This window comes from Prauserella rugosa (assembly GCF_000719975.1).
Taxonomy (GTDB): domain Bacteria; phylum Actinomycetota; class Actinomycetes; order Mycobacteriales; family Pseudonocardiaceae; genus Prauserella; species Prauserella rugosa.
Map to the genome: position 1 here is coordinate 288358 of NZ_JOIJ01000002.1, position 57671 is coordinate 346028.

57 protein-coding genes (2 of these 57 only partly in view) are annotated in these 57671 nt (G+C 71.9%); 18 read left to right on the plus strand and 39 right to left on the minus strand.

The window, feature by feature from the left end; genetic code table 11:
• From whiA to IF64_RS0103900, 6 genes are all read right to left on the minus strand, one after another.
• A protein-coding gene (gene whiA / locus IF64_RS0103875) for a DNA-binding protein WhiA (protein ID WP_030530596.1) crosses the window boundary here: on the minus strand, positions 1-367 show its 5' end (the start). The gene continues 620 nt to the left of window position 1, outside the view; only the first 367 of its 987 coding nucleotides appear in the window; it begins with the start codon at positions 365-367; its stop codon lies off the left edge, out of view.
• Positions 358-1365: a gluconeogenesis factor YvcK family protein gene (locus IF64_RS0103880; RefSeq protein WP_030530597.1), complete on the minus strand. Its 1008-nt coding sequence runs from the start codon at positions 1363-1365 to the stop codon at positions 358-360. Before IF64_RS0103880 ends, whiA begins: the two co-directional genes overlap by 10 nt.
• A gap of 8 nt (positions 1366-1373) precedes the next feature.
• Positions 1374-2231: an RNase adapter RapZ gene (gene rapZ, locus IF64_RS0103885; protein ID WP_030530598.1), complete on the minus strand. Its 858-nt coding sequence runs from the start codon at positions 2229-2231 to the stop codon at positions 1374-1376.
• An 80-nt stretch (positions 2232-2311) separates the two neighbouring features.
• A complete protein-coding gene (gene uvrC / locus IF64_RS0103890) occupies positions 2312-4423 on the minus strand; it encodes an excinuclease ABC subunit UvrC (RefSeq protein ID WP_030530599.1) in 2112 nt (703 codons plus the stop codon).
• 63 nt (positions 4424-4486) lie between these two features.
• A complete protein-coding gene (locus IF64_RS0103895; RefSeq protein WP_030530600.1) occupies positions 4487-5182 on the minus strand; it encodes an HAD family hydrolase in 696 nt (231 codons plus the stop codon).
• Positions 5179-5967: a dienelactone hydrolase family protein gene (locus IF64_RS0103900; protein WP_051757452.1), complete on the minus strand. Its 789-nt coding sequence runs from the start codon at positions 5965-5967 to the stop codon at positions 5179-5181. Before IF64_RS0103900 ends, IF64_RS0103895 begins: the two co-directional genes overlap by 4 nt.
• A gap of 145 nt (positions 5968-6112) precedes the next feature.
• On the opposite strand from IF64_RS0103900, the gene IF64_RS0103905 reads away from it, so the two are divergent.
• Positions 6113-6898, plus strand: a complete 786-nt coding sequence (locus IF64_RS0103905; protein ID WP_030530602.1) for an exodeoxyribonuclease III — start codon at positions 6113-6115, stop codon at positions 6896-6898.
• Between the two features lie 16 nt (positions 6899-6914).
• Here IF64_RS0103905 and IF64_RS0103910 read toward each other — a convergent pair whose 3' ends face one another.
• The 9 genes from IF64_RS0103910 to fmt all read right to left on the minus strand — a co-directional run bounded on the left by IF64_RS0103910 (position 6915) and on the right by fmt (position 14734).
• Complete coding sequence (locus IF64_RS0103910; RefSeq protein ID WP_048807957.1) at positions 6915-7385, minus strand: PH domain-containing protein; 471 nt, start codon at positions 7383-7385, stop codon at positions 6915-6917.
• Positions 7386-7399: 14 nt separating this feature from the next.
• Positions 7400-7918, minus strand: a complete 519-nt coding sequence (gene ribH, locus IF64_RS0103915; protein WP_030530604.1) for a 6,7-dimethyl-8-ribityllumazine synthase — start codon at positions 7916-7918, stop codon at positions 7400-7402.
• Entirely contained in the window at positions 7915-9267 is a 1353-nt protein-coding gene (locus IF64_RS0103920; protein WP_030530605.1) for a bifunctional 3,4-dihydroxy-2-butanone-4-phosphate synthase/GTP cyclohydrolase II, read from the minus strand. The genes ribH and IF64_RS0103920 overlap by 4 nt, the downstream gene beginning before the upstream one ends.
• 2 nt (positions 9268-9269) lie before the next feature.
• Positions 9270-9896, minus strand: a complete 627-nt coding sequence (locus IF64_RS0103925; RefSeq protein WP_030530606.1) for a riboflavin synthase — start codon at positions 9894-9896, stop codon at positions 9270-9272.
• Position 9897: 1 nt separating this feature from the next.
• Complete coding sequence (ribD, locus tag IF64_RS0103930; protein ID WP_036875756.1) at positions 9898-10905, minus strand: bifunctional diaminohydroxyphosphoribosylaminopyrimidine deaminase/5-amino-6-(5-phosphoribosylamino)uracil reductase RibD; 1008 nt, start codon at positions 10903-10905, stop codon at positions 9898-9900.
• A 70-nt stretch (positions 10906-10975) separates the two neighbouring features.
• Positions 10976-11650: a ribulose-phosphate 3-epimerase gene (rpe, locus tag IF64_RS0103935; RefSeq protein WP_030530608.1), complete on the minus strand. Its 675-nt coding sequence runs from the start codon at positions 11648-11650 to the stop codon at positions 10976-10978.
• Positions 11651-11793: 143 nt separating this feature from the next.
• Positions 11794-12318 carry a flavoprotein gene (locus IF64_RS0103940; protein WP_030530609.1) on the minus strand — a complete coding sequence of 175 codons (525 nt, stop codon included), beginning with the start codon at positions 12316-12318 and terminating at the stop codon, positions 11794-11796.
• Positions 12315-13805: an RsmB/NOP family class I SAM-dependent RNA methyltransferase gene (locus IF64_RS0103945; protein ID WP_051757453.1), complete on the minus strand. Its 1491-nt coding sequence runs from the start codon at positions 13803-13805 to the stop codon at positions 12315-12317. The genes IF64_RS0103940 and IF64_RS0103945 overlap by 4 nt, the downstream gene beginning before the upstream one ends.
• Positions 13802-14734, minus strand: coding sequence for a methionyl-tRNA formyltransferase (gene fmt, locus IF64_RS0103950; RefSeq protein WP_030530611.1), 933 nt, complete (start codon positions 14732-14734; stop codon positions 13802-13804). The genes IF64_RS0103945 and fmt overlap by 4 nt, the downstream gene beginning before the upstream one ends.
• A 223-nt stretch (positions 14735-14957) precedes the next feature.
• Here fmt and IF64_RS0103955 point away from each other — a divergent pair, with 223 nt between their 5' ends.
• Together IF64_RS0103955 and IF64_RS0103960 are read left to right on the plus strand one after the other, a co-directional pair.
• The gene (locus IF64_RS0103955) at positions 14958-15527 is read left to right on the plus strand and encodes a GNAT family N-acetyltransferase (protein ID WP_030530612.1); all 570 of its coding nucleotides are present in this window, start codon (positions 14958-14960) and stop codon (positions 15525-15527) included.
• Positions 15528-15840: 313 nt separating this feature from the next.
• The gene (locus IF64_RS0103960) at positions 15841-16380 is read left to right on the plus strand and encodes a hypothetical protein (RefSeq protein WP_030530613.1); all 540 of its coding nucleotides are present in this window, start codon (positions 15841-15843) and stop codon (positions 16378-16380) included.
• A gap of 61 nt (positions 16381-16441) precedes the next feature.
• On the opposite strand, the gene IF64_RS0103965 is transcribed toward IF64_RS0103960, so the two are convergent.
• The 11 genes from IF64_RS0103965 to IF64_RS0104020 form a co-directional block, all read right to left on the minus strand.
• Positions 16442-16891 (minus strand): hypothetical protein, encoded by a 450-nt coding sequence (locus tag IF64_RS0103965; RefSeq protein WP_030530614.1) that lies wholly within the window; start codon positions 16889-16891, stop codon positions 16442-16444.
• Entirely contained in the window at positions 16888-17643 is a 756-nt protein-coding gene (dapB, locus tag IF64_RS0103970) for a 4-hydroxy-tetrahydrodipicolinate reductase (RefSeq protein WP_030530615.1), read from the minus strand. Before dapB ends, IF64_RS0103965 begins: the two co-directional genes overlap by 4 nt.
• Entirely contained in the window at positions 17640-19001 is a 1362-nt protein-coding gene (locus IF64_RS0103975; protein ID WP_030530616.1) for a M16 family metallopeptidase, read from the minus strand. Before IF64_RS0103975 ends, dapB begins: the two co-directional genes overlap by 4 nt.
• A gap of 205 nt (positions 19002-19206) precedes the next feature.
• The gene (locus tag IF64_RS0103980) at positions 19207-21465 is read right to left on the minus strand and encodes a polyribonucleotide nucleotidyltransferase (RefSeq protein ID WP_030530617.1); all 2259 of its coding nucleotides are present in this window, start codon (positions 21463-21465) and stop codon (positions 19207-19209) included.
• Positions 21466-21723: 258 nt separating this feature from the next.
• A complete protein-coding gene (gene rpsO / locus IF64_RS0103985) occupies positions 21724-21993 on the minus strand; it encodes a 30S ribosomal protein S15 (protein WP_030530618.1) in 270 nt (89 codons plus the stop codon).
• A gap of 97 nt (positions 21994-22090) precedes the next feature.
• The gene (locus tag IF64_RS25155) at positions 22091-22798 is read right to left on the minus strand and encodes a 2'-5' RNA ligase family protein (RefSeq protein ID WP_051757454.1); all 708 of its coding nucleotides are present in this window, start codon (positions 22796-22798) and stop codon (positions 22091-22093) included.
• An 82-nt stretch (positions 22799-22880) separates the two neighbouring features.
• Positions 22881-23363 carry a helix-turn-helix domain-containing protein gene (locus tag IF64_RS0104000; RefSeq protein WP_030530620.1) on the minus strand — a complete coding sequence of 161 codons (483 nt, stop codon included), beginning with the start codon at positions 23361-23363 and terminating at the stop codon, positions 22881-22883.
• Between the two features lie 183 nt (positions 23364-23546).
• Entirely contained in the window at positions 23547-24506 is a 960-nt protein-coding gene (locus IF64_RS0104005) for a bifunctional riboflavin kinase/FAD synthetase (RefSeq protein WP_030530621.1), read from the minus strand.
• Positions 24507-24542: 36 nt separating this feature from the next.
• On the minus strand, positions 24543-25433 hold the full coding sequence (gene truB, locus IF64_RS0104010) for a tRNA pseudouridine(55) synthase TruB (RefSeq protein ID WP_030530622.1): 891 nt from the start codon (positions 25431-25433) through the stop codon (positions 24543-24545).
• A gap of 11 nt (positions 25434-25444) precedes the next feature.
• Complete coding sequence (locus IF64_RS0104015; protein ID WP_084705629.1) at positions 25445-26794, minus strand: MFS transporter; 1350 nt, start codon at positions 26792-26794, stop codon at positions 25445-25447.
• 201 nt (positions 26795-26995) lie between these two features.
• A complete protein-coding gene (locus IF64_RS0104020) occupies positions 26996-28312 on the minus strand; it encodes an MATE family efflux transporter (RefSeq protein ID WP_030530624.1) in 1317 nt (438 codons plus the stop codon).
• A gap of 110 nt (positions 28313-28422) precedes the next feature.
• Here IF64_RS0104020 and IF64_RS25885 point away from each other — a divergent pair, with 110 nt between their 5' ends.
• The 5 genes from IF64_RS25885 (at position 28423) to IF64_RS0104045 (ending at position 34153) form a co-directional block, all read left to right on the plus strand.
• Positions 28423-29973: an SDR family oxidoreductase gene (locus tag IF64_RS25885; protein WP_051757456.1), complete on the plus strand. Its 1551-nt coding sequence runs from the start codon at positions 28423-28425 to the stop codon at positions 29971-29973.
• 81 nt (positions 29974-30054) lie between these two features.
• Complete coding sequence (locus IF64_RS0104030) at positions 30055-31095, plus strand: TRM11 family SAM-dependent methyltransferase (RefSeq protein WP_030530626.1); 1041 nt, start codon at positions 30055-30057, stop codon at positions 31093-31095.
• Between the two features lie 82 nt (positions 31096-31177).
• On the plus strand, positions 31178-33589 hold the full coding sequence (locus IF64_RS0104035) for an alpha-glucosidase (RefSeq protein ID WP_051757457.1): 2412 nt from the start codon (positions 31178-31180) through the stop codon (positions 33587-33589).
• Between the two features lie 13 nt (positions 33590-33602).
• Positions 33603-33758: a hypothetical protein gene (locus IF64_RS27005; RefSeq protein ID WP_157575500.1), complete on the plus strand. Its 156-nt coding sequence runs from the start codon at positions 33603-33605 to the stop codon at positions 33756-33758.
• A complete protein-coding gene (locus tag IF64_RS0104045) occupies positions 33755-34153 on the plus strand; it encodes a type II toxin-antitoxin system VapC family toxin (protein WP_030530628.1) in 399 nt (132 codons plus the stop codon). The genes IF64_RS27005 and IF64_RS0104045 overlap by 4 nt, the downstream gene beginning before the upstream one ends.
• A gap of 28 nt (positions 34154-34181) precedes the next feature.
• On the opposite strand, the gene rbfA is transcribed toward IF64_RS0104045, so the two are convergent.
• From rbfA to rimP, 6 genes are all read right to left on the minus strand, one after another.
• Positions 34182-34628, minus strand: coding sequence for a 30S ribosome-binding factor RbfA (gene rbfA, locus IF64_RS0104050; RefSeq protein ID WP_030530629.1), 447 nt, complete (start codon positions 34626-34628; stop codon positions 34182-34184).
• 30 nt (positions 34629-34658) lie between these two features.
• Entirely contained in the window at positions 34659-34955 is a 297-nt protein-coding gene (locus IF64_RS0104055) for a DUF503 domain-containing protein (protein ID WP_030530630.1), read from the minus strand.
• Between the two features lie 87 nt (positions 34956-35042).
• Positions 35043-37955: a translation initiation factor IF-2 gene (gene infB, locus IF64_RS0104060; RefSeq protein ID WP_030530631.1), complete on the minus strand. Its 2913-nt coding sequence runs from the start codon at positions 37953-37955 to the stop codon at positions 35043-35045.
• Between the two features lie 145 nt (positions 37956-38100).
• On the minus strand, positions 38101-38364 hold the full coding sequence (locus IF64_RS0104065; protein WP_051757458.1) for a YlxR family protein: 264 nt from the start codon (positions 38362-38364) through the stop codon (positions 38101-38103).
• Positions 38365-38408: 44 nt separating this feature from the next.
• Positions 38409-39470, minus strand: a complete 1062-nt coding sequence (gene nusA, locus IF64_RS0104070; RefSeq protein WP_030530633.1) for a transcription termination factor NusA — start codon at positions 39468-39470, stop codon at positions 38409-38411.
• Complete coding sequence (gene rimP, locus IF64_RS0104075) at positions 39467-40042, minus strand: ribosome maturation factor RimP (protein ID WP_048807944.1); 576 nt, start codon at positions 40040-40042, stop codon at positions 39467-39469. The genes nusA and rimP overlap by 4 nt, the downstream gene beginning before the upstream one ends.
• Before the next feature lie 270 nt (positions 40043-40312).
• Here rimP and IF64_RS0104080 point away from each other — a divergent pair, with 270 nt between their 5' ends.
• The gene (locus IF64_RS0104080) at positions 40313-41254 is read left to right on the plus strand and encodes a ferritin-like domain-containing protein (RefSeq protein ID WP_030530635.1); all 942 of its coding nucleotides are present in this window, start codon (positions 40313-40315) and stop codon (positions 41252-41254) included.
• Here the strand turns inward: IF64_RS0104080 and IF64_RS0104085 are convergent.
• Genes IF64_RS0104085 through IF64_RS0104100 form a run of 4 tightly spaced genes read right to left on the minus strand, consistent with a single transcriptional unit; the run spans position 41237 to position 45309 of the window.
• On the minus strand, positions 41237-42058 hold the full coding sequence (locus IF64_RS0104085; RefSeq protein WP_248700049.1) for a hypothetical protein: 822 nt from the start codon (positions 42056-42058) through the stop codon (positions 41237-41239). The genes IF64_RS0104080 and IF64_RS0104085 overlap by 18 nt on opposite strands.
• Positions 42059-42084: 26 nt before the next feature.
• The gene (locus IF64_RS0104090) at positions 42085-43188 is read right to left on the minus strand and encodes an aminotransferase class V-fold PLP-dependent enzyme (protein ID WP_030530637.1); all 1104 of its coding nucleotides are present in this window, start codon (positions 43186-43188) and stop codon (positions 42085-42087) included.
• A gap of 31 nt (positions 43189-43219) precedes the next feature.
• Positions 43220-44782 (minus strand): PH domain-containing protein, encoded by a 1563-nt coding sequence (locus IF64_RS0104095; protein ID WP_084705630.1) that lies wholly within the window; start codon positions 44780-44782, stop codon positions 43220-43222.
• Entirely contained in the window at positions 44779-45309 is a 531-nt protein-coding gene (locus IF64_RS0104100) for a PH domain-containing protein (protein ID WP_036875696.1), read from the minus strand. Before IF64_RS0104100 ends, IF64_RS0104095 begins: the two co-directional genes overlap by 4 nt.
• A 111-nt stretch (positions 45310-45420) precedes the next feature.
• Between IF64_RS0104100 and IF64_RS0104105 the strand changes: the two genes are divergently transcribed.
• Complete coding sequence (locus IF64_RS0104105) at positions 45421-45822, plus strand: VOC family protein (RefSeq protein ID WP_030530640.1); 402 nt, start codon at positions 45421-45423, stop codon at positions 45820-45822.
• Positions 45823-45966: 144 nt separating this feature from the next.
• Here the strand turns inward: IF64_RS0104105 and IF64_RS0104110 are convergent, their stop codons facing one another.
• Together IF64_RS0104110 and IF64_RS0104115 are read right to left on the minus strand one after the other, a co-directional pair.
• Positions 45967-47064, minus strand: a complete 1098-nt coding sequence (locus IF64_RS0104110) for an MBL fold metallo-hydrolase (RefSeq protein ID WP_051757459.1) — start codon at positions 47062-47064, stop codon at positions 45967-45969.
• A 147-nt stretch (positions 47065-47211) separates the two neighbouring features.
• Positions 47212-48708, minus strand: coding sequence for an aminotransferase-like domain-containing protein (locus IF64_RS0104115; protein WP_030530642.1), 1497 nt, complete (start codon positions 48706-48708; stop codon positions 47212-47214).
• Between the two features lie 84 nt (positions 48709-48792).
• On the opposite strand from IF64_RS0104115, the gene IF64_RS25165 reads away from it, so the two are divergent.
• Positions 48793-49023, plus strand: a complete 231-nt coding sequence (locus tag IF64_RS25165; protein WP_036875698.1) for a hypothetical protein — start codon at positions 48793-48795, stop codon at positions 49021-49023.
• A 37-nt stretch (positions 49024-49060) separates the two neighbouring features.
• Here IF64_RS25165 and IF64_RS0104125 read toward each other — a convergent pair whose 3' ends face one another.
• Positions 49061-49927, minus strand: a complete 867-nt coding sequence (locus tag IF64_RS0104125) for an NAD(P)H-dependent oxidoreductase (protein WP_084705632.1) — start codon at positions 49925-49927, stop codon at positions 49061-49063.
• Between the two features lie 122 nt (positions 49928-50049).
• Here IF64_RS0104125 and IF64_RS0104130 point away from each other — a divergent pair, with 122 nt between their 5' ends.
• The 7 genes from IF64_RS0104130 to IF64_RS0104160 form a co-directional block, all read left to right on the plus strand.
• Positions 50050-50991 carry a GlxA family transcriptional regulator gene (locus tag IF64_RS0104130; protein ID WP_246134720.1) on the plus strand — a complete coding sequence of 314 codons (942 nt, stop codon included), beginning with the start codon at positions 50050-50052 and terminating at the stop codon, positions 50989-50991.
• Positions 50992-51025: 34 nt separating this feature from the next.
• A complete protein-coding gene (locus tag IF64_RS0104135; RefSeq protein WP_030530645.1) occupies positions 51026-52036 on the plus strand; it encodes a sigma-70 family RNA polymerase sigma factor in 1011 nt (336 codons plus the stop codon).
• Between the two features lie 172 nt (positions 52037-52208).
• Positions 52209-53501 carry a CaiB/BaiF CoA transferase family protein gene (locus IF64_RS0104140; RefSeq protein ID WP_084705633.1) on the plus strand — a complete coding sequence of 431 codons (1293 nt, stop codon included), beginning with the start codon at positions 52209-52211 and terminating at the stop codon, positions 53499-53501.
• A 41-nt stretch (positions 53502-53542) separates the two neighbouring features.
• Positions 53543-54916: an MFS transporter gene (locus IF64_RS0104145; protein ID WP_051757460.1), complete on the plus strand. Its 1374-nt coding sequence runs from the start codon at positions 53543-53545 to the stop codon at positions 54914-54916.
• Positions 54913-56034 carry a zinc-binding dehydrogenase gene (locus IF64_RS0104150; protein WP_030530648.1) on the plus strand — a complete coding sequence of 374 codons (1122 nt, stop codon included), beginning with the start codon at positions 54913-54915 and terminating at the stop codon, positions 56032-56034. The genes IF64_RS0104145 and IF64_RS0104150 overlap by 4 nt, the downstream gene beginning before the upstream one ends.
• Positions 56035-56060: 26 nt before the next feature.
• Positions 56061-57599 carry an aldehyde dehydrogenase gene (locus tag IF64_RS0104155; RefSeq protein ID WP_084705634.1) on the plus strand — a complete coding sequence of 513 codons (1539 nt, stop codon included), beginning with the start codon at positions 56061-56063 and terminating at the stop codon, positions 57597-57599.
• 4 nt (positions 57600-57603) lie between these two features.
• A protein-coding gene (locus IF64_RS0104160; RefSeq protein WP_036875700.1) for an HpcH/HpaI aldolase/citrate lyase family protein crosses the window boundary here: on the plus strand, positions 57604-57671 show its beginning. It continues 865 nt past the right edge of the window; only the first 68 of its 933 coding nucleotides appear in the window; the start codon lies at positions 57604-57606; the stop codon falls past the right edge of the window.

Here is a 57671-nt window from a genome sequence, read left to right on the forward strand (position 1 = left end):
TGCCCCCGGAGACCACCGGGGCGGGCAGACCGCGCACGGGCCTGCCGCGTTGGTCGATGAGGCCGGTCTGCCTGGCCAGTCCCTCACCGTCCTTGACCACGCGCACCACGTAGCGGTTGCCCTTGCGCAGTCCGCCCGAGGTGATCATGTGGATGTCGGCCTGGTGGCCGTACAGCTCGTGGATCTCCTTGCGGAGTTTCCGCGCGACCGAGCCGGTGTCGAGCTCGGCCTCGACCACGACTCTGCCCGCCACGATGTGCAGCCCGCCGGCGAACCGCAGCATGGACGCCACCTCCGACCGGCGCGGGCTCACCTTCGTGAGCTCGAGTCGGCTGAGTTCGTCCTTGACCGCCGCCGTCATCGCCATGAGAGCCCCTCCTTCGCGCCCGTCGCTCCGAGCGCGTCTCGCACACAACCAGCCAGCGCGTCCGGGTCGTGCCGTCCCACCGCGGTGGGAGAGGCGACCGACGCCAGATGCGCACGCCCGCCCAGCGCCGCGGCCGCCGAGTGCAGCCTCGCGGGGGTGGGGACCGAGTCGCGGTCGGCGATCACGGCGTCCACCCCGAGCCGGGGAGCGTGCTGGAAGAGTACGTCCAGGTGTTGCTCGGGTGAGAAGCCCGCCGTCTCTCCCGGCTGCGGCACGAGGTTGAGGATGACGATCTTCGTGGCGGAGGTCTCGACGAGCGCATCGTGCAGCTCAGGCACCAGAAGATGCGGAAGCACGCTCGTGAACCAGGAGCCGGGGCCGAGGAACACGGCGTCGGCCGACCGCACCGCCTCGACCGCCTCGGCGCACGCCTGCGGCGGTTTCGGCACCGGTGTCACGCCACCGGCGACCGAGGCTTCACCCACCTGGTCGACACTGTGGAGGGTGATGCGCTGGACCTGTCCCGGCGTGCTCGCGACCGCGACCTGACCCCGGATGCGGCTCACCGCCCCGCCCGGTTCGAGGCCGGTCACCTCGGCCTCGATGTCGAGAGGGTCGGTCGACATCGGCAGCACGCGCCCGGACACGCCCAGCAGCCGGGCGGCCTCGTCCAGCCCCGCCACCGGGTCGCCGAGCACCTCGAACAGGCCGGCCAGCACGAGGTTGCCCACGGCGTGCCCGGTCAGCGCCCCACTGCCGCCGAACCGGTGCTGGAACACCTCCGCCCAGCGGTCGCCTCCGTCGTCGGCCGCCGCCAGCGCCGCCAGGGCCTGCCTGAGGTCGCCGGGTGGCAGCAGCCCCAGCTCGCGGCGTAACCGGCCCGACGAGCCGCCGTCGTCGGCGACCGTCACGACGGCCGTGACGTCGCTGGTGACCCTGCGCAACGCCGTCAGCGTCGCATGCAGACCGTGTCCCCCACCGAGGGCAACCGCACGCATCTGAGAGCTCACTCCCGGCCCAGGTCCCTGTGCACCACCTTCACCGCAGTTCCATCCTCTTTGGACAGGCGATTGGCGAGTTCCTCCGAGATGGCGACGCTGCGGTGTTTTCCGCCCGTGCAGCCGATCGCGAGTGTGAGATAGCGCTTGCCCTCCCGTTTGTAGCCTGCGCCGATCAGTCGCAGCAGCTCGTGGTAGCGATCGAGGAACTCCTCCGCGCCCTCCTGCCCGAGCACGTAGTTGCGCACCTCGGTGTCGAGACCGCTGTGGTCGCGCAACTCCGGGATCCAGAACGGATTCGGCAGGAACCGCACGTCCATGACGAGGTCGGAGTCCATCGGAAGACCGTACTTGTAGCCGAAGGACAGCACGGTCACCCGGGTCTGCGCCGACGCCTCGGTGCCGAAGGCGTCCTCGATCTTGGCCCGCAGGTCGTGCACCGACAGCGACGAGGTGTCCAGGAGCAGGTCGGCCTCGGCGCGCAGCGGCTCGAGCAGCGCCCGTTCGGCACCGATCCCGTCGACGAGCCGACCGTCACCCTGCATCGGATGGCCGCGGCGCACCTGGTCGAACCGCCGGATCAGCACCGCGTCGGTCGCCTCGAGGAACAGCACCCGGGGTTTGTACCCCCGCATGTCCAGTCCCTTGATGACCGACGAGAGGTCGTCGGTGAACGCGCGCGAGCGCACGTCCATGACGACCGCGACCTTCGTGATGGCCCCGCGCGACTGGGCGCCGAGCTCGACCATCGTCGAGATCAGTTCCGGGGGCAGGTTGTCGACGACGAACCACCCCAGGTCCTCCAGGCATTTCGCCGCCGTGCTGCGTCCCGCGCCGGACAGTCCGGTGACGACGGCGACCTCCATTCCCGACCCTCTGCCGTCCTCCTCGGCCGCGCCGGCCGGTGTCCGGTCGCGTTCGGCCCCGTCGGCCCTGTCGGCACTGCTCATCGTTGTGACTCCCCTTGCTTGTTCCCGTTTCCCCCTGCGAGAGCCGTGTACACGGCCTCCGCCGTCCGCTTGCCGAAGCCCGGCACCTGCGCGATGTCGTCCACGCTGGCCTGTTTGAGCTTCTTGACCGAGCCGAAGTGCTTGATCAGCGCGGACTTCCTCGCCTGCCCCAGTCCGGGGACGCCGTCCAGCTCGGACGCCTGCACGCGCTTGCCGCGCTTCTCCCGGTGGTAGCGGATGGCGAACCGGTGCGCCTCGTCGCGCACCCGCTGGAGAAGGTACAGCGCATCCGAGGTCCGCGGCAGGATGACGGGTTCGTCGTCCTCCGGCAGCCACACCTCTTCGAGGCGTTTCGCCAGACCGACGACCGCCACGTCGGTGACGCCGAGTTCGGCGAGGACGTCCGCGGCCGCGGTGGCCTGCGGACCGGCACCGTCCACGACCAGCAGGTTCGGCGGGTAGGCGAACTTCTTCGGCTTGCCGGTCTCCGGGTCGATGCCCGGGGCACTGCCCGGGGCATCGTCCACCGCACCGGCACCACCACCGTCGACGGCTCCGGCCGCTTCGGGTTCTGCGGCGGCTCCGGGCTCCGCGGCCGCCCCCGTCTCGGCGGCGATCGCCGCGGCGTCGGGGCCGGCGTCGGGGGTGGCGTCGGGGGTGGCGTCGGAAGTCGCCTCGGCGGTCTCCTTGAGGTAGCGCGCGAACCGCCGCCGCACGACCTCGGCGATGGCGGCGACGTCGCCCTCGTCGGCCGCCTCCCGGAGGGCGAAGCGGCGATACTCCGACTTTCGCGGGACCCCGTCCTCGAACACCACCAGCGAGGCGACCACGTCGGTGCCCTGGGTGTGACTGATGTCGACGCATTCGATGCGCAGCGGCGCCGTGTCGAGGGCGAGGTGTTCCTGCAGTTCCTGCAACGCCGCCGAACGCGCGGTCAGGTCGCCGGCCCTGCGGAGCTTGTGCTGGGCGAACGCCTCCTTGGCGTTGCGCTCCACCGTCTCGGCGAGCGCGCGTTTGTCGCCGCGCTGGGCCACCCGCAGGCGCACGCGCGATCCGCGCAGTTCCGAGAGCCACGTCGTCATCGCCTCGGCGTCGGGCGGCAGCTCGGGCACCAGCACCTCGCGCGGCACGGTCGGCCCCGTCTCGCCGGGCGTCTGCCGGGCGATGTCGAGCTGTTCGGCGTAGAACTGGCTGAGGAACTGCTCGACCAGGTCGGGCACGCCCATCTCGTCGACCTTGTCGATCACCCACCCACGCTGGCCGCGCACCCGGCCGCCGCGCACGTGGAAGATCTGGACGGCGGCCTCCAGCTCGTCGTGGGCGAAGGCGATCACGTCGGCGTCCGTACCGTCGCCGAGGACCACGGCCTGCTTCTCCATCGCCCTGCGCAGAGCGGCGAGGTCGTCGCGCAACCGGGCGGCGCGCTCGAACTCGAGCTGTTCGGACGCCTCGGCCATCGCCTTCTCCAGCCTGCGCACCATCTTGTCGGTGCTGCCGGCCAGGAAGTCGCAGAAGTCCTCGACGATGGCGCGGTGCTCGTCGGCGCTGACCCGGCCCACGCACGGCGCAGAGCACTTGTCGATGTAGCCGAGCAGGCACGGCCTGCCGATCTGCCCGTGCCTGCGGAACACCCCGGCCGAGCACGTGCGCGCGGGGAACACGCGCAGCAGCAGGTCGAGCGTCTCGCGGATCGCCCACGCGTGGGCGTACGGACCGAAGTAGCGCACGCCCTTCTTGCGCGGACCGCGGTAGACGTGCAGCCGGGGGAACTCCTCCCCCAGCGTGACCGCCAGCACCGGGTAGCTCTTGTCGTCGCGGTACCGGACGTTGAACCGCGGGTCGAACTCCTTGATCCAGTTGTACTCCAGCTGCAGCGCCTCGACCTCGGTCGTGACGACGGTCCACTCCACGCTCGCCGCCGTCGTCACCATCTGCCGGGTCCGCGGGTGCAGTCCGGCCAGGTCGGCGAAGTACGAGTTCAGCCTGCTGCGCAGGCTCTTCGCCTTGCCGACGTAGATCACGCGGCGCCGCTCGTCGCGGAACTTGTAGACCCCCGGTTCGTCGGGAATGCTCCCCGGAGCGGGGCGGTAGGTCGACGGGTCAGCCACGCACTCCACCCTATTTCGCCGGTCGGACGATTCCGCCGGGTGGCCGCCCGCTCCGGACCGCGCTCAGCCCAGCGCGAGCAGCCCCGCCACGACCTCGTCGACCCGGTCAGCCACGACGTGCGGCCGTTCGACCACGTCCGGGACCCCGCCCTCGTGCCGCGTCGCCAGGCCCGCGAGCAGGCCGGCGCGGAGCGCTCCATGGGTGTCCCACGAGTGCACCGCCACGAGCGCGGTCGCCTCCGGCGCGGCCCCGGCCTGCTCGCACGCCCAGGTGTAGACCCGCCGCGGTGGTTTGAAGGCGCCGATCTGTTCGGCCGACAGCACGCGCACCAGTTTGTGGCCGATGCCGTGCCGCTCCAGCACGGTCTCGAGGACGGTCGCCGAGCCGTGCGTGAAGGCGTAGGCGGGCACGCCCGCGTCGGCCAGCAGGTCGAACGCGGGTTCGGCGTCCGGCTGCAGCGGCAGCTCGGCGAAACCGTCGAGGATGTGCGCCGTCGCGGCCCGCGACAGGGTGTGCCGGGTCATCGCCGCCAGTTCGGCCTCGGCCACCGCGCGGAACGGCGGCGCCTGTCCCGCGAGGGTGTAGGCCATGCCGCTGCGGAGTGTGCGGGCGAAGAACGTCTCGAGTTCGTGCCCCGGCCTTCCCACCTCTTCGAACCGCCCGCGCAGTGGGTCCAGGACGAGCAACGTCTCGAAGACGTCGAACAGCACGACCTCGGGCCTGCGCGCGGGAGCGGCCCCCTCGGGCGCGCGGGTCATCGGAGGGTGCGCCCGAACAGCTCGAGCAGGTTGCGCCAGTGACGCTCGGCCGCGGCCTCGTCGTACGAGGCGGTGTCTGCCTGCGTGTAGCCGTGCGCGGCCCCCTCGTAGACCTCGGCGCGGAACCGCACCCCCGCGTCGGTGAGCGCGGCGTTCAGCCGGTCGATCTGCTCGGGCGGCAGGGCGTGGTCGTTGTCGGCGTGGCCGAAGTACAGCTCCGCGGTGATGCGGTCGGCGCCGAGGTGCGGGCTGTCGTCGGCCTCGGTGGCCAACCCGCCGCCGTGAAAACCCGCCGCCGCGGCGATCCGGTCCGGGAACGCCGCAGCGGTACGCAGCGCGAGTACCGCACCCATGCAGTAGCCCGTCGTGCCCACCGGACCGTCGCCGCTGTCGTCGCTGTCGGCGAGGAACCGCAGATAGGCCTCGGCGTCACGCATGGCGAGCTCGGGGGTGAGCGCCTGCATCACCGGCCCGATGCGCTCGAAAATCTCGGGCCGCGCCTGCGGGTCGATGAACTCGGGCAGATCGAACACCGGTGTGCGCCCGGCACGGTAGAAGACGTTGGGCACGAGCACGGCGTAGCCGTGTCCCGCGAGCCGGTCCGCCATCGCCTGCAGGTGCGGACGCAGGCCGAAGGCGTCCATGTAGAACAACACCCCGGGGTTCGGGCCGCCGCCGTCCGGGCACGTGAAGTAGGCGTCCGCGGTCCCGTCCGGCGTCGTGATGTCCACGGTGCGCGAGCGCACTCCGCCAGACTGTGCACCGTCCGACCGAACCCCACTCATGGCGTGGACTCCTTCCTCGCGTTCGTCCGTGGCCCCGACGATCTATACACCTCGTGCGGCCGCCGCGCCGGGCCGGCGTGACCGGCGACTCGGCCCGCGCGGTATAGGTCGTTATACAGTCGTCGTGCTGTGCGAAGGTTCCCGCATGCGGATCGCCACGTGGAACGTCAACTCGGTCACCGCCCGCCTCCCGCGCGTCCTGACGTGGCTGGAGACGACCCGGCCGGACGTGCTGTGCCTGCAGGAACTCAAGTGCGCCGACGACGCCTTCCCCGCCGAGCAGGTGCGCGAGCTCGGCTACGACATCGCCTGCCACGGCACCGGCCGCTGGAACGGGGTGGCGATCCTGTCCAAGATCGGCCTGGAGGACATCGTCCGCGATCTGCCCGGCCAGCCCGCCTACGACGGTGCCGTCGAACCGCGCGCGGTCGGGGCGACGTGCGGCGGGGTGCGCCTGTGGTCGGTCTACGTGCCCAACGGCCGCGAACCCGGCCACGCGCACTACGACTACAAGCTCGACTGGCTGGCCGCACTGGGCGCCACCGTCGTCGCCGACAAGGCGGCCGACCCGGATCGGCCGCTGGCCGTGCTGGGCGATTTCAACATCGCCCCGACCGACGACGACGTGTGGGACATCAGCCTGTTCGCCGAGTCCACCCACGTCACCGAGCCGGAGCGGAAGGCGCTGGCCGCACTGCGCGACGCGGGACTGTCCGATGTGGTGCCCCGGCCGCTGAAGTACGACCACCCGTTCACGTACTGGGACTACCGCCAGCTCGCCTTCCCCAAGAACAAGGGAATGCGCATCGACCTCGTGTACGCCGACGCCGCGGTGACGGCCGCCGTCACCGACGCCTACGTCGACCGGGAGGAGCGGAAGGGCAAGGGCCCCTCCGATCACGCCCCCGTGGTCGTCGACGTGGACCTGTGAACGTCTCGGCCCGGCGTTACTGCCGGGCCTGCTTGTGCAGCCTGCGCAGGCCGCGCACCGCCTCCACCGCGCGATGGCGGTCGACCGCCTGCACGGCCAGCAGCGGGTAGTACTCGTCGTCGGGCAGTTCGAGCCGTGCGAACGACGCGCCGTCCGGGAAGCTCACCGACAGCACCTCGTCCCAGGCGAACCGCTTGGTGGTGAGCACGTTGCGGACCTCGATGCCGCGGGCGTCGGCACGCACCTTCGGCGACCCGAACGCAGCACACGTCAGTCCCAGGATCAGGCCGACGCCCACCATCGCGATCTGGTCGCTGAGGCGGAAGATCGCCCCGGTGTCCGATTCGCTCAGCAGCACCGCCACGACGGTGAACACCGCGAACAGGACGAGGCCGAGCGCTCCGCCCATCCAGGCGGCCCTGCGCGGCCGCGCGACCACGACGTCGTCGCCTGCGGCGGCCCCTGCGGATCCGGTGTCCTCGGTCATCTGCTCACTCGCGTTCACACGAAACCCCGTTCGGTCCACGGCTGACGCAGGCCACGCAGCACCCCGGCGGTCGTCAACGCCGCGATCGTGGCCTCCCGCCCCTTGTTCTCCGCCGATTCGGGCAGCCCTGCCCGATCGAGCGCCTGCTGCTCGGTGTCGCACGTGAGCACGCCGTTGCCGACCGGGGTCGACTCGTCCAGCGCGACCCTGGTCAACCCGGCCGTCACGGCGTCGCACACGTAGTCGAAGTGCGGCGTCCCGCCGCGGACGACCACGCCGAGCGCGACCACGGCGTCATGGCCCCGGGCCAGCGCCTGGGCCACGACCGGCAGTTCCACGGAACCGGCCACGCGGACGACCGTGGGCTCGTCGGCGAGCTTGACCTCCGACGCGGCGCGCAGCGCGTTGTCGAGCAGGCTGTCGGTGATCCGCGTGTGCCACCGGGTGGCCACGATCGCCAGCCGGAGGTTCTCGCATTCCTTCAGTGCCTCGACGGTCTCGGCGTTCTCGTCGGGACGTCCTTCGCCGCTCACGGCAGCCCATCACCGCTTTCGGGGTCGTTTCCGTTCACCGTGCCGTTGGTCCGGCCCGCGTCCAGGTCGGTCAGCCCGGCGCCGACGTCGTCGACGTTCTCCAGCTGCGACAGGTCGTGGCCCATCCGGTCACGTTTGGTCTGCAGGTACCGCAGGTTCTCCGGGTTCGGCGACACCGGGAGCGGGACCCGGCCCGTCACCCGCAGTCCGTAGCCCTCGAGACCCACGCGCTTGGTGGGGTTGTTCGTCAGCAGCCGCATCGACCGCACGCCCAGATCGGTGAGGATCTGCGCGCCCGTGCCGTAGTCCCGCGCATCGGCGGGCACGCCGAGCGCGAGGTTGGCGTCGACCGTGTCGGCGCCCCCGTCCTGCAGCTCGTAGGCCTGCAGCTTGTGCAGCAGGCCGATGCCGCGTCCCTCGTGGCCGCGGACGTAGAGCACCACGCCCCGTCCCTCCTCGGCGACGGCCTCGAGCGCGGCCTGCAGCTGCGGTCCGCAGTCGCAGCGCAGCGATCCGAACACGTCGCCGGTGAGACATTCCGAGTGCACGCGCACGAGCACGTCCTCGCCGTCGCCCACGTCGCCGTAGACGAACGCGACGTGCTCGACACCGTCGAGCAGGCTGTCATAGCCGATCGCGCGGAACGTGCCGGCGGCCAGCGGGATCCGCGCCTCGGCGACGCGTTCGACCTGCTTCTCGAATCGCCTGCGGTAGGCGATGAGGTCGGCGATCGTGATCATCCGCAGGTCGTGGTCGGCCGCGAAGACCTCGAGCTCGTCGCGCTTGGCCATGTCGCCGTCGTGCTTCTGCGACACGATCTCGCACAGCACGCCCGCCGGCGCGAGCCCCGCCATCCTCGCGAGGTCCACGCCCGCCTCGGTGTGGCCGGGACGGCGCAGCACGCCGCCGTCCTTGGCGCGCAGCGGCACGACGTGGCCGGGCCGCTTGAAGTCCTTCGGGCCCGTCGCCGGGTCGGCCAGCAACTGGATCGTGTGGGCGCGGTCGGTCGCGGAGATGCCGGTGCCGATGCCCTCGGCGGCGTCGACGGTCACGGTGTAGGCCGTGCCGCGGACGTCCTGGTTGGTGTGGAACATGGGCGGCAGGTCGAGCCGCTCGCAGTCCTCACCGGTGAGCGAGACGCACACGTACCCGGACGTGTAGCGCACCATGAACGCGAGCAGCTCCGGCGTCGCCTTCTCGGCGGCGAAGATCAGATCGCCCTCGTTCTCGCGGTCCTCGTCGTCGACGACCACCACGGCCTTGCCTGCGGCGATGTCCTGAACGGCCAGCTCGATCGACTCGAAGTCGAAGCCCGTCGGGGCCTGCCCCGCTGCCGACGCCTCTGTCATGGTCACGCGTCCTCCTTGCCACCGCCATTGTCCACCGCGAGTGCGCGCAATCCCGCAGCGGCCTGTTTCTCGACGTACTTGGCGAGGACGTCCACCTCGAGGTTGACGAGGTCGCCGGGTTCGGTGCGGCCGAGCGTGGTCAGCGACAACGTGGTCGGGATCAGGGCGACGGTGAGTTCCTCCTGGCTCACCCCCGCCACGGTCAGGGACACCCCGTCGATGGCGATGGATCCCTTCTCCACGATGTAGCGCCCCAGCTCGGGTGGGAACGCGAAGTGCGTGACGTCATCGGCGTCCCGGTGCAGGAACACCCCGGTGCCGTCGACGTGGCCCTGCATGACGTGACCGCCGAACCGTCCGCCCGCGGCCATGGCCCGCTCGAGGTTGACCGTGCGCCCCGGTTCGGCCTTGTCCAGGCTGGTGCGCTTGAGGGTCTCGCGCACGACGTCCACGGTGAACTCGTCGCCCTCGACGTCGACGACCGTCAGGCACACGCCGCTCACGGCGATGGAGTCGCCGTGGGCCGCGTCCGCGGTCACGACGGGGCCGCGCAGCCGCAGCCGGACGCCGTCGGCGGTCTCCTCGACCCCGGTGACCTCACCGAGTTCCTCCACGATCCCCGTGAACACGTCAGCGTCCTCCCTCGTCCGCGACCGGTACGGCCGTGATCCGCACGTCGTCCCCACTCATGGTGACCCCTTCGACACGCCACCGGTGCGCTTCGGTGATGGTCGACACGCCCGCGGGTCCGAGCGCCGTCGGCCCCGCACCGAGCAGGGTGGGCGCCACGTAGGCGACGATCCGGTCGATCATGCCCGCTGCGGCGAACGCCCCCGCCAGGGTGGGTCCACCTTCGAGCAACACGTCCACGACACCGCGTGCGGCGAGCCGCTCCAGCACCTCCGCCGCGTCGTGGGTTCGGATGTGGAGTGTCTCCGCCGCCTCGTCCAACACGCGCGCGGTCTCCGGTATGCCGCGGGTGCCGACGATCACGCGCAGCGGCTGCCGTGCGGCGAGGCCGCCGTCGGCGTCGCGGACGGTCAGCCACGGGTCGTCGGCGAGCACGGTGCCGGTGCCGGCGACGACCGCGTCGGCCGCCGCGCGGATCCGGTGCACCTCGCCGCGGGACGTGGGCCCGGAGATCCAGCGGCTCGTGCCGTCCGCGGCCGCGACCCGTCCGTCGAGCGTCGCGGCGTACTTCCAGGTCACGTGCGGCCGCCCGGTGCGCGTGCGGTGCAGCCACGCCCGCAGCGGTCCGGCCGCGACGTCGGCGGCCAGCAGACCGCCGCGCACGTCGACGCCGGCCTCGCGCAGCAGCGCGCCGCCACCGGAGGCCGCCGGGTTGGGGTCGGCCACGGCGTAGTGCACGGCCGCAATCCCCGCGTCGAGCAGCGCCTGTGCGCACGGCGGGGTCCGGCCGTGGTGGGCGCAGGGTTCGAGCGTGACGTACGCCGTGCCGCCGCGGGCCCGGTCCCCCGCCTCGCGCAGCGCCATCACCTCGGCGTGCGGACCACCCGGGGGCTGTGTCGCACCGGCGCCCACGCGCGCGCCGTCGGCGTCGAGGATCACCGCACCCACGGGCGGATTGGGGCTCGTCCTGCCGCGCACGTCCTCGCTCAGCGCCAGCGCTGCCGCCATGGCGTCCCGGTCGCGGCCGTGCGGGTCCCGCGGGCCCGCGGGGCCGCCCGGGTCCTGCTCGGCGGGCACGTCAGTGCGCCGGTCGCGCGCCGGCCGCCTGGCTGCGCAGCGCGGCCACGGCCTTGCCCGGGTCCTCCGCCCCGTACACGGCCGACCCGGCGACGAAACAGTCCACGCCCGCCTCGGCGGCCTGCTCGATCGTCGAGGCGTTGATGCCGCCGTCGATCTCGACGACCAGCCGCAGGTGGCCCGTGTCGACGAGCCTGCGGGCCGTGCGGACCTTCTCCAACACGTCGGGGATGAACGACTGCCCGCCGAAGCCCGGCTCGACCGACATCACCAGGAGCGTGTCGTAGTGCTTGAGCGTCTCCAGATGCGGCTCGAGCGGGGTGCCCGGCTTGATCGACAGGCCCGCCTTCGCCCCGGCGGCACGCAGGTTCTTGGCCAGCATCACCGGGTCGGCGGCCGCCTCGACGTGCACCGTGACGTTGTAGGCGCCTGCCTCGGCGTAGCCGGGGGCCCACCGGTCGGGGTCCTCGATCATCAGGTGACAGTCGAGGGGCACGTCCGTGGCCTTGCGCAGCGATTCCACCACCGGCAGCCCCAACGTGAGGTTGGGGACGAAGTGGTTGTCCATGACGTCGACGTGCACCCAGTCGGCGCGGGTCTCGCCGTCGCGGGCGACGGCGGCGACCTCCTCACCGAGACGGGAGAAGTCGGCGGACAGGATGCTCGGCGCGATCAGCGGCGCGTGCGGTGCGGAGTTCGACTGTGAGGCCACACCGCGAATCCTAGGCAGCCCCACGCGCCGCGTCCGTTCGGGGCAACCCTCTCGGCCACCCCGCGGGCCGGCCCGACACACCGCGTGCGGAGCCGCGGGCGGTGCGTTCAGCGCCCGCCGGGCCGGGCGAGGCGATCCAGCCGGTCGAGCAGCGGGGTCCACGGCCGGTCGTCGAGCGGCCACACGTCCACCCCCGCGCCGGTCAGCGCGTCCAGATGCCCCTGCCACGCCGGGTGCGCCGGCCGGGTCGGCCGCACCAGTGGCCCCACGACCATCGGCACCACCCCGACGGCGTCGCCCAGTACCGTCAGCGCCTGGTTGTCGGCGAGGCCGAGCGCGAGCTTCGCCACCGACCCCGCGCTCGCGGGCGCGAAGACGAACGCGGCGGGGTCCGGATGCGGCCGGGGCTCCCCCGGTAGCCGCGAGGTGGACCGCACGTCGAGGTCGGTCGTGGCCTGCAGCCGGGCCAGGCCACCGGTCTCGGCGAACCAGTGCGCCGCCGTGGGCGTCAGCGTGATGGCGAGCCGCCAGCCACGCGCCGCCGCCGGCTCGGCGAGTTCGGCGGCCAGCCGTGTCTCGACCCCGCCGCACGCCGAGGCGACCAGGCCGAGACAGCCCCGTTCCGGGGTCATACGGCGCGGGCGAGACCGCAGAACATGGCGTCGGTGCCGTGGCGGTGCGGCCACAGCTGCACGGTCGGCCCGTCGCCCAGAGCGGGCACGCCGGGGAAGTACGGCCGCGCGTCCACGATCTCGGCCCCCGCGCGCCGGACCCCGGCGGTGAACGAACCCTCGGTCTCGGCCAGATGCGGCGAGCACACGACGTAGGCGACGATCCCGCCGGGGCGGACGAGCCGGAACGCCGACTCGAGCAGGTCGGCCTGCAGCTTCGTCAGGTCGGCCACGTCGCTCTGCTTGCGCCGCCACCGCGACTCCGGCCGCCGGCGCAACGCACCGAGACCGCTGCACGGCGCGTCGACGAGCACGCGGTCGTACCCACCCTCGAGCCCCGGATCGCGCCCGTCGGCCACGTGCACCGTCACGGGCAGGCCGTCGACGGCGTGTTCCACCAGCCGGGCGCGGTGTTCGGCCACCTCGACCGCGTCGACGTGCACGTCCGGCAGCTCCGCCGTGGCGGCGAGGCAGCCCAGCAGCGTCGCCTTGCCACCGGGGCCGGCGCACAGGTCGAGCCACCGGGCGTCGGAACCCTCGACGGGCGCACCGGCCGCGGCCAGCGTGACGAGCTGACTGCCCTCGTCCTGCACGAGGGCGAGACGTTCGGCGAGCGGTTCGGAGGCCGACAGGTCGCCGCTGCCCGCGGGCAGGTGCACGGCGTAGGGCGAGTACGGCGCGACGTCGCCGCCGGTGACGGCGGCCAGCTCGTCGGCGCTGATCTCCCCCGGCTTGGCGAGCAGGTGCACCTCGGGGCGCGCGTCGTCGGCCTCGAGCGCGGAGGCCAGCTCGTCGCCGGTGTCGCCGAGCGCCTCGGCGAACGCCCGCGCCACCCACCGCGGATGCGCGGTCCGTAGCGCCAGGTTGCCGATGCGGTCCTGTTCGGGATCGGGAGCCAGCTCGTCGAGCCACTGCTGCTCGTCCTTGCCCGACACCGTGCGCAGCACGGCGTTGACGAAGCCGGCCACGTGCGACCCGGCGGCGTCCCGCACGAGTTCGACAGCCGAGTCGACGGCGGCGTGCGCGGGGATCCGGGTGCGCAGGAGCTGATACGCGCCGAGCCGCAACCCGTCGAGCACCGCCGAGTCCACTTCGGACAGCGGGCGGTCGATGCACGCGGCGATGATCTCGTCCAGCAACCCGGCCGCACGCGCGGTGCCGTAGGTCAGCTCGGTGGCCAGCGCCGCGTCCCTGCCCGACACCCTGCGCTCCCGCAGCAGTTCCGGCAGCAGCAGGTTGGCGTAGGCGTCCCGGTCGGTCACGGCGCGCAGCACGTCGAAGGCGACCTGCCGCGCGGGGTCCTGCACGGGCGGTTTGCGCGGGCCGGTCTTGCGGGGCGCGGGCCTGCGACCGCGTTCGGACTCGCCCGGCCGTCCGCCGCGGCGGTCGCCGCCCTGCCTGCCCCCGCGGCCACGCCGAGGGCCACGGCTCCGGTTGTCGTCACTCATGCGAGGCGCTCCCCCAGCTCGATCCTCGTGCCGCGCGCCCAGTCGGTCGCCGCCATCCGCTTCTTGCCCTGTGCCTGCACCTCGCCGAGTTCGACCGGAACGGTCGCGGTACCCGCGAGGACGCGCTTGCGTTCCACGAGCAGCTCCCCCGGTTCCAGCGTGGGCGCGTCCACGTCGTCGACCGGCCGGACGGGCCCGAGTTTGCACCGCGCGCCACGGAACTCCGCCCACGCGCCCGGCTCCGGCGTCATCGCACGGATCTGCCGGTCGATCGCCATCGCGGGATCGGTGAACCGCACGCGGGCGTCGTCGACGGTCACCTTCGGCGCGTACGTCACGCCGTCCGCTGGCTGCGGAACCGCCTGCACCGAACCGTCCTCGATACCGTCCATCGTGGACACCATGAGGTCCGCACCGGACACGGCGAGCCTGTCGAGCAGTTCCCCCGCGGTGTCGGTCGCCTCGATCCGCTCGGTGACCACACCGAACACGGGACCGGCGTCGAGTTCGCGCACGATCCGGAACGTCGAGGCCCCCGTGTACTCGTCACCTGCCCGGACGGCGGCCTGCACCGGCGCGGCACCCCGCCACGCGGGCAGTACCGAGAAGTGCAGGTTCACCCAGCCGTGCGCCGGGATGTCGAGCGCGTCCTGGGTCAGCAGTGCGCCGTAGGCCACCACCGGGCACGCGTCGGGCGCCAGTTCGGTCAGCCTGCGCAGGAACTCGGGATCGTCGGCCCGCTCCGGGGTGAGGACCTCGACGCCGTGGTCGTCGGCGACCGCGCCCACGGGTGAGCGCATGAGCTTGCGTCCGCGCCCCGCGGGGGCGTCGGGACGGGTCACGACGGCGACGACCTCGTGCCGGGACTCCAGCAACGCGCGCAGCGTCGGCACGGCGGGTTCGGGGGTTCCTGCGAAGACCAGCCTCATCGGCGGCCCGCCTCGAAGTGGGGAGCGCTCATCGGCGACGAGTCTAGGCGGCGCCGCATGTCCCGACGTCGGCAGTACACCCGCCCATCCGGCCCGTCCACCCGGCACGCCCGCCCGGGACGCCGCCGGCACGGCGTCTCGGCGTCTCGGCGGAAACAGCCGGGGCACCGCCCAGCACGGCCGCTCACTCGGCGAACGCGACCGGCCACTAGGGTCGACGCCCATGACGGACGCCACGGTGCGCATCGCCACTGCCGACGACGCCTCCACGATCGCGGCCATCCAGGTCCGCACGTGGCGCGCCGCCTACGCCGAGGCACTCGGCCGGGCCACCGTCGACGCACTGGACGAGGAGGCGCTCGCCGCCGAATGGGCCACCGCCGTCACCCATCCCGGCTCGACGGTCCTCGTGGCACTCGAGGGCGCCACGGTCGTCGGGTTCTGCGCCGCGGGACCGGCGCCACGCGACGACGTGGCTGCCGCCGACGACAGCCTGCCCGCCGACGCCGACACCGTCGCTCTCGTCTCCACCGTGCTCGTCGAACCGCGATGGGGCAGACGCGGCCACGGCGGCAGACTCTTCGGCACCGCGGCCACCGCCCTGCGGGCCGACGGTCACACCCGCGGCATCACCTGGACCGCCCAGTCGGATTCGGCGTCGCTGTCGTTCTTCCGCAGCGTCGGGTGGAACCCCGACGGCACCGTGCGTACGCTCGACACGGGCGAACGCACCGTCCGCGAACTCCGCCTCACCGGCGGACTCGACGTCCGCTTCACCGACGCCGACGACTAGTCCACGAGCGTCGGCACCGTCACCGCCGACACCGTCACCGACGACACCGACGACACGGACACCGCAGACACCGCCGACCCCGAAACGGGGTGAACATCCGGTTCCTTCCCGGTTGACCGGAGGCGACCCGAACGTCCGAAACCCGCCACGACCAGGGATTCAAGGTGGTGAACCGCGCCACGGCGGCGCTGGCGTCTGGCATCCTCGAAGCTGCGGCCGCACGCGGTGACCGGCGTTCACAGGACCACCACGCCGCCACTGTCATGCTGCCGAGCACCCCGCCCGACACGTCCCCGACCCCCGGAGCCCACCCGTGCTGACCTGGCTGTGCGTCGCCTTCGGCGTCGCCGTGGGCTCGGCCCTGCTTCCGGTGGTCAGCATCGAGCTCTTCCTCATCACCGTCATGACGAGCGAGAGCGAGACGATCCCCTGGATCCTGATGGGCGCGGTCGTGGCCGTGGGCCAGCTCGTCGGCAAACTGCCCTACTATCTCGCGGCACGCGGTTCGATCCACCTGCCGCGGGTGCTGCACGACCGCATCCACCGGCCCCGCCGCGAACGCCCGCTCACGCCGCGCCGCGAACGCTGGCAACGGCGCACCAAACGCGTCCGCGGCTGGCTCGAGGCGCTCCGCGAACGCTGCCACCGCCATCCGCACTGGATGGCCACGACCTACGGCGTCAGCTCGGTGGCGGGCCTGCCGCCCTACATGGCCACCGTCGTCCTCGCGGGTTTCGTCAACATGCGGCCGTCGCTGTTCGTCGGCGCGGGCCTGGCCGGCCGGTTCGTCCGTTTCAGCATCCTCGCCGCCTCCCCCGCGGTCTGCGCGGGCTGGTTCGGCGTCAGCCTCTGAGTCGGACCGGCCGCGCGGTCACCGTCGCGTCCGCGCAGGCACCAGGTCTCGGCGCCACCCCTCAGGTCTCGGCGGAGGCCTCGAGCTCCACGGCCTTGCGCATCGTGGCCCTGGCCCTGCGCCGGTCGCCGGCGATGTCGTAGGCGTAGGCCAGTCGGTACCAGCGCCGCCAGTCGTCCGGCTGCTGTTCCAGCTCGCCGCGACGCTCCTCGAACCAGGCGTCCGCGGCCTGCCGGTCGACGCGGCCGGACGGGCGGCGCGGCAGATCCGAGACGTCGGGCAGACCGCCCTCGGCCTCGAGCCTGCGGGCGAGCCGCTGGATCTGGTTGCCCGACCGCCACGTCGTCCACAACATCCACGCACCCAGCAGCGGCAGCACCAGCACACCGGCGCCCAGCAGCACGGGCACGAGTTCGCCGGTCCTCAGCAGCGCGATCGCCCGCCCGGCCAGCAACACCAGGTACAGCGCGACGGCGGCGGTCAGGACGATCGCGACGTTGCGCGCCTTCACAGGTCGAGCACCTTCTCCAGGCCCACGGTGAGGCCGGGCCGGGTCCGGGTCTCCCGCACGCCGAGCAACACGCCGGGCATGAACGACGTCCGGTCCATCGAGTCGTGGCGGATCGTCAGGGTCTCCCCCGCGGCGCCGAACATGATCTCCTCGTGCGCCACGAGACCGGGCAGGCGCACCGAGTGCACCCGCACGCCGTCGAGGTCGGCGCCGCGGGCGCCGTCCACCTCGGACACGGTCGCGTCCGGGCCCGGTTCGACGCCCGCCTCCGAGCGGGCGCTCGCGATCATCCGTGCGGTGTGCGCCGCGGTGCCCGACGGGGCGTCGGCCTTGCGGTTGTGGTGCAGTTCGACGACCTCCGCAGAGTCGTAGAACCGCGCGGCCTGCTGCGCGAACCGCATCGCGAGCACCGCCCCCAGCGCGAAGTTGGGCGCGATGAGCACGCCGAGGTCGGGCCGCTCGGCGAGCCAGCCCTGCACCTGCTCGAGGCGTTCCTGCGTGAACCCGGTCGTGCCGACCACCGCGTGCATGCCGTGGGACAGCGCGAACTCCAGGTTGCCCATCACGGCGTCCGGCCGCGTGAAGTCGACGACCACCTCGGCCTTCGCCTCCACCAGGGCCTCGAGCGAGTCGCCCGACCCGACGGTCGCCACGAGATCCATGTCCGGCGCCCCCTCGACCGCGCGTACGGTCTCGGCGCCCATGCGGCCCGTGTGGCCGAGCACGCCGACGCGGATGGGACTGGCGGTCATGCGATCACCTCGTGCAGTTCGTCGGGAAGGTCTTCGTCGTGAGCGTACGGCCCGACCACCACGGCGGTCGTCGGACCTGCCTGCCTGCGCAGCAGGGTGCGCGCGAGTGCGGCCACCTCGTCGCCGGTGACGGCGTCGATGCGCGCCAGGTTGTCCTCGACGCTCAGATGCCTGCCGTAGTTGAGTTCGTTCTTGCCGAGCCTGCTCATCCGCGAGGCCGTGTCCTCCATGCCGAGCACGAGCGCACCACGCAGCTGACCCTTCGCCCTGGCGACCTCGGCCTCGGAGAGCCCCTCGGCGGCGACCTCGTCCAGCACGGCCCGCACCACGCCCGTCACCTCGCCGAGCCGGTCCGGCTGACATCCGGCGTAGACGGACAGATGCCCGGTGTCGGCGTACGTGGCCACCGACGAGTACACCTGGTACGCCAGACCGCGTTGTTCGCGCACCTGCTGGAACAGTCGCGAGCTCATGCCGCCGCCCAGCGCGGCGTTCAGCACCGCGAGCGCGTAGCGCCGTTCGTCGTGCCTGCCGAACGCGGGCATGCCGACCATCAGATGAGCCTGCTCGGTGTCGTCGCTGCGCAACGCGAGGGTGCGGGTGCGGCGCAACCGCGCCCGTCCGCTGCGGGCGGGTACGGGGGCGGCGTCCCCGCCGAGCCGATCGCCCAGCGCCCGCCGGACGAGCCGCAGCACCGCGCCGTGGGTGACGTTGCCGGCCACCGACAGCACCATGCGCTCCGGCACGTAGCGGCGGCGGTAGAACCCGCGGAGCGCGCGCGGCGTCATACCCCGGATCGACTCCTGGCTACCCAGCACCGGCCTGCCGAGCGGGTGCCCGTCGAGGATCGTCTCGACGAAGGTCTCGTGCAGCAGGTCCTCGGGGTCGTCGTCGCGCATGGCGATCTCCTCGAGCACCACGCTGCGTTCGGTCTCGACGTCGGCGTCGGCGCAACGCGCCGCGAACACCACGTCGGCCACGAGATCGATCGCCACCGGCAGGTCCTCGTCGATGACCTGGGCGTAGTAGCAGGTGTGTTCCTTGGCGGTGAACGCGTTGAGCTCCCCGCCCACCGCGTCGACCTCCTCGGCGATGTCGGTCGCGTCGCGCCGCGCCGTACCCTTGAACAGCAGGTGTTCGAGGTAGTGCGCGGCGCCGGCGACGGCGGGCTGTTCGTCACGTGAGCCGACCCCGACCCACAGGCCAACCGTCGCGGACCGGACACCGGGGATCTGTTCGGTGACCACCCGCAATCCGCCGGGCAGGACGGTCCGTTTCACCCGGCCGCCGTCCGATGTGGACTCCAGAGTGCGGGTGGTGCCTGCGGGCTGTTCGTAGCCGGAGATCTGCCGTGCCATCGACCTTGCTTCTCGCGCGGGTGTCACACTGCGCCCAATTCGGGGTGAGGGCGCTTCACCGCTGCCTGCCCGCCGCACCCGCACCCCGCCTCGAACGGCGCTGTGCGGCCGGGCGGCCGAGGGGCGGACAACCCGACAGCGACCCGCCGCGGCACGGATGCCGCCGACGGGTCGCTGTCGTGTGCTGGGGTGTCGGTCGCTGCCGTTACTCGGCTGCGGCCGTCCCGGCCTCTTCGGTGCCCTCGGCCTTCTCGCCGCTCTCGTCGTCCTCGTTCACGACGCCGAGGCTGATCTTGCCGCGGTTGTCGATGTCCTGGATCTCGACGCGCAGCTTGTCGCCGACGTTGACGACGTCCTCGACCTTGCCGATGCGCTTGCCGTTACCCAGCTTCGAGATGTGGACGAGGCCGTCCTTGCCGGGCAGGAGCGAGACGAACGCGCCGAACGCCGCGGTCTTGACGACCGTGCCGAGGAAGCGCTCGCCCACCTTCGGCAGCTGCGGGTTGGCGATGGCGTTGATCTTGTCGATGGCCGACTCGGCGGACGGGCCGTCGGCGGCACCGACGTAGATCGTGCCGTCGTCCTCGATCGAGATGTCCGCGCCGGTCTCCTCGGTGATCGTGTTGATCATCTTGCCCTTCGGGCCGATGACCTCGCCGATCTTGTCGACCGGGATCTTCACGCTCGTGACCCGCGGCGCGTAGGGGCTCATCTCGTCCGGCTCGTCGATCGCCTCGGACATCACGTCCATGATCGTCAGCCGGGCGTCCCTGGCCTGGTTCAGCGCGGCGGCCAGGACGTCGGACGGGATGCCGTCGAGCTTGGTGTCCAGCTGCAGCGCCGTGATGACGTCCTTGGTGCCGGCGACCTTGAAGTCCATGTCGCCGAACGCGTCCTCGGCGCCCAGGATGTCGGTCAGCGCCACGTAGCGGGTCTCGCCGTCGACCTCGTCGGACACGAGGCCCATCGCGATACCCGCCACCGGCGCCTTCAGCGGCACACCGGCGTTGTACAGGCTCATCGTGGACGCGCAGACCGAGCCCATCGACGTCGAACCGTTGGAGCCCAGCGCCTCCGAGACCTGGCGGATGGCGTACGGGAACTCGTCCCGCTTGGGCAGCACCGGAACCAGCGCCCGCTCGGCGAGCATGCCGTGGCCGATCTCGCGCCGCTTCGGCGTGCCGACGCGGCCGGTCTCACCGGTGGAGAACGGCGGGAAGTTGTAGTGGTGCAGGTAGCGCTTCGACGTCTCCGGCGACAGCGTGTCCAGCTGCTGCTCCATGCGGAGCATGTTCAGCGTGGTGACACCCAGGATCTGGGTCTCGCCGCGCTCGAACAGCGCCGAACCGTGGGCCCGCGGGATCACGGCGACCTCGGCGGCCAGCTGGCGGATGTCGGTGATGCCGCGGCCGTCGATGCGCACCTTGTCGCGCAGGATGCGCTGGCGCACGAGCTGCTTGGTCAGCGCCTTGAACGCGGCGCCGATCTCCTTCTCGCGGCCCTCGAAGGCCTCGCCCTCACCGATGCCGACCTTCTCCAGGACGGCGGCCTTGACCTCGTCGGTGGCGTTGTCGCGGTCCTGCTTGCCGCCGATGGCGAGCGCCTTGGTGAGCTCGTCGGTCGCGATCGCGGCGACGGCGTCGTAGGCGTCCTGCTGGTAGGCCGGGAACAGCGGGTACTCCCCGGTCGGCTTCGCCGCGACCTCCGCCAGCCGCTGCTGCGCCTCGCACAGCGCGCGGATGAACGGCTTGGCCGCGTCGAGGCCCTGCGCCACCGTGGTCTCGGTCGGCGCGGTCGCACCCTCGGCGACCAGGTCCAGGGTGTTCTCGGTGCCCTCGGCCTCGACCATCATGATCGCGACGTCACCGGCACCGTCACCGACGACGCGGCCGGCGACGACCATGTTGAACGTCGCCTTCTCCAGCTGCGACCAGGTCGGGAACGCGACCCACTGGTCCTCGATCAGCGCGACGCGCACGCCGCCGATGGGCCCGGAGAACGGCAGTCCGCCGATCTGGGTCGAGGCCGACGCGGCGTTGATCGCCAGCACGTCGTACGGGTCGTCCGGGTTGAGGCTCTGCACCGTGATGACGACCTGGATCTCGTTGCGCAGACCGTCGGCGAACGACGGGCGCAGCGGGCGGTCGATGAGGCGGCAGGTCAGGATCGCGTCCGTGGACGGACGGCCCTCCCTGCGGAAGAACGCGCCGGGGATGCGGCCCGCGGCGTACATGCGCTCCTCGACGTCCACCGTGAGGGGGAAGAAGTCGAAGTGCTCCTTGGGCTGCTTCGAGGCCGTCGTGGCCGAGAGCAGCATCGTCTCGTCGTCGAGGTACGCCACGACGGAACCGGCGGCCTGCTTGGCCAGCCTGCCCGTCTCGAAGCGCACCGTGCGCGTGCCGAACCGACCGTTGTCCAGCACGGCTTCCGTTTCGTGCACGGTGATGCCGTCTGCATCAGTCATAAAAGTCTTAACTCCTCGTACCACCGCATGGAACACGCACATCCCCGCCCTTCGGGGCACGTCCGGGGTACGAGGCCGGCCATCGATCGAAGCCCTCGGGAAACTCCCGAGAGCCACTACCGAGGACCGGCTGCGGCGTCCCCGCACGCGGCGCGTGTCACTGCGGAATCTTCTCTGTGGTGTTGTCCGGCCCTGCCGGGGCGGGACCGGTGGACCGAAGGGGAGCGACCCGCTGGGCCACTCCCCTTCGTCATGATGTCATCGGCGCAGGCCGAGTCGCTGGATCAGCGAACGGTAGCGCGCGATGTCCACCTTCATCACGTAGTTGAGCAGCCGGCGGCGACGGCCGACCAGCAGCAGCAGACCACGACGCGAGTGGTGGTCGTGCTTGTGGGTCTTGAGGTGCTCGGTGAGCCCGGTGATCCGCTTGGTCAGCAGGGCCACCTGCGCCTCGGGCGAACCCGTGTCCGACTCGTGCAAGCCGTACTCGGACAGGATCGCCTTCTTCTCGTCGGTGGACAGAGCCACTCGTCACTCCTTGTGTTCAGTGCCGTGTTGTCAGTGTCAGTACCGGCCGCCACGGACCGCAGCCGGACTCAGCTGTTCAGCCTATCAGCGACCGCGGTCAACGCAGCGCATGCCCGAGGTCGAACCGGTCGACGGGCGTGTACACCGGACCGCGGATCGGGCGCCCGCCCACATGCCCGCTCGGGTGCCGGTCGACCCGGTCCGCACGGGCGTCCGCCCGGCCCGTTCGGTGGTCGGTTCGGTGGCCAGTGCGCTGGTCCGCTGGGGAGTCCGCTGGGGAGTCCGCTGGGGAGTCACTGCGCAGCAGGACGACGGCGTCGGCCTCCCATTCCGGGCCCCGGTGACCGGCCAGCGCCTCTGCCCATGCGGCCAGCGCGGCGGGCGGTCCTCCTCTGGCCAGCGTGACGTGTGCGCGGAACGGGCGGCGTTCGTCGTCGCTGCGCGCGGCCGCGGCGACCTCGGCGAGCGCGTCGCCGCGCGTGTCGATGCCCGCCCACAGCACGCCGGGGAACGTGCCCGCGCCGGCGATCCGCAGCACCGGCGCGGTGAGCCCGTCGAGCCGGCGGGCGAGCCAGTCGCCACGCCGCCGCGGATCGTCCTCGCCGTAGAAACCGAGCGTGACGTGCCAGCCGTCCCTCGCGGTCCAGCGGAGCCTGCCCGCCCCCGCTGTGTCTGACCCCGCTGTGTCTGACCCCGCTGTGCCCGCCGACCCCGCTGTGGCCGGAGACGGCTCGGCGCGTGCGAGGTGTTCGCGCAACGCGTCGGCCGCGGCGTCGGGTACCGGGAAGGCACTGAATAGTCTCACCGAACGGCGATCCTCCCCGAGTCCCTCACGCCGTCCGTGTCGTCCGTGCCGTCGGCGCCACCCGTGCCGTCGTCCCGCATGGTCACCGCGGGTCCTTGCCCGCGCGGCGCAGCAGGTCGGCGATCGCGGGGAAGTCGGGGTCGAGGCGTTCGGCCGCCTCGAGCAGCTGCTCCCCCTCGGCGATCTCGCGCAGCGCCGTCAGCACGTCCTGGTCGTCCGGGCCCGCGGCCAGCGGCACGTTGTCCCTGCTGACCGTGGGGCGTGCGGCCTTGACGTCCTCGAGTGCCGCCTGGATCGCCTCCTTGCTGCCGCCCGCGACGTCGGGCCGCAGCACCTTCCGTTCCAGCATGATCAGCCTGGCCAGCACGACGGGATTGCCGATCTTCGCCCGGCGCCCGCTCATGACCTGGCTCAACATCGGTGCACTGATCCCCAGCACCTCGGCCAGATAGGCCTGCGACACGTCGAAGGCCACGACGAGCCTGCGCACCCGGTCGCCGAGCGGTTCCCCGTACCACTCACGCTGCAACGCGATGTTGCGCTGGACGATCTTGTGGTCTTCCACGTCAGTCCCTGCTCCCCTCGATGGTCCCGACCGCCCGCGTGTGCGTGTCGGACGGTCCCTGCGGGCATCCTGCCAGGTCGCGTCCGGCAACACGGACGGAACGGACCAGCCGTTCACTTTTGCACCCCGCCGGGCGAGTGTCATCGGACTCATCGGACGCGCGCACGCGGGGCGCGGAGCCGCTCAGGCGGGTCCGAGCAGCTCCCTGGTCCTGGTCACGTCGTCGGCCATCTGGTCGATCAGCCCCTGCGGGCCGTCGAACCGGATCTGCCCCCGCAGCCGTTCCACGAAGTCCAGCGCGACCTGCTGACCGTAGAAGTCCTCGTCCACGTCGAGCACGAACGCCTCGACGGTGCGTTCCCTGCCGGAGAACGTGGGGTTGGTGCCGACCGACACGGCTGCGGCCAGCCGCGTGCCGCCGGCGCGCTCGAACCAGCACGCGTAGACGCCGTCGGCGGGGATCGCCGCGAACCGCGGGGTCGACAGGTTGGCCGTCGGATAGCCCAGGTCGTGCCCGCGCCCGTCACCGCGGACGACGATGCCCTCCAGGCGGTGCGGCCTGCCGAGCGCGTCGGCCGCGGCGCGCACGTCACCGGCGTCGATGCAGGAGCGCACGTACGTCGACGAGAAGGTGATCTCCGCGCTGGCCTGCGAACCGCCGGGCAACGCGGTGCCCTGGAGCGTCGCGCCCTGCGCCGTGAAGCCGAACCGCTTGCCGAGCGTCCTGAGCGTCTCGACGTCGCCCGCGGCCTTCCTGCCGAACGTGAAGTTCTCGCCGACGATCACGGCGGCGGCGTGCAGCTTGTCCACCAGCACCTCGTGGACGAACTCCTCCGGGTCCAACCGGGACAGTTCCGGGGTGAACGGCAGCACGCAGAACACGTCCGCACCGAGCTGTTCGACCAGGTCGGCCTTCCGCCGCAGGGTCGTGAGCTGGGCGGGATGCGAGCCGGGTCGCAGCACTTCGGACGGATGCGGGTCGAAGGTCAACACCACCGACGGCACACCCAGTTCGGCGGCCGTCGCCACCGTCCGTTCGATCAGCACCTGGTGTCCCCGGTGCACCCCGTCGAAGACCCCGATGGTGACGACGCATCGTCCCCAGCCACCGGGCAGATCTGCCAAACCGCGCCAACGCTGCACAGTGCAGCAGCGTAACGACCGTCCGCCGCGGGCCGCTCAGGCGGGCGCGAGCACGACGAGCGGCTTGGCGACCGGCCCCCGGTCCTCGGCGAGCGCCAGCACCGCACCCTCGGGGTCGAAGACGCCGTAGGTGCCGGCGATCCCGCCCGCGGGCAGCCGCTGCCCGTGCCGTACGGCGCGCGCGGCGGCGGCGTCGACGTCCCGGCGCGGGAACGCGGCGGCCACCGCGTCGGCGAGGGTCAGCGACAGGCCGGGGTCGGCCTCGACCGCGTCCAGCGTGCGTGCCGCCGCCAACGTGAAGGGCCCGACCGTGGTCCTGCGCAGCTGCGTGAGGTGACCGCCCACGCCGAGACCGGCACCCAGGTCGCGGGCCAGCGCCCGCACGTAGGTGCCGGACGAACAGTCGACCATCACGTCGAGCGCGACGCGCTCACCCTCGCGCCGCGTGGCGAGGAGGTCGAACCGGTGGACGGTCACGGGGCGGGCCGGCAGGTCGACCTGCTCTCCCTCGCGCACCCGCGCGTAGGCACGTTTGCCGTCGACCTTCACCGCGCTGACCGCGCTGGGCACCTGCTGCAGCTCACCGGTGAGCGCCGCGATGCCGCCCGCGATCGCCCCGTCGGTGACCCCGCCCGCGTCGGCCTCCTCGAGCAGGTCGCCCTCGGCGTCGTCGGTCGTGGTCGACGCGCCGAGCGTGATCGTGGCCAGGTAGGTCTTGCGGTCGAGGGCGAGGTGTCCGAGCAGCTTGGTGGCGCGTTCGACCCCGAGCACCAGCACGCCGGTGGCCATCGGATCGAGCGTTCCGGCGTGCCCGACCTTGCGGGTGCCGAGGAACCGGCGGGCCTTCGCGACGACGTCGTGGGACGTCATACCCGCGGGCTTGTCGACGATCAGCAGGCCGGGCGGGACCGGGGTCGGTGTGGACACGGCCGACGACCTTAACGAAGCACTGCGCCGGGCGCCGACGCGAGGTCCCACGCCTTGCGCCGGATGCGCACCGGCACGTCCTCGCCGCGGTCCTGCGCGGCCAGCACCGCCGCCCGCGCCCTGCGGAACCACACCAGCACCCGCCAGATCCCGAACAGCAGCACCGCGATGACCGCCAGCAGGGCGATCCGGTAGTCGCCGGTCAGCTCGACCAGGACACCCACGAGCAGCGACGCCGTCGTCGTGGCGCAGAACCCGCCGACGTTGACCGCCCCCGTGGCGGTGCCCACGCGCGGCAACGGGTTGTAGTCGCGGACGAGGGCGAACCCGACGGTGGACACGGGTGCACCGAGCGACATCACGACGAACGCGGGCACGAGCATTGCGATCGGAACCTGACCGGGCCAGGAGAGCAGGGCCGCCCAGGTGCAGGTCAGCAGGAGGCCGTACCCGAGCACGATGGGCATCCGCAGGTCCGGTCGGCGGCTGAAGTAGCCGCCCGCGAGCGGACTGGAGATCATGGCTCCGAGGACGAACACCATGAGCAGCGAGCTGGCGGTCGTGTCCGCGTAACCGAGCTGTTCCACCATGTAGGGCACGCCCCACAACAGCGTCATCACGTTGAGGCTGAAGGGCATGGAGAAGTGCGTCCAGAAGCCCAGCCGCGTCGCGGGCACCCGCCATGCGCCGCGCAGCTCGCCGGCGACCTCGGCGAGCGGCTGCGCGGCCGAACGCGCCGTGCGCTGCTCGGAGGTGTCGCGCACGGCGGCCAGCACCACGACGAGGTAGCCGAGGGTCGCGATCCCGACGCCGAAGAACGCGGGGGTCCAGCCCACTCCGTCGAGCAACAGGGCCAGTGGCAGCGTCGCCCCGAGGTTGCCGAGGAAACCCAACGATCCGGTGAACGCGGTGACCAGGACGTACTGCCGCCCCGGGAAGTGGTTCGCCGCCAGACGCAGCACCGAGACGAACGCGAGCGCGTCCCCGACGCCGAGGATCGCGCGGGCGATCAGGCCGAGCGCGTAGCTGTCGACCAGCGCGAGCAGCACCTGGCCGGACCCGAGCATCAGCACCGCGCCGATGAGCACCGACCGCGAGCCGAACCGGTCGACCAGCATCCCGGTCGGGATCTGCATCGCGGCGTACACCGCGACCTGCAGCACCGTGAACGTGCCGAGGGCGGCCGCCCCCACCCCGAACCGTTCGGCCGCGCTCAGGCCCGCGACCCCGAACGAGGCGCGGTGGAACACGGCGAGCAGGTAGACGAACGCTCCCGCACCCCACACCACCCACGCCCGGGCCGGCGCCGAGGCGTTCAGTGGTGCGTTCGCCGGGGCCTTGCCCGGTCGGCTGGCCTGCACCTGTCCTCCTTCTCGTGATCACGTCCGGACAGGCGCCTGCGACCGTCCCCGTTCGTTCTAGTCCATCGGCTCCCCGGCCGGATACCCGCGGTGCCGGTGGAGTTCCCCACAGCCCCGGTCACAGCCCCAGTGACAGCCACGACCACAGCGCCAGCCCCGGCCACGGCGCCAGCCCCAGCCACGGCGCCCGGCCACCGGCCCTCACGCGCGCACGGCGCCGGTGACGGCCCATCGGCCGCCGCGCCAGCGGGCCACGACGAACCCGAGCCGCAGCAGCATGAACACGGTCAGCCCCGTCCAGATGCCGGCCAGCCCCCAGCCGAAGCCCAGGGAGGCCCAGATCAGCGGCAGGAATCCGAGCAGTGCGCTGCCGAGAGTGGCGTTGCGCAGGTAGGCCGCATCGCCCGCACCGAGCAGTACCCCGTCGAGCGCGAACACCACACCCGCCACCGGCTGCAGCGCGACGAAGAACCACCACGCGTGCGGGATCTGCCCGAGCACGCCCGCGTCGCTGGTGAACGCCAGCGGCAGGACCTGCGACACGGCCGCGAACGCCACCCCCAGACCGCAGCCCAGGACGAGACCGTACCGGGTAATCTGACCCGCGATGCCGTGGGCGCGCCTGCGCGATCCGCCGCCGAGTGCCGCGCCGATGAGCGACTGTGCGGCGATGGCGATCGAGTCGAGCACGAGCGACAGGAACGTCCACAGCTGCCACACGACCTGGTGCGCTCCCACCGCCTCGGTCGAGGTGCGCGCGGCCACGGCCGTGGCCGACAGGAAGCAGGCCTGGAACCCGAGGCTGCGCAGCACGAGGTCGCGGCCGAGGATCAACTGCGCCCACATGACCGAGGGCCGGGGCCGCAGCCGCGCACGCTCGCGCACCAGCGCCGCGAGGAAGAACCCGCCGGAGACCGTCTGGGCGACAACGTTGGCCACGGCCGAGCCTTCGAGCCCCAGCCCGGCCGGGTAGACGAGGATCGGGCACAGCACCGCCGACAGGCCGTTGCCCGCCAGGACGTACCGCAGTGGGCGGACCGCGTCCTGCACGCCGCGCATCCAGCCGTTGCCCGCCATGGTCACGAGGATCATCGGGGTGCCGCACAGCGCGATCCGCAACCAGGACACCGTGGCGTCGGTGATCTGCTCGTCGCCGGACATCATGCTCGCGACGGGACGCGCGAGCAGCTGCCCCGCCACCACGATCACGACCCCGACGGCCAGTGCCAGCCACGTCGCCTGGACACCCTCCTCGACGGCCTCGGCCCTGCGGCCGGCCCCGTGCAGGCGGGCGGTGCGCGAGGTCGTGCCGTAGGACAGGAACGTCAACTGCGTGGACACCAGCGCGAGCAGCGTTCCGCCCAGCGCGAGCGCGGCGAGCGGCAACGCGCCGAGATGGCCGACGACCGCCGTGTCGACGAGCACGTACAACGGTTCGGCCGCGAGCACCCCGAGCGCCGGAACGGCGAGCCCGAAGACCTTCCGCGCCGGGACGCGTTCCTCCCTCACCTCGACCACGCACCGCAGCCTAAGGGGACCGGCCGACAACCCGGTCGTCCGACAGATGCCGCGGTCGTCACACCCCGCCTAGCGTCGCGGCCCATGACGAACCGAACGGAGGTGTACCGGTGACGGTGCTGGTGACAGGTGCGACGGGGCGGGTGGGCCGCCACGTGGTGACCGGACTGCTGGACGCGGGCGTCGAGGTGCGCGCGCTGACCAGGGACCCGGCGAGGGCGCAGCTGCCGGCCACGGTCGACGTGGTGGAGGGCAGCCAGCTCGACGGTGAGGGACTCCGCCCGCACCTCGACGGGGTCTCGGCCGTGTTCCTCATGATCCCGGACTTCGAGCTCGAGGCCCTCATCCGGACCGTGCGGATCATCGGCGAGCACGCCGCCCACGTGGTGCTGCTGTCCTCCAGCGCGGTGCGCGACGACGTGCCCGCAGGCGAACAGACCGGGGCCATCGCCCACGCGCACGCAGCCGTCGAGGAGGCGATCCGCGAGGTGGGCGTGTCGTGGACGTTCCTGCGCCCCTACGGCTTCGCGGCCAACAGTCTGGAGTGGGCGGCGGCGATCCGTGCCCGCGACACCGTCGCGGTGGTCCGGCCCGAGACGCCCACCGCTCCGGTGGACGAGCGCGACATCGCCGCCGTGGCCGTCCGCGCGCTCACCGAGTCCGGACACGACGGCATGCGCTACGCACTCACCGGCCCCGAGCCGATCACCCCGGCCCGGCAACTGGGGATCATCGGCGAGATCACCGGCAGGAACATCCCGTGGCGGGAGCGGCCCGCCGAGGAATGGGCCCGGTCGCTGCTGGGAGCGCACGCCCCGGACTCGGCGATCGCCGCACTGGTGGCCGACCTCGGCGGCAGTGATCAGAACGGGACGTGCACCGACACCGTCGCCCGCGTCACCGGCAGACCCGCCCACGCGTACCGCGACTGGGTGCGGGCCCACGTCGACGACCTCACGGGCCCGCTGCCTCCGGTGTCGCGAAAGGACACCCACGTGCTGGTCGCCACCTGGCGGGCCGCCGACCCGGACACCCAGCACGCCGCGGCGGCCGCCGCCGTGGACGACTGGCGCCGCCGCCCGTGGCCCACCGGTCTGCTCGCCCACACCGTGCTGCTGGGAACCGACGGCCGCACCCTGGTCCACTATGCGCAGTGGACCGACGAGGCCGCGCTCGACGACTTCCGCCGCACCGCCCGCGCCGCACACAACGACACACTCGACGACACACTCGACGACACACTCGACGAGGCGGTCGCGGGCATCGAGCGTCTCGAGGCCGTCGGATATCGGCTGTACCGCGAGGCGTTGCCCGAGCGGCCGTTCGAACCGGGCGCCGTGGTGCTGGTGTCGTTCCGGACCGACTCCGCGGCGACCGGTGAACGGTTCGTCGACGAGCTGCTCAGCCGGCATCCCGTGACCACCGGCGAACAGGGACCCGCGGGCATGGCCGGCAACCACTTCCACATCGCCGTCGACGGAAGTCGCATGCTCAACTGGGCGGAGTTCGCCACCGTCGAGGACCACGAGCGCGTGGTGGCCGAGCGCCTCCAGGCCGACGACGACGTCCCGCGGCTGGTGGAGCGGACGGCCGGTCTCGAGCCGATCGGCTTCCAGCGATTCCTGCCCTACCGGACCGTCTACGGGCCGCCCTCCGACTGAGGCCCACCGGTTCAGGAGCCTGACGCGCAGGAGGCGGACGCCGACGCCGCGACCGAGGCGGGTTCGCCTACTCTTACGCCGATGCCCGAGTACGCGATTCTCATCCTGCCGTCGGCCAACCGTGTCTACACCGAGACCTCGCGGCGCCTGTTGCAGGCCGAGCTGGCGGTGTTCGGCGACACCGTGCTGTCGGTCGCCCCCACCGCCGTCGCCGAGACGGAGATCGGCGGCGCCGAGTACGTCACGTTCACCACGGACGCACCGCTGACCGACGAGGACGTGGCACGGCTGTCGCGGCTCTCCTCGGCGTATGTCCTCTTCGAACGGTCGGGCGAGTTGTTGCGGCCGGTTCCGCTCCAGCGGTGGGGTCGCTTCGACTCGGATCTGCTGACGATCCAGAAGTACACGGGCAAGACCAACGAACTGTTCACCGCGCTGCTGCTGAACCTCACCGTGCTGTCGACGACCCGGCCGCAGGCGCTGACGGAGGCGGGCCTGCACGTCCTGGATCCGTTGTGCGGCAGGGGAACGACGCTGAACCTGGCCATGATGTACGGCTTCGACGCGACGGGCGTGGACGTCGACGAACGTGATTTCGAGGCCTACCAACAGTTCGTCAAGACGTACCTGCGCACCAAGCGCGTCAAGCACACCGCGGAGGCGACCCCGTTGCGACGCAACAAGGTCCGCCTCGGGAGCCGACTCGACGTGACCTACGCACCCACCAAGGAGGAGTACAAGGCCGGCGACACCCGGTCGATTAGCTACCTGCGGTGCGACACGCTCGAGACCGACGAGGTGGTGCGCAGAAACAGCGTCGACGTGATCGTCACCGACGCACCCTACGGCGTGCAGCACGGCAGCCACCGGCAGAACGCCAATCCGGTGCGGAGTCCGCGGGACTTGCTGGCCGCGGCCGTTCCCGTGTGGACGCGGACGCTGCGCCGCGGCGGGGCGCTCGGCCTGTCGTGGAACACCCACGTCGTGCCCCGTGACGAACTCGTCGACATCCTCACCGGCGCCGGTCTGACCGTGCGGTCCGGCGGAGCCTACGACGGCCTGGCCCACCGGGTCGACCAGGCCATCGTGCGCGACGTCCTCATCGCCACGAAGGACGCCTGACCGCCACCCCTCTCCCCCGCCCCGGACCGTCACCCGGCGCATTCCGCACCCGCGGAACCCGCGGTTCTGCGACGATGCACACGTGGCCGCACCTCGCACCCGGCGACGGCGCCGGATCCGGATCGCCGCGGTGCTCGGCGTGACCACGGTCCTGGTCGCCGCGTGCCTGATCACGTGGGCGCGCATCCCGCGTGACGACCTGGCGATGCTCGAAGCGGGCAGTCTGCACATCGATCCGCGCGTGCCTGCCGCGGCCAGCGCCCGAGGGCTCACCGTCACGATCGACCGGGGCAGCGACAACCCGGACGACAGCGACACCGACAACAGCGACAACGACAGCGACAACGACGACGACACCGACGACAGCGACACCGACAGCGACACCGAGCCCAACACCGGCGACGACACGGGGCCGCGCATCACCGTCCGGAGCGGCCACGCAGCCGTGTGGAGCAGCGACCCTGGCCACGCGTTCCTCGGCGCGGGCCGCGGCGAGCTCACCGCCGAGGAGGACCGCGGCTACTTCTGGCTCCGCAGCGACCACGACCGCGAGTGGACGACCCAGACCGTCGACCGGATGACCGCCACCGACCGCGGGGTCGTCCTCCGCGGCCACCTGCGGGACGCCGACGGCGGCCGCGGACCTTCCTGGCGGGCCGAGTTCTCCGCCACCGACCGCGGAGCCACGGTGGACGCCCGGCTCGACGATGCGGACAACGCGGACGAGGCAGGCTCGGCCGGCGAGGCGGGGCAGGCCACGTCGCTCGGGTTCTGGAGCAGCCGGACCGGCAGTAGCGCGGTCCACGGCTTCGGCGAGCAGTTCACCGACATGGATCTCGACGGACGTCTCGTCCCCGTCGTCGTCCGTGAGCAGGGCGTCGGCAGGGGCGAACAACCGGTGAGCATCCTGGCCGACGTCACGAACAACGGAGCGGGCGGCACCGAGGACATGACCTACGCGGCGTGGGCGTCGTGGGTGACCGCGGACCTGCGGGGCGTCCGGTTGGACCCCGCACTGCCCGAGTCGCACGCCCTCGCCGTCGCCGACACCCGCACCGAGGGCCGGGTCGGACTGGAGGTCCAGGCCACCCACCTGCGCGCCGAACTGGTCACCGCCGACACACCCCTCGAGCTCGTCGCCCGCCAGCAGTCCGGTGTGGACCGTCCGCCGCTCGCCCACTGGACCGGGAACGGGGCGATCGTCGGGCTCCAGGGCGGCACGGATTCGGTGCGGCGGTCGGTGGAGTCGTTGCGGTCGGCCGGTGCGCGGATCAGCGGGGTCTGGCTGCAGGACTGGACCGGCCGGCGCACCACGTCGTTCGGGCAGCGTCTGTGGTGGACCTGGCAGCGCGACGAGGAGCGGTACCCGCAGTGGCGCCGGCTGGTCGCCGACCTCGCCGACTCGGACATCGCGGTGACGACGTACGTCAATCCGTTCCTGGTCGACCCCGCGGGAAAGCAGCCCGCACCGGCGCGGAACCTGCTGGCCGAGGCGCGGGCGCGCGGATACCTGGTGACCACGGAGTCCGGCCGCCCGTACACCCTCGACCAGGGCGATTTCGACGCCTACCTCGTGGACCTGACCGACGATGCCGCGCGGGACTGGTACGCCGACGTCATCGCCGACGAGGTACTCACCGACGGAGTCCGGGGTCTCATGGCCGATTTCGGCGAGGGGCTGCCACTGGACGCACAGCTCACCGACGGCGATCCGATGACGGCACACAACCGCTGGCCGGCGCTGTGGGCCGGCACCGTGCGGGAGGCCTGCGAGCGGGCGGAGCAGCCCGACTGCGTCACCTGGTTCCGCTCGGGTTCACTCGGGATGGACGCCGACGCGCCGATGTTCTGGAACGGCGACCAGCTCACGTCGTTCAGTGCCGAGGACGGACTGGGGTCGGTGCTGCGCGGCACGTTCTCGGCGGGCGTGTCCGGGTGGCCGCTGGTGCATTCCGACGTCGGCGGCTACACGTCGATCGACGCGGTGGTGAAGGATTACGTGCGCTCACCGGAACTGCTCGCCCGGTGGGCCGAGCTGTCGGCGTTCGGCGTCCTCATGCGCACCCACGAGGGGAACCGGCCGGCGGACAACACCCAGGTCTACGACGAGGTCGCACGGAACCGGTTCGCCGAGGCGACGCGGATCTACGCGGCGCTGGCCGACTACCGGCGCGAGGTGGTCGACCACGCCACCGAGACCGGCGTCCCCGCGATCCGGCACGGCTGGCTCCAGGCACCGGACACGGCCGCGGCCGGGGTGGACACACAGTTCTTCTTCGGGCCGTCGATCCTCGTCGCACCCGTGCTCACCGAGGGCGCCGACGACGTGGAGGTCACCCTTCCACCGGGCCGGTGGCGGCACCTGCTGACCGGACACGTCTACGCGGGCGGCACGACCCGCACGGTCCCGGCGCCGATCGGCACCCCCGCCGCGTTCGTGGAGACCTCCGACCCGTGGGCCGAGCGGCTCACCGACGCCCTCGCGAACCGGTAGCGCCGCGCGAGCCTTGTCGACCCACTTCAGCCGGAACCGCGAGCTGCTCGACGAGATCGAGCGGGATCTCGCCGACGGTGCGGGCGCACAGGCGCCCGACGCCGCGGACGTCCTCGAGCGCGCACGCGAACGGCGCGACGACGACACGAGGGCCGGCGGCGTCGCGTGATCGTCGTCGATGCTTCGGCACTCGCGAACGCCCTGGTCTACAACGACGACCGCGGCCGCAAGGCTCGGGCCGCACTGGCACGTGACGTGGAGTGGGCCGCGCCCGACCATTGGATGGCCGAGGTGTTCTCGGTTGTCCGCGACCTCACCCTGGGCGGCAAGATCAGTGACGACACGGCGGTGCGCACGATCGAACGCCTGCGACGCATCGCGATCGACACTGTTCGGATTGCCGACCTCGTGCCGCGTATGTGGCAGCTGCGCGCGAACATCAGCGGTTACGACGCCGCGTACGTGGCGCTCGCCGAGACCCGTGGCCTCACGCTCGTCACCGCCGACCGGCGACTGGCTCGGGTGGCGCTGGACAGCTGCCGGATCGAGCTCGTCGCGACCTGAACACCGCCGCCGATCCGTGCGGCCGGCGTCACTCCTCGTCGGCGTCCTTGGCGGGCTTGTAGGGATCGGCCTCGCCCGCGGGCTGGGCCGCGGTGGCCTGGCGGGCGACCTCCGCGTCAGCCTCCCGTGCCTTGGCGAGCAGTTCGTCGATGTTGCGCGCCTCGGACGGGATGTTGTCGGCCACGAACGTCAGCGTCGGCGTGTACCGCACGCCGGTGCCCTGGCCCACCTTCGTGCGGAGCACGCCGCGGGCGGATTCCAGCGCGGCGGCGGCACCCGCGAAGTCCGGTGCCGCGTCGAGGGTCTCGCCGAGCACCGTGTAGTACACCGTGGCGTCGCGCAGGTCGCCGGTGATGCGGGCGTCGGTGATCGTGACGTTGCCCAGCCGAGGGTCCTTCACCTCGTGCTCGAGGGCGGACGCGACGATCTGCGCGATCCGCTTCGCCAGCCTGCGTGCCCGAGCGTTGTCAGCCACCCCGAATCCCCTCATTCCTGCCTGTACGACTCAGTCGTCCTCGCCACCGTGTACCCGACGGCGGGCCGACAGCAGCTCCATCTCCGGCCGCTCCGCCACGAACCGTTCGCACGCGTCCAGGACGTCCCGCACGTGCGCGCCGTCGGCGGCGACCGTTGCGATGCCGACGGTCGCCCTCCGGTACAGCTCCAGCTGACCGGCCTCGGCGACCGCCACGTCGAAGCGTTTCCGCAGCTCGGCCACGAGTGGCCGCACCACCGAACGCTTCTGTTTGAGAGACCGGACGTCACCCAGGAGCACGTCCAGCTCCAGTGAACCCACGAACACCGTTACCCCGCATCGCCGGGTCGACAAGGGCCGCCGGTGCCGCGGGCGGGGGAACGGCTCACCGCTCCCCCGCCCGCAGGCCCGAACTCACTCGCGCGGCTTCTCGCGCTGCTCGTACGTCTCGACGACGTCGCCGACCTTGATGTCGGAGAACTTGCCGAGCGTCAAACCGCACTCGTAGCCGTCGCGCACCTCGGTCGCGTCGTCCTTGAACCGCCGCAGCGACGCCACGGGCAGTTCCTCGCCGACGACGACACCGTCCCGCAGCAGCCGCGCCTTGGCGTTGCGGCGGATGATGCCCGAGGTGACGAGGCAACCGGCGATCGTGCCGAACTTCGAGGACTTGAAGACCTCGCGGACCTCGGCCTTGCCGAGCTCGACCTCTTCGTACTCCGGCTTGAGCATGCCCTTGAGGGCCTGCTCGATCTCGTCGATCGCCTGGTAGATCACCGTGTAGTACCGGACGTCGACGCCCTCGCGGCTGGCCCGCTCGGTCGCCTTGCCCTGTGCTCGCACGTTGAACCCGATCACGACCGCGTCGGAGGCCGTCGCCAGGTCGATGTCGCTCTCGGTCACGCCACCGACACCGCGGTGCACGATCGACAGCTCGACCTCGTCGCCCACCTCGATCTGCATGAGCGAGTTCTCGAGAGCCTCGACGGTACCCGAGTTGTCGCCCTTGATGATCAGGTTGAGGGTGTTGGTCTCCTTCAGTGCGGAGTCCAGGTCCTCCAGGCTGACGCGCTTGCGCTTGGCCGCGTTCTCGGCGTTACGGATACGGGCCTGGCGGCGTTCGGCGATCTGCCGTGCCACCCGGTCCTCGTCCACGACCAGGAACGTGTCACCCGCACGCGGGACCGACGTGAAGCCGATGACCTGCACCGGGCGCGACGGGTCGGCCTCGGTGACGTCACGGTTGTACTCGTCGACCATGCGCCGCACGCGGCCGTAGGCGTCCCCGGCCACCACCGAGTCGCCGACCCGCAGCGTGCCGCGCTGCACGAGCACGGTCGCCACGGGGCCGCGGCCGCGGTCGAGGTGGGCCTCGATGGCGACGCCCTGCGCCTCCATGTCCGGGTTGGCCCGCAGGTCCAGCGCCGCGTCGGCGGTCAGCAGGATCGCCTCGAGCAACCCGTCGATGTTGACGTTCTCCCGCGCGGAGATGTCGACGAACATCGTGTCGCCGCCGTACTCCTCGGCCACCAGGCCGTACTCGGTGAGCTGCTGGCGGATCTTCTGCGGGTTGGCGCCTTCCTTGTCGATCTTGTTGACCGCGACCACGATCGGGGCCTTGGCAGCCTGCGCGTGGTTGATCGCCTCGATCGTCTGCGGCATCACGCCGTCGTCGGCCGCGACCACGATGACCGCGATGTCCGTCGCCTGTGCACCACGGGCACGCATGGCGGTGAACGCCTCGTGACCCGGGGTGTCGATGAACGTGACGGTGCGCTCGTCGCCCTCGAGCTCGGCCTTCACCTGGTAGGCACCGATGTGCTGGGTGATGCCACCGGCCTCGCCCTCGGCCACCCGCGTCTTCCGGATGGTGTCCAGCAGTCGCGTCTTACCGTGGTCGACGTGACCCATGACGGTCACGACCGGAGGCCGCACCTGCAGGTCCTCGTCGGTGCCCGCGTCCTCGCCGTAGTGGATGTCGAAGGCCTCGAGCAGCTCGCGGTCCTCCTCCTCCGGGCTGACGACCTGAACGTTGTAGTTCATCTCGCCGCCGAGGAGCTCCAGCACGTCGTCGGAGACCGACTGGGTCGCGGTGACCATCTCGCCGAGGTGGAACAGCACCTGCACCAGCGAAGCCGGGTTGGCGTCGATCTTCTCGGCGAAGTCGGTCAGCGACGCACCGCGCGGCAGGCGGATCGTCTCGCCGCTGCCCTTCGGCAGACGCACGCCACCGACGGACGGCGCCTGCATGTTCTCCATGTACTCCTGGCGCTTCTGCCGCTTCGACTTGCGGCCCTTGCGCGAGGGGCCACCGGGACGGCCGAAGGCACCGGCCGTGCCACCACGGCCGCCACCGCCGCGGCCACGGAAGCCGCCGCCACCGGGTCCACCGCGGAAGCCGCCGCCACCACCGCCGGCGGGAGCGCCGCCAGGTCCGCCCCGACCGCCGCCGGGTCCACCGCGGCCGCCACCGGGTCCGCCCCGACCGCCGCCGGGTCCGCCACGGCCACCACCGGGTCCACCACGACCGCCGGGTCCGCTCTGCTTGGCGGGCCGCGACGGCATCATGCCCGGGTTCGGGCGCGGCGGCATGTTGCCGGGGCTCGGGCGGTTACCGCCGCCCTGGCCACCCTGCCCGGATCCGCCGGAACGCTGACCCTGCTGGCCACCGCCCTGCTGACCGGTCTGGCCGCCCTGGCCACCCTGTCCGGGACCACCGGAGCGCTGGCCACCCTGCTGACCGCCACCGGGACGCGGCGCGGACGGACGCGGGGCCGGCGAACCGGATCCCACGCCGAACGGGTTGTTGCCGACGCGCGGCTGCTTCGGTCCCGGCTTCGGACCGGGCTTGGGACCCTGCGGCTTCGGCGGAACCACGGCACCGCCGGACTGGTCCTGCTTCGGCGCCTCGGGCTGCGCCGCGGGGGCCTTCGCGGCCGGAGCCTGCTCGGCCGGCTGCGCGGGCTTGGGACCGGGCTTCGGTCCCGGCTTCGGACCGGGCTTGGGAGCCGCCGGCTTCGGGGCCGACTGCGAGCTCTCCTGCGCGGGCCGGGCCGGCGCCTCGGCCGGCGTCGACGGCGCCTGCTGCGCACCGGCCGACGGGGCGCTCTTCGCACCGCCACCCGGCGTCGGCGCGGACTTGCCGCCCCCGGCCTTCTCGTCCTTCGTGGGTCCGTACGCGTCCCGGAGGCGCCGGGCGACCGGTGCCTCCACGGTGGACGACGCGGACTTCACGAACTCGCCCTGCTCCTTGAGCTTGGCGAGTACTTCCTTGCTCGTGACACCGAGCTCTTTCGCGAGCTCGTGCACGCGGGCCTTGCCTGCCACTGCTCTCCTCAACTGAGGCCAGACAGGCAAAGCACCCGCTGACCTCGTCCTATCGTCGCGCGTTCATGGCTTCAGCTTCACGGCTGACTCATGACGGGTCGACCTGCTTCCTTGTTTCCGGCCAGAGCCCGGGGACGTCCCGGGCTCATTCTTCGGTGGCGAGCCGTTCCAGGGCCGCCCGCACAGCGGACGTGTCGAGCGGACCGGGCACGCGCAGTGCGCGCGGGAATGCCCGCTTCCGCTCGGCTTTGACCAGGCACGCCGGATCGCGATGCAACCAGGCACCGCGCCCGGGGAGCCGTCGCCGTTCGTCGACGACCAGCTCCCCGTGTGCCACGACCAACCTCACCAGCTCGTCGTTCAACGCCCGTCGACGGCAACCGACGCACGTACGAACCGGGCCGGTCATCGACGTCGGGCGTTGCACCGGGCTCCAGTTTAGCTCTTGACCTCTCACTCAGCCGAACCGGTTACCGCTGTGTGAGGCGCGTCCTCCGGACCGGCGTCCGGGGAGGCCTCCTGCTGCGGTCCGGCGTCCGGCGCGGCGTCGCTGCGGATGTCGATCCGCCACCCCGTGAGCCGGGCCGCGAGGCGGGCGTTCTGCCCTTCCTTGCCGATGGCCAGGGACAACTGGAAGTCCGGGACCACGACCCGCGCGGTCTTCGCGCGCTCGTCCACCACCGTCACCGACACGGCCTTCGCGGGCGAGAGCGCGTTGCCGACGAACCGGGCCGGGTCGTCGGAGAAGTCGATGATGTCGATCTTCTCGCCGCCGAGCTCGCTCATGACATTGCGCACACGACCGCCCACGGGTCCGATGCACGCGCCCTTGGCGTTGACACCCTGCACGGTCGAGCGCACCGCGATCTTCGACCGGTGGCCAGCCTCGCGGGCGACCGCGGAGATCTCCACGGTGCCGTCGGCGATCTCGGGCACCTCGAGCGCGAACAGTTTGCGCACCAGGTTCGGGTGGGTGCGCGACAGCGTGATCTGCGGTCCGCGGGCGCTGCGGGCCACGCCGACCACGTAGGCCTTGATCCGGGCGCCGTGTTCGTAGTTCTCCCCCGGCACCTGTTCGGCCAGCGGCAGCACGCCCTCGGTGTCGCCGCCGATGTCGACGACGACCATGCCGCGCGCGTTGGCGCGGGCGTCCCGCTGGATCACCCCGGCGACGATCTCGCCCTCCTTGGCGGAGAACTCGCCGTAGGTCTTCTCGTGCTCGGCGTCGCGCAGGCGCTGGAGGATGACCTGCCGGGCCGTGGTCGCGGCGATGCGGCCGAACCCCTCCGGCGTGTCGTCCCATTCCTCGGCGATCTCGCCGTTCTCGTCGAGCGTGTGCGCGAGCACGCGCACGTACCCGGTCTTGCGGTCGATGTCGATGCGTGCCCGCGGCTGGTGGCCCTCGGTGTGCTTGTAGGCCGTGAGCAGCGCCGACTCGATGGCTTCGAGCACCGCCTCGAACGGGATGTCCTTGTCGGCCTCGATGGCCCGCAGCGCGGCGATGTCGACGTTCACCTCGGCTCCTCCTTCGGTGTTGCCGAGGGCGTCCCGGTGGCACCCTCGCTGTTGTCCTTGCCCGCGTCCGTCGAGTTCTCCGCATCCTGTTCCAGGAGCTTGAGCTCGTCGGCGGGCGGTTGCTTGAACTCCACTTCGAGGACGGCCTTGGCCACGGCGGAGTAGTGCACGTCGCGGATCGTGCCGCCGACCAGCATGCGCGCCGCGGTCTCGCCCGCGTCGCCGACTCTGCCGGTGAATTCCGCGCCCTCGGTCGGGGTCACGCGCACCAGGCGGAACTTCGCTCTCCGCCAGTGCCGCGGTGCGGTCAACGGGCGGTCCACGCCCGGCGAGGTGACCTCGAGCGTGTAGGCGCCCGCGATGAGGTGTTCGTGCTCGTCGAGCACCCCGGACAGGACCCGGCTGACCTCGGCGACCTCGTCGAGGCCGACTCCGTCGTCGCTGTCGACGACGACCTTGACCAGCTTGCGCCGCCCGGCCGGTTGGACGTCGAGCGCGTCGAGATCGAAACCCGCGGCCGTGACGGCCTCGGCCACGATGGGCTCCAGCCGGCTGGCGAGTTCGTTGGGCACCGTGATGCTCCCGCTTGTTGCTGTTGTGATGGCTGTTCCGTTGTCTGTGTTCGGTTGTCTGTGTTTGCTTGTGCCTTGGTGCCGATCCACGTCCGTGTGTGACGGAACCGGACTTGTCGAACCGGCCGTCGGCGTCGTATACAGGCCGCAGGCCCGCAGCACGCCGTCCGACCGCCGCCCGACGAGTGGTGGTCCAGCTTATCGTGCCCGGATGCGGGCGCGCCGACCAGCGGGGCCTCGGCGAGCCGCCGCCTGGCAGGATGGCGAGCCGTGACCTTCCGACGATCGGTGCCACCGAACCGGCGCGCGTTCCTGCGCGCGGCCGCGCTGGCCGTTCCCACGGTGGTCGGCCTCGGAACCCTCGCCGGCTGTACCGACTACGACGACTCCCCGGACCCGTTGCTGCCGCTGCTCGCGCGTGCGCGAGCCGACGTCGAGGCCGCCAACGCGGTCGGCGGGCCGGAGGCGCAGCAGGTCGCGGCGGTGCGGCAGGCGCACGCCGACACCCTGGGCAAGGAGGTGCGGCGCCTCAACCGTCCGCGTCCGTCGCAGGAGCCGCGGGTGGACGCCCCGGAGGCCGCCGCAGGCGATCTGGCCGCCCTGGGCCGGCGGCTCGAGCAGGCCCAGCGCGAGGCGGTGCGGCTGGTCAAGGGCCTGCCGCGGCATCGCGCGGGCCTGGTGGGCGCGGTCGCCGCCGGATGTGCCGCGGCGAGGCAGCTCGGCGACGCGCTCGGCGCGGGCCAGCCGGGACCGCTCGAACGGGTGGCTGCGGGGTCGCTCGACGAGGACGCGGTCGACGCCCTGCAGGACGCGCTGGCGGCCGAGTACGCCGCCGAGTGGGTCTACGACACGGTGACGGCCTTCCTGTCGGCCGACTACGAGGCCGGGCTCACCGCGGGTGCCGACGCCCACCGCGACCGCCGCGAGGCCTGCCGGACGCTGCTGGCCGACGCGGGCGTCTCGCCCCGGCCGTCCGAACCGGCCTACACGACACAGCAGCAGGTCTCCGACGCCGGCTCGGCCGTGCAGCTGGTGGTCACGGCCGAGACCGATGCGGCGGGCGCGTGGCACGGCGTGTTGGAACGCACCGACGACGCCCGCCTGCGGGACGTGGCCGTGCAGGCCCTCATCGGGTCGGCGACCCGCCTCACGGGCTGGCGACTCGACGCGGGCGACGAGCCCGCCGTGCTGGCGTTACCGGGCCGCGGCTGACAGCCGCAGCGCGTCGTGGGCGATCCGCTGCAGGGTGTCCGGCGCGCCCGCGGAGTCGGGGAAGTAGGCCGTCTCGACGATCGTCAACCGCGTGCCGACGACCCGCGAGGCGTACTCCCCCTGGGCGACGTTGGGCGCTCCCGGCAACGTCGCGGTGCCGTCGCGCACGAGGTCGTTGACGTTGCCCGTGCCGTCGGTGTCGGTCGTGACCTTGAGCTGTTTGGCCCCGTCCTGTTCGGGCATGGTGACGACCACGACGGACACGAGTGCCCGCGCGTCGCCCTCGCGGGTCTCGTACAGCGACCGGTGCACCCGCTCGCACGGATGCTGCTGGAACCACCCGACCACGTCGCCGTAGGAGTTGCCCGCGCAGTTCGCCGAGATCTCCGGGCCCGCCACCTCCGTGTACGCGAACTCCCCGCTCGTCAACGGGTCCTCCGCGGCCGCGGCGTCGCCCTCCGTGGACGGCTGGTACCGGATCAGCCACCACACGAGCCCGGACACCACCGCCACCGCGACCAGCGCCCCCACCCGCAGCGCGAGGCGGGCCCGCGCCGAACGGCCGGGCCCCGGGCCCTGGGGCGCCGGTCGTTGGGCACCAGGGCCGCCGGCCACCCTCGTGCCGGGAGCCTGCGGGTTCGCACCTCTCGGATTCGTGCCCACGGGGTTCGTGGCCTGCGGGTGGGCACCGGGCACGGGGGCGGTGGGCGAGTACCGCCCCGTCGGCTGCGTTCCGTGACGCTGGTACGCGGCGTCCGCGCGCGGCGCACTCGTTCCGGCGAAGTACGGCTGCTGTCCTGACACGGGCCGTGACGGTAGCCGATCAGACGTCAGCGGAGGGCCTCAACCACACGATCCACATCCTCCGAGGTGGTGTACAGGTGGCAGCCGAGCCGCAGTCCGCCCGCCCGCATGCTGGCGCGCACGCCCGCCTCGGCCAACCGTTCCGGACTCACCCCCGTGCCGCCCGGTGAGGCCGTGTCCAGCGAGTCCGTGTCCCGTGAGGCCGTGTCCAGTGAGGTCGTGTCCAGTGACACGATCGCGCTCCCGGCCGGCGCTAATCCGAGTTCACCGCGAAGCCGATCGGCGAGCCCGGTGCAGTGCTCGTACACGGCACGCATGTCGAGCCCGGCGACGTAGTCCAGTGCTGCGGCCGCACCGACGAACGGCAACCAGGCGGGCGAGGCGTCGTACCGGCGGGCTCCCGAGGCCAGGCGCAGCGGAAGGCCGTACACCGTGTCCCACGGATCCTGCCCCGCATACCAGTTGGCCCCGACGGGACGGCCTGCGTCGAGCACGCGCGGATGTACCGCCAGCCACGCCGCGCCGCGCGGGCTGAGCAGCCACTTGTACCCCGAACCGACCACCCAGTCCGCCCAGTCGAGCGCGAGCGGCAGCCACCCGGCCGCCTGGGTGACGTCGAGCGCCACCGGGACACCGGCGTCCGCGGCCGCCTCCGCGAGCCCATCGAGGTCGGCCACCGTGCCGTCGGCGGACTGCACCACGCTCACGGCGACCAGGTCGTGTCCCTCGACGGCCGACGGCAACGCCGCGAGCGGCACCTCCTCGACCGTGACTCCCCGATACGCCTGTGCGGCGAACGGGAAGGTGACGCTGGTGAAGTCGCCCTTCGCGGTCAGCACACGGGCACCGTCCGGGAGTCCGGCGGCCACCGGGGCGAGCAGCCCGGCGACCGTCGCTCCGACGGCGATCCGTTCGGCGGGCACCCCCACGATGCGGGCGAAGGAGGCGCGCGAGGCGTCGACGGCGGCGGTGAAGTCCGGCGGATCGTCGGCGCCCCGCCGCCACCGGTCGACGGCGCCGGCCACCGCGTCGGCCACGACGGCGGGCGGGATTCCGATGCTGGGCGTGTTGAAGTAGGCAGGGGGAACGTCGAATTCGGCCCCGAATGCGGACCGCGTCGCTCGGCTCATGATCGTGACGGTATGCCGCACGCGCGGCGGATCAGCGACGTTCGAGCAACGGGCCGAACAGTCCCGGCACGGCCTCCTCGGCGAACGCCAGTCCCTCGGCGGCGTCGACGTCGTGGGCGGAGTAGCCGCCCGTGCCGGCCGCGGTCGTCGCGGTGAGCGTCATCAGGCCCTTGCGCCGTTGGAACACCGACTGCCGAGCCGTGTAGCCGATGACGCCGCGTCGCTGCAGCGCGACCGTGCCCCTCCGCACGCTGCCGCTGCGCACCACGAGGTAGTCACCGCTGAGGGCATGGCCCAGGTTGCGGTAGGCGTCGAAGGCCCACGCGACGGCGACCGGCACTCCGATCACCGCACAGATCCACGACAGATGTGCCAGCACCGCCAGCGACAACAGCCAGCCGAGCACCGCGAGGGTCACCACCGGCACGGCGACGGTCGCCAGCGCCCACCGGATCCGCCTGCCACGGGCGGCCCGCGGATGCGCGGTCAACGTGGCCGACGTCGGAGAGACCGGTTCGTGGAGCACGGCCGCGGCCACGCGGTCGGCCTCCTCGCGCGGCGCCGCCGGGAGCAGCGTCTTGCGGTCGGCCTGATCCTGGTCACCCTGGCTGCGCAGGCCGGTCGCCACGGCGTCGACGCGCGCGCCGCCCGCGGTGCGGATCCCGAGCGGCTCGACGAGTTCGATCCCGCGCAGACGCTCTTCCTCCAGGGAGATCGACCGGGCGGTGAACAGTCCACGGCGGACTCGGAGCGTGCCGCCCGCCTCCCGGTCGAGACGGTAGTTCCACCACATCTCGACGAACACCGCGAGCGAGCCGATCAGGCCGATCACGACACCGACCACGACGAGCACGGCGATGCCGCCGATGAGCCCGAGTCCGCCGAGCACGTCGATGGTCCACGCGATCACCCCGGTCTGGAGGCCGAACCACTCCGAGACCTGCAACACCGCGCCGTACGCGCCCGCGCCCACGATCGGGGTGACGATCGACAGCGGCGCGTAGCGCACCCACCGCCGGTCGAAGGTCGCCACGCGGCCCTCGCTGCGCGGCGCCCCGTCGGTGCGTGCCCGGTCGAGGAGTTCGGCGCGCAGCCGCTCACCCTCGTCGCGCGCCACGGCGTAGAGCATCAGCGAACTCGCGTTGCTCGCACTCTGCTCACCGGTGTCGATCTTGGCCGTCACGACGCCGAGGTAGCGCGCCACCGGTCCCGCGGTGAGATCGACCGTGCGGATGCGGTCCCGCGACACCGACCGCCGCGTGCGCACGACGATGCCCTTCGCGAGTTCGACACGGTCGGCCAGCACCCGATACCGCGTCTTGCGCAGCCGCAGCCGCTCGACGACCACCGTGCCGGCGAGGGCGACGAGCACCGCGGGCACGATCACGGCGCCCAGCCAGAAGACCGACCCGATCCCGACGGCCGTCGGCACCGCGGCGGCCACGCACACCCCGGCGACCGTGAGAACGCTGGCGGTCACCGTGCGGCGGTCGAGCCGCCGCCAGTCCGCCGCGTCGGCGTCCTGCGGGCCGGCGTCCTGCGGGCCGGCGTCCTGCGGCTCGGGCACGGGCGCGTCGGAGGGACCGGTGCTCATGTCGCGTCCCCCGGCGTCGCCTGCGTGGTCGCGGTGAGGTCGCGCACCAGGTCGGCGGCCAGCCGGTGGTCCAGACCGGGGATCTTCACGGCTCCCTTGGCCGAGGCCGTCGTGACCGTGACGGTGGCCAGCCCGAAGAGCTGTTCGAGGGGACCGCGTTCGCTGTCGACCGTCTGGATGCGTGACATCGGGGCGACGCGCCATTCCTGCCAGAGTGCGCCGGTGCGGGTGTAGACGGCGTCGCCGGTGACCTCCCAGCGGTGCACGCGGTACCACCACAGCGGCATCGCGACCGCACCGACGACGCTGACGGCGGCCAGGACCGCGGCCGGGCCGACCAACCACCAGAACACCGGAGCCGGCAACAGCAACGCCAGGACGACCAGGGGGACAACGGCCACCACGCCCGCGACGAGGAACTGCGTCCGCCACCACGCGAGGGCCGTGCGATGCACCCGATGCGTCGGCGGCCTCAGCCGCAGCGTCCCCGCCTCGCCGCGCGCACCCGCGCTCTCGGAGTCGTTCACGACGTCTCCCCCAGTCCCGCCGTCCGTACCGACTGTGACGAGCCGCACGGTAGCAGCACCCGGGTGGCCGCGAGGGTTGCCGCCCCGGGCCGGACTCGGCAGCCTGCGCGCATGAGGCTCGGACTCGTGTCGGTGCTCGTCGACGACTACGACGAGGCGATCGACTTCTTCGTCCGCGCGGTGGGTTTCGAGCTCGTCGAGGACGCGCCCGCGGCCACGAACGACGGCAGACCGAAACGGTGGGTCGTGGTGCGCCCTCCCCAGGCCACGACCGGGATCCTGCTCGCCCGCGCCGACGGCGCGCACCAACGCGCGGGCGTGGGTGAGCAGTTCGCGGGTCGCGTGGGGCTGTTCCTCGACACCGCCGACGCCGAGGAGTTCGACCGGACGTACCGCCGCATGCGCGAGGCGGGCGTCGAGTTCCTCACCGCACCCCGGACCGAACCGTACGGCCGCGTGGCGGTGTGGCGCGACCTCGCGGGAAACCGGTGGGATCTGCGCGGCCCCGCGTGAGCCGACCGCGGCGGCACGGCGCCGAACCCGCAACACGGCCACGCGAGCACGCACCACGAGCCCCCGGATCCGCAACACGCGTTCCTGAAACCGCAACACGAGCCCCCGGGAACGCAACACGCGTTCCTGGGGGCGCAACACGGGTCAGGCCAGGGGTTCCCACCACGGGTCGAGCTCGGGCGGGTCGGCGAGGTCGACCCGCTCCCCCGGCTTCGGCACCACGAGGTGGACACCGCGCGCGGCGGCCTCCTTCCGAGCCCGGTCCACCGGATCGGACCAGCCGTGCGGGCCGAGGTCGAAGGTGCCCCAGTGCACCGGGACCAGCGTGCCGCCACCGACGTCGAGGTGTGCGGCGACCGCGTCCTCCGGAGTCATGTGCACGTCCGGCCAGCTGGGCGCATAGGCGCCGAGCTGCATCAGCGTCGCGTCGAACGGGCCGTACTCGGTGCCGATCCTGGCGAACCCGTCGAAGTAGCCGGTGTCGCCGCTGTAGAACAGGCGGTGCGACGCTCCGGTGAGCACCCAGGACGCCCACAGCGTGTTGTTGCGCACGAACGCACGCCCCGAGAAGTGCCGTCCCGGCGTGGCGACGATCCGCAGGCCCGCGATGTGCGTCGCGTCGTGCCAGTCGAGCTCGATGATCCGCTCCGCGGGCACTCCCCACCGCCGCAGGTGGGCGCTCACGCCGAGGGGCACCAGGAACGGAGCGTTCTGCCTGCGGGCCAGTTCCCGCACGGTGTCGCGGTCGAGGTGGTCGTAGTGGTCGTGCGAGAGGATGATCGCGTCCACCTGGGGCAGGTCGCCGAGACCGTGGGGCAGGGCGAACAACCGGCGCGGTCCCACGACGCGCGACGGGGAGGCGCGGTCGCTCCACATCGGATCGACGAGCAGTCGCGCACCGTCGAGTTCGACGAGCGTCGAGGCGTGCCCGAACCAGGTGACGCGCAGGCCGTCGGCCTGCGCCGCTCGGGGTTCCGGCCTGCTCGGTGGTGGGCAGCTCGGCACCGGCCCGTTCGGCCGTCGGCGCCTGCGCCCGCTGAGCATGTCCTTCGCCGCCTCGCTCACGCTGCCCGGCGGCACCCAGTTCAGCGCCGTCGCGTTGCGGAAGCGGCCGTCGCGGAACTGCGGCGAGGACGGATACCGGGCAGGGCGGCCGCCCAACGAGGGCAGCACGTCCGCGGCGGCGGCGAGCGCGGCACCCGCCGCGAGCGCTGTGACCACCGGACGGGCGAACTTCGACAACAGAGGGACTCCTCACCACATACGCACGCACGGGACCGACCATCGAGAATGCCCAGCGGCCCCGATGTTGCAACGTCGCATGCCCACGGCGGGTTCCGCGAACCGACGGGCTCCGCGAACCCGATCGCGGGCGAGGCGGGGACGTGGTCAGACGATCGTACGGGCGCGCACCTCGTCCTCACCGGGGCCGTGCCGGCTCAGATCGCCCCAGGCCTCGGCCAGCCTGCGGACGAGTTCCTCGAGCACCTCGGGTTCCTGCATGAACGGCAGCCGCAGATAGTTGTCGTGCGCGCCGGTCGGGTCCATCGTGGACCCCGGGATCACCTCGACGCCGTGCCGTAGCGCGATCTGGGCGAACACGTCCGCGTCGCCGTCGGGCAGGGAGACCCACAGCGACGAACCACCGTCGGGGGTGCGCCATCGCCATCCCGGCAGGTGTTCGGTGAGCAGCCGCTCGGCCTGTTCACACCGCTGCGCGCGCTCCACGGCACCCTTCTTGACGATCTCCGGCAGCCGCGGGAACAACCGCGCGGCGAGAGCCTGTTCGATCAACGGCCCGCCCAGGTCGGCGAGCGCCTTGCGGCGGGCGCAGCGTTCGATGATGCCGCGCGGGCCGCGGATCCATCCGATCCGCAGACCGCCCCACACCGACTTGAGCGACTCCACCACGACCGACTCGGTACCGGTGGGCAGGTGGGCCGACAGCGGCGGCGGGATCTCCGCGGCCCCGTCCCCGGCGAGCACGCACCCGGCGTAGGCGTTGTCCTCGACGACGGCGACATCGTGGCGAGCGGCCAGCTCGGCGACCCTGCGCCGCCGGGCGCCGGACATCAGCACGCCTGCGGGGTTGTGGAACGTCGGCATCACGTACAGCAACGAGGGACGCTGTTCGGCCAGCACGGCGGCGAGTCGGCGCTCGTCGATCCCCTCGTCGTCGAGCGGCACCGAGACCAGGTCGGCACCGGCCGCGCGGAACACATCCAGACACGGCTGCCAGCTCGGCGCCTCCACGGCCACGGTCGACGCGCCGCGCAGGTACACCTCCGACAGGAGTACGAGCGCCTGGTGCGCGCCGGTGGTGATCAGCACCTCGTCGGCCGAGGTCGGCAGACCCTGGTCGGTGTAGTACTCCGCGACCTCGGCGCGCAGTGCCGGCAGACCGCGAGCCTGGTAACCCGGATCGGCCAGCAGATCGGGCAGGTCGTAGCGGGCCACCTCGTCGAGGGCCTCGGCCACCTCCGGTACTCCGGCGTCGGCGGCGCACGCCAGGGAGATCACGGGCCCGGGACCGTCGATGAGCCGCTGGAACGTGGCGGTACCCCTGCCCCCGCTGACCCGGCCGTCGGAGCGTGCCGCCCGCGCCGTGCGGCTGATGCGGGTGCCGCTGCCCTGTCGCCGTTCCAGCAGGTCGCGGGTGTGCAGCTCGTCGTAGGCGGCCACGACGGTCGACCGGCTGACGGCGAGGGCCTTGGCCAGCTCCCGTTCGGAGGGCAGCCGCTGTCCCGCGCGGAGCGCCCCGTCCTCGATGGCCCGCGCCATCGCGTCGGCGAGCTTGCGGTAGAGCGGCCCGTCCCCGAGGGTCCAGTTCCCCAGCACGGCGATTAGATCGCCGACCCGGGGAAAACGGTCCAATTCTCGTTCCATTGGCACTTACTCCAGTCCAGTGTTCGGAGGAGTCTAGTCGATGACAGGACTGTCGGAACACGAGACCGAAGGAGACGAGACGCGATGGTGACCCTGACCCTGTTTCTGCTGGGAGTGGTCCTGGTGCTGGCAGGGATCGGTCGCACGGTCCGGCACCCGGGCCTGCCGTTCGAGGTGGAGCCGACGTTCGCCAGGCACGTCGTGACCGGCATGGTGATCGTCTGGCAGGTCGGACGAGCCAATGCCGACCGATTGGACCGCGCTGGACTGAGCGCCGGAGCCCACGGCGCGCACACTCCCGCCGCCGGCCGCTGAGTTCCCGGCGGCCCCGACCGGCAGACGCGGGCGCTTCTCAACAGTCCGAGCCGCGGTAGTGCACGTCGAGGCCCGCACGCCCGGGCCGTAGTTCCGGCCGCAACACGAGCTCGGCGTCATAGTCGCCGCCGTGCTCGCTGCGGTACGGCAACGGCCGGTCGCACGCCAGACCGGCCAGTCGGCGCCGCAGCCGACGCCGCGCGCACCGCATGTCCGCCTCGTCCGCGCGATCGGCTCCGTACACGGCCAGCGGAGGTAACGGCTCCACGCCGGTGTACCAGAACACCCCGTGGTTCAACGGGAACAGCACGTCCTCGAGCCGTCCGTGGATGCCGCGCGGGCCGAAGGAGGTCTCGCGCGCTCCGATGGTGGTGACGATCAGGCCCCGTTTCCCGGCCAGCAGGCCGTCGCCGTAACGGCGGACGCGACCGGTGCCGGGATCGGTGACGCCGAAGCCGAAACCGTTGACCAGCACTCGGTCCAGCCAGCCCTTCAGGATGGCCGGAGGCCCCAGCCACCACAGCGGGAACTGGAGCACGATCGCGTCGGCGCGGCGCAGTTTGTCCTGCTCGGCCGTGATGTCCGGGCTCAAGGTGCCGTGGTCGTACGCCCGCCGGGAGGCGGCTCCGACGTGCAGCCGCCGCGCCGGGTCGTGACCGAAGTCGGCCGCGTCGACCACCGGGTTCCAGCGCATGGCGTACAGGTCGGACTCGAGGACGGTGTGGCCCGCCTCGCGCAGGGCCCGCCTGCCGTCGTCGGCGAGTGCCGCGCCGAGCGATCTCGGCTCCGGATGGGCCTGCACCCACAGGATGGTGTGCGCGGCCCCTGGTGTGCCGCCGTCCGCGTGGGCGGTGCTGTGCGACTCGGGGTCCGGCCCGGATGTCAACGAGGTCAAGGCTGTCATGCCACCGACGGTCGACCAGTCCAGTTTTCCAGTCCAGTGGCCGAAGAGACGATATGTGAAAGAATCGGGCCATGCGCGCGTCTGCTCCTCACCGGGTCGCGGTTCTCGTGCGCCCCGGAGTCATGCCCCTCGAACTCGGTCTCGTGCACCAGCTGTTCGGCACCGCGCGCACGCTCGACGATCCCGGCCGGCGGCTGTACGACGTCGTGACCTGCGCGGCCGAGCCGGGGGTGGTGTCCACCGGCGCCGACTTCCCGATCCGCGTCGCCCACGGCCTCGAGGCCCTGCACGACGCGGGCACCGTCGTCGTCCCGGCCACGCACGCACCGCGGCAGCCAGAGACCGGCGGACCACTGGCACCGGAGCTGGCCTCGGCGTTGCGGAGCCTGCGGCAGGGCGTGCGGGTGGCGTCGGTGTGCACCGGAGCGTTCGTGCTGGCCGCGGCCGGTCTGCTCGACGGGCGGCGCGCCACCACGCACTGGCAGTCCGCCGAGCACTTCCGAGCCCTGTTCCCCCACGTCGAACTGGACGCCGACGTGCTCTACACCGACGAGGGCGACGTGCTGACGTCGGCGGGTGAGGCGGCGGGCATCGACCTGTGTCTGCATCTGATCCGCCGCGACCACGGCGCGGCGGTGGCCGCCGACGTCGCGCGCCGCACCGTCGTGCCGCCCCATCGCGAGGGCGGCCAGGCGCAGTACATCCCCCAGCCGATCCCGCGTCCTGGCGTCGCGTCGACCGGCCGGGCACGGCAGTGGGCGCTGGAACATCTGGACCGGCCGCTGTCGTTGCACGAGCTGGCGAGCCGTGAGTCGATGAGCGTGCGCACGTTCACCCGCCGGTTCCGCGAGGAGGTGGGCTGTTCCCCGGCACAGTGGCTCACCCGGCAGCGGGTCGAGCGAGCCCGTGGGCTCCTCGAGGAGACCGACCGGCCCGTCGACGTCATCGCAGGCGACGTGGGATTCGGCACCGGAGCCTCCCTCCGCCAGCACTTCCGCGCTGTGCTCGGCGTCTCCCCCAGCGTGTACCGCGCCACGTTCCGCGGAGGAATGGCACCGGGCTGACAAGCGTTGTCAGAAGGGAAAGAGGTGACAACGATTGGCAGAAGCCACGAAGACCCCGACCCGGCGCACGCGCGCGACGGGCACCGACGGGGCAGACGCCGACCTGGTCCGTGTCTACCTCGACGAGATCGGTAAGACCCCGCTCCTGACCGCCGACCAGGAGATCGACCTCGCCAAGCGTATCGAGGCAGGCGTCTACGCCGCCGAGTTGCTCCGCCATGCCGACGCCACGCGTGCGGGCGGGCAGGGCCCCGCGAGCCCGGTGGAGCTGCCCACCGAGTTGCCCGCCGACCGCCGGGACCTGGAGACGATCGTCCGCGAGGGCGAGACGGCGAAGGACCACATGGTGCGCGCCAACCTGCGCCTCGTCGTCACGGCCGCGCGGAAGAACCGCAACACCAACCTGTCGCTGCTCGACGCCGTGCAGGAGGGCAACCTCGGCCTGATCCACGCCGTCGAGAAGTTCGACTACACCAAGGGGTTCAAGTTCTCGACCTACGCGATGTGGTGGATCCGGCAGGCCATCCAGCGCGGGAACGCGTTCTTCAGCGGCACGATCCGCCTGCCGATGCACACCGCCGAGCAGATCAACAAGCTCGACCGGTTGCAGCGCACGCTCGAGGCACAGGGCAAGCACTCGCTGTCGATCGAGGAACTGGCCGACGCCGCGGACATGCCGGTGGAGCGGGTGCTGGCACTGCGCCAGGCGGGCCAGACCACCGCGAGTCTCGACGTGCCCGTGGACGACGACGGCGAACTGACGCTGGGTGATCTCGTCACGGCCGGCTCCGTGCCCGGGGTCGGCGAGGCGCTGGAGCACTCGGCGATGGTGGGCGAGCTCAACGCCGCGCTGGAGACGCTGTCCGCGCAGGAGGCGACCGTGCTGGCGCTGCGCTACGGACTCACCGACGGGGATCCGCACACGGTTCCCGACATCGCGCGCAGGTTGGGCCTCACGCGCAAGCGCGTCCGCTCGCTCGAGGAGCGCGGCCTGGCACAGCTGCGGGAGGACAACCGCGGCTCGCTGCTCGCCTGGGCGAGCTGACGGTCGCGCCATCGGCGCGCCCGAGAACTGAACCTCGGCGCCTCGGCCGGTCGCGGCCTGCGGGGCCGCTGACATCTCTGGTCCGTGCCGTCAGGTCCGTGTCGAGATGGCACGGACCAGAGGTGTCTGAAGCACATTGCGCCGCGCACCAGCCTCGGCTACATTTTATCAAATGTTTGACACGACTGGCGCTGAGCAGCCCCTGACCGGCGTTCGGGTCGTCGACGCCGCCACGATCTACGCGGGGCCGATGATCGCCACCCTCCTCGGCGACTTCGGTGCCGACGTGCTGAAGGTCGAGCACCCCCGCGGTGACGGTCTCCGGACGTGGGCGTGGCAACGCGACGGGGAGTCGCTGTGGTGGGCCCTCGTGGGGCGGAACAAGAAGTCCGTCAGTCTCGCCTTGTCCGATCCGCGCGGTGCCGAACTGCTGCGCGAGCTTCTCGCCGAGACCGACGTGTTCGTCGAGAACTTCCGTCCGGGCACCCTCGAGCGCTGGGGACTCGGGCCCGACGAGCTGCTCCGGATCAACCCGCGACTGGTCGTCGTCCGGGTGTCGGGATTCGGCCAGACCGGTCCCTACCGCTCCCGCCCCGGCTTCGGGACGCTCGCCGAGGCCATGTCCGGCTTCGCCGACACCAACGGCACCGAGGACGGCCCTCCCGTGTTGCCGCAGTGGCCACTGGCCGACGGTGTAGCGGCACTGGCGGGAGCGTTCGCCACGATGATGGCCCTGCGCCACGCCGATGCGTCCGGCGAGGGCCAGGTGGTGGACCTGTCGATCTACGAACCGTTGTTCTGGATCCTGGGGGCCCAGACCACCGCCTACGATCAGCTCGGCCTCGTGCCGACCCGCCAGGGCAGCCGCACCGACTTCAACGTGCCGCGCGGCTGTTACCGGACCCGCGACGGTCGGTGGGTCGCCCTCTCCGGCGCGACGACCGCGACCGCCAAGCGCATCATGCAGGCCATCGACCGCGGCGACATCGCCTCGGCGCCCTGGTTCGACGACGTCGCAGGGCGGTTCGCCCACCGGGACATGATCGACGACGCCATCGCGGCGTGGGTGGCCGCGCGGGACAACGGCGAGGTCCTGGCCGTGTTCGAGAACGTCGGCGCCACCGTGGGGCCCGTCTACTCGAGCGCCGACATCGCCGCCGACCCCCACTTCACCGAGCGCGGCAGCATCACGACCGTCGACCATCCGCGTCTCGGGCCGATCCGCATGCAGGGCCTCATCGCGAACCTGACCCGCACTCCCGGACGCATCCGAGGCACCGGCGCACGGATCGGCGAGCACAACGACGAGGTGTTCCTCGACCGGCTCGGTCACTCCGCCGCCGAGCTGCGACGCCTCGTCGCGGACGGCGTCGTCGGAACGCCTCCCGCTGCAGCCGCACACCCCTCCCCCGATCCCGACGACGCCACCGATCCCCCGGACGCCGGCACCCTCCGCGCCGGCTGAGTAGTCCCGTTCGTCTCAACGCCGAGAGGACCGCCGAGACCATGCCCACCCACCCCGATCCCCCCACCGAACCGGACTCGTCAGCATCGGCGCCTGCATCCGCGCAGGCCGAGCCGGACCGTCGACTCGTTCGCCGCGTCGCGCTGGCCAGCAGCATCGGCACGATGCTGGAGTACTACGACTTCTATCTCTACGGAGCGCTGTCGGCGACGATCTTCGGCAGACTGTTCTTCCACGCCGGCGATCCGGCCGTCGGCACGCTGCTCGCGCTGGCGACCTTCGGCGTCGGTTTCGTCGCACGACCACTCGGCGGGGTCATCGCCGGGCACTTCGGCGACCGGGTCGGCCGCAAGGCCGTGCTCATCGCGACCCTCGCGCTCATGGGCGTCTCGACCGCAGGCATCGGACTGCTGCCGACCTACGAGTCCATCGGCACCACGGCACCGCTGTTGCTCGTGGTTCTCCGTGTTCTGCAAGGACTTGCGCACGGCGGCGAGTGGGGCGGCGCGGCGATCATGACCGTCGAACATGCGCCCCAGGGACGCCGCGCGTTCTACGGCACATGGCCGCAGATGGGGGTCTACGCGGGCATCGTGGTGTCCAACCTGGTGCTCGGCGGATTCATGTTGCTGCCGGACGAACAGTTCACCCAGTGGGGCTGGCGGGTCCCCTTCCTCCTCGGATTCGTCCTCGTCGTGGTCGGCCTGTACCTGCGTCGCTCGATCACCGAATCGCCCGAGTTCGCGGCGGTGAAGAGTGCCGAGCCGGTCAAGGTTCCGATCGTCGAGGCCCTGCGCACGAGCGGAAGGGGCATCGGTGTCACCTTCGGGGCGAAGGCCGCCGAGACCGGAACCTTCTACCTCATCACCGTGTTCGCCTTGACGCTCGCCGGCGAGAGTTCCGGTGCCGGCGAGAACGTCGCACTCAACGGGGTGCTCGTCGCGAGCCTCGTCGCGATCGTCGCCGTCGGCCTGTTCGGCACGCTCGCCGACCGCATCGGGCGCAGGCGGGTCTACGCCTTCGGTGCGGCGTTCATGGGGGTGTTCGCGTTCCCGTTCTTCTGGCTCGCCGGAACCGGATCGACGACCGCACTCTGGTTCGCGCTGATCGCCGGACTCGCGATCGGCCACGCCTCCATGTACGGCGCGCAGACGCTGTATTTCTCCGAACTGTTCGACGCGCGCGTCCGCTACAGCGGCGCGTCGCTCGGCTACCAACTCGGCGCCGCGGTCGTCGGCGGGTTCACACCGCTCATTGCCTCGGCGCTGATGCTGCAGACCGGTGGGGATCCGTGGCCCGTCGCCGTCTACATCGTCGCGCTGTGCCTGGTGACCGTGGTCGTGATCGGCCTGTGGGGCCAGGTACGCACGCGAAGCACGACCGAACCCGTGACCGACGAGGAGATCAACGCATGACCACCATCGGAGAACACACCCGCGCGGCCGTCGTCCGCGCGTTCGGCGAGCCGATCAGTGTCGAGGACGTACCCGTGCCCCCGAAGGTCGAGGCCGGTGGTCTGCTCGTCGAAGTCGTCGCGTGTTCCCTGTGCGGCACGGACGTGCACTGTTGGGAGGGTTCGCTCGCCCTCGACATCCGGTTGCCCCTGATCCTCGGCCACGAGATGGTCGGCAGGATCGTCGCGATGGGCGACGGTGCCGACGTCGACTCGGTCGGCCAGTCCCTGCGCGTCGGCGACCGGGTCATCTGGACGCACGCGTTCTGCGGTCGCTGCCGCATGTGCGCGGCGAAACGACCGGCCATGTGCGTCAACCGCACTGCGTACGGCCATGTGTCGCTCGAGGACTGGCCGTATCTCATGGGCGGGTTCGCCCAGCACTCCTACGTTCTTCCCGGTGCAGGCCGGGTGCGCGTGCCGGACTCGGTACCGGACGAGCTCGCCAGCATGGCCAGCTGTGCCCTGCGTTCGGTCGTCAACGCCGTCGAGCAGGCGGGCCGGGTCGGGCCGGAACACACGGTCGTGGTGCAGGGCGCGGGCCCGCTCGGCATCCTCGCCACCGGTTTGTTCTCGCAGGCGGGCGCCGGCCGCGTCGTCACGGTCGGCGCACCGGAAACCCGCCTGGAATTGGCCGCCGAGTTCGGCGCCGACGAGGTGGTCTCGCTCGACGACGTTCCCGATCCCTCGGACCGCCTTTCCCTGGTCCACGAGGCAACCGGTGGGCTCGGTGCCGACCTCGTCGCCGAGTTCTCCGGCCATCCCGCGGCGTTTGCCGAAGGGCTCGACATGGCGGGCCTCGGGGCCCGGTACGTCGTGGTCGGCCAACTCGGCGGCGGTACGACCGCGGTTCCGCCGGGCGCCATCACCAAGAAGAACCTGACCGTCATCGGGTCGTTCTCCGGCGACCTGTCGCACTACCACACGGCGCTGTCCCTGCTGGAGCACTACGCCGACCGGCTCCCGTTCGACCGGCTCATCAGTGGCCGCTACTCGCTCGACCAGGTCAACGACGTGATCGGGCGCATGCAGGACTTCCGGGAGATCAAACCCGTCCTGTTGCCCGGCGCCACGAACTGACCATCCCTTCTGGAGGAACACGACCCATGACCGTGCAGGACCGTGCCGAGCTCGGCACCGATCTTCTCGCGAGCCTCGCCACGACCGGAGGCAGGCCGTACACGCTTCCGATGTTCGTCGGCGGCAGGTGGACCGATGCCGCCGACGGCAGCCGGTTCGACTCCTACGAGCCCCGCAACGGGCGCGTGTGGGCCACACTGCCCGCATCATCCACAGTGGACGTCGACAGGGCGGTGTCCGCGGCCAGGACGGCACTCACGGGCGAGTGGGCCCGGGTCAGTGCCGCGGACCGGGCGCGACTGCTGATCCGCATCGCCGGTGCCGTCGACGCCCACCGGGAGGAACTCGCCGTCCTCGAGTCACGGGACAACGGCAAGCCGCTGCGCGAGGTCCGTGGTGAGATCGACGCCATCGTGCGCTACTTCGAGTACTTCGCGGGCGTGTGCCAGACCGTCCTCGGTGAAACGCACCCGCAGGCGGCATCGGCGTTCTCCTACACCCGCCGGGAACCGGTCGGGGTGGTCGGCGCGATCGTGCCGTGGAACTCGCCGCTGCTCATGCTCGCGTGGAAGGTCTGCCCCGCGCTCGCCGGTGGCAACACGATTGTGCTCAAACCCGCCGAGGAGACGTCGGTGTCGTCGTTGGTGTTCACGCATCTGATCGCCGACGTCGGCCTTCCCGACGGCGTGTTCAACGTCGTCACGGGACTGGGCGAGTCTGCGGGTGCGGCGCTCGTGGCGCACCCGGACGTCGACAAGATCGCGTTCACCGGCTCGACCGAGGTCGGCAGGCAGATCGCGGCGACCGCGGCAGGCGATCTCAAGCTCGTCACGTTCGAGCTCGGCGGCAAGTCCCCGACACTGATCTTCGGCGATGCCGATCTCGACACGGCCGTGCACCGCACCGCGTACGGCATCTTCTCCGCCGCGGGCCAGACCTGTCAGGCGGCCTCCCGCATCCTCGTGCAGCAGGAGATCCATGACGAGTTCCTCGAACGTTTCGCCGCACTCGCCCGCCGCATCCGTGTCGGAGATCCCCTCGACGACAAGACCCAGATGGGCGCCCAGATCTCCGCGCAGCACCGGGACACGATCGCGGGCTACGTCGACAGCGGAACCCGCGAAGGCGCGACGCTCGTGTGCGGCGGCACTCCTGCCGCCGACCCGGCGCTCGGCGAGGGCTACTACTTCACCCCGACGATCCTCGACGGGGTCGACAACACGATGACGATGATGCGCGAGGAGATCTTCGGACCCGTCACCGGTGTCGCGAGTTTCACCGACGAGGCCGACGCGCTGGCCAAGGCCAACGACACCGACTACGGCCTCGCGGGATCGGTGTGGACCCGCGACATCACGAAGGCGCACCGCGTGGCGGCCGGCATCGAGGCGGGCCTGATCTGGATCAACACGACGCGGACCATCAACCACCTCGTGCCCTTCGGTGGCTACAAGCAGTCCGGTTACGGCAGGGAGGGTGGCCTGCAGGTGATGGAGCACTACACCCGCGTCAAGTCCGTATGGGTCGACATGCAGGACGAGCTTCCGAACTGGTACGAGGACTGAGCCGGTGCGCGATCACACGAGGACACCGCGACTCCGCACGCTGCTGTTCGTACCCGGAGACCGCCCGGACCG

Coding starts and splice junctions, on each gene's coding strand:
- IF64_RS0103880 (WP_030530597.1), bottom strand. CDS start 1,365: ATGCGTGCGGTTGCCCTCGGTGGGGGACACGGTCTGCATGCGACGCTG.
- rapZ (WP_030530598.1), bottom strand. CDS start 2,231: ATGGAGGTCGCCGTCGTCACCGGACTGTCCGGCGCGGGACGCAGCACG.
- IF64_RS0103895 (WP_030530600.1), bottom strand. CDS start 5,182: ATGACCCGCGCGCCCGAGGGGGCCGCTCCCGCGCGCAGGCCCGAGGTC.
- IF64_RS0103900 (WP_051757452.1), bottom strand. CDS start 5,967: ATGAGTGGGGTTCGGTCGGACGGTGCACAGTCTGGCGGAGTGCGCTCG.
- IF64_RS0103905 (WP_030530602.1), top strand. CDS start 6,113: ATGCGGATCGCCACGTGGAACGTCAACTCGGTCACCGCCCGCCTCCCG.
- IF64_RS0103910 (WP_048807957.1), bottom strand. CDS start 7,385: ATGACCGAGGACACCGGATCCGCAGGGGCCGCCGCAGGCGACGACGTC.
- IF64_RS0103920 (WP_030530605.1), bottom strand. CDS start 9,267: ATGACAGAGGCGTCGGCAGCGGGGCAGGCCCCGACGGGCTTCGACTTC.
- ribD (WP_036875756.1), bottom strand. CDS start 10,905: ATGGCGGCAGCGCTGGCGCTGAGCGAGGACGTGCGCGGCAGGACGAGC.
- IF64_RS0103940 (WP_030530609.1), bottom strand. CDS start 12,318: ATGACCCCGGAACGGGGCTGTCTCGGCCTGGTCGCCTCGGCGTGCGGC.
- IF64_RS0103945 (WP_051757453.1), bottom strand. CDS start 13,805: ATGAGTGACGACAACCGGAGCCGTGGCCCTCGGCGTGGCCGCGGGGGC.
- fmt (WP_030530611.1), bottom strand. CDS start 14,734: ATGAGGCTGGTCTTCGCAGGAACCCCCGAACCCGCCGTGCCGACGCTG.
- IF64_RS0103955 (WP_030530612.1), top strand. CDS start 14,958: ATGACGGACGCCACGGTGCGCATCGCCACTGCCGACGACGCCTCCACG.
- dapB (WP_030530615.1), bottom strand. CDS start 17,643: ATGACCGCCAGTCCCATCCGCGTCGGCGTGCTCGGCCACACGGGCCGC.
- IF64_RS0103975 (WP_030530616.1), bottom strand. CDS start 19,001: ATGGCACGGCAGATCTCCGGCTACGAACAGCCCGCAGGCACCACCCGC.
- IF64_RS0103980 (WP_030530617.1), bottom strand. CDS start 21,465: ATGACTGATGCAGACGGCATCACCGTGCACGAAACGGAAGCCGTGCTG.
- IF64_RS0104030 (WP_030530626.1), top strand. CDS start 30,055: ATGCCCGAGTACGCGATTCTCATCCTGCCGTCGGCCAACCGTGTCTAC.
- IF64_RS0104065 (WP_051757458.1), bottom strand. CDS start 38,364: ATGACCGGCCCGGTTCGTACGTGCGTCGGTTGCCGTCGACGGGCGTTG.
- IF64_RS0104090 (WP_030530637.1), bottom strand. CDS start 43,188: ATGAGCCGAGCGACGCGGTCCGCATTCGGGGCCGAATTCGACGTTCCC.
- IF64_RS0104095 (WP_084705630.1), bottom strand. CDS start 44,782: ATGAGCACCGGTCCCTCCGACGCGCCCGTGCCCGAGCCGCAGGACGCC.
- IF64_RS0104105 (WP_030530640.1), top strand. CDS start 45,421: ATGAGGCTCGGACTCGTGTCGGTGCTCGTCGACGACTACGACGAGGCG.
- IF64_RS0104115 (WP_030530642.1), bottom strand. CDS start 48,708: ATGGAACGAGAATTGGACCGTTTTCCCCGGGTCGGCGATCTAATCGCC.
- IF64_RS25165 (WP_036875698.1), top strand. CDS start 48,793: ATGGTGACCCTGACCCTGTTTCTGCTGGGAGTGGTCCTGGTGCTGGCA.
- IF64_RS0104125 (WP_084705632.1), bottom strand. CDS start 49,927: ATGACAGCCTTGACCTCGTTGACATCCGGGCCGGACCCCGAGTCGCAC.
- IF64_RS0104130 (WP_246134720.1), top strand. CDS start 50,050: ATGCCCCTCGAACTCGGTCTCGTGCACCAGCTGTTCGGCACCGCGCGC.
- IF64_RS0104140 (WP_084705633.1), top strand. CDS start 52,209: ATGTTTGACACGACTGGCGCTGAGCAGCCCCTGACCGGCGTTCGGGTC.
- IF64_RS0104145 (WP_051757460.1), top strand. CDS start 53,543: ATGCCCACCCACCCCGATCCCCCCACCGAACCGGACTCGTCAGCATCG.
- IF64_RS0104150 (WP_030530648.1), top strand. CDS start 54,913: ATGACCACCATCGGAGAACACACCCGCGCGGCCGTCGTCCGCGCGTTC.
- IF64_RS0104155 (WP_084705634.1), top strand. CDS start 56,061: ATGACCGTGCAGGACCGTGCCGAGCTCGGCACCGATCTTCTCGCGAGC.